The following is a 56,868-nucleotide window of genomic DNA, read 5'->3' on the forward strand; positions in this document are numbered from 1 at the left end:
TGAAACCGCGATCGCCATGGCGCTGATCGAGAACATCCAGCGCGAAGACCTGAATCCGATTGAAGAAGCGGTGGCGCTGCAGCGATTGCAGCAGGAATTCCAGCTGACTCAGCAACAAGTGGCTGAAGCGGTGGGCAAATCCCGCGTGACCGTGGCCAACCTGCTACGCTTGATCGCGTTGCCGGAAGTCATCAAAACCATGTTGTCCCACGGTGACCTGGAAATGGGTCATGCGCGTGCTTTGCTTGGTTTGCCGGAAAATCAACAGGTTGAAGGGGCGCGACATGTTGTCGCACGGGGGCTGACGGTGCGCCAGACTGAAGCACTGGTTCGCCAGTGGTTGAGTGGCAAACAAGAACCTGCTGAACCGGTAAAGCCGGACCCGGATATCGCCCGACTCGAGCAGCGTCTGGCTGAGCGTTTAGGCTCTGCGGTGCAGATCCGCCACGGTAAAAAGGGGAAAGGGCAGTTGGTGATTGGGTACAACTCCCTCGATGAGCTTCAGGGTGTACTTGCACACATTCGTTGAAACATTTCCTCATGTAGCGTGCAGGTGGAAATCACTACCTGACAGTTGAATAGGGGCAGATCCGCCCCTATACTCTGCGCGCATTTTGTCGGCACAAATTATGCCAAGTTATTGAATTCTGGCAGCCGATCATTGGGGAGCAATAGTGATGGACAGCCGCACGCCAAACCGCTTGCCGTTCCATCGCCTGGCAGTTTTTCCGGTGTTAATGGCTCAATTTGTCGTTTTGCTGATTGCCGCTTTGGCGCTCTGGCAATGGCGTGGAGTCGTAGCCGGGTACTCAGGACTTTGCGGAGGCCTGATAGCCTTGCTGCCCAATGTTTATTTCGCTCACAGGGCATTTCGGTTTTCCGGCGCCCGAGCAGCTCAAGCCATCGTCCGGTCTTTTTATGCCGGCGAGGCGGGCAAACTGATTTTGACGGCAGTGCTCTTTGCATTGACGTTTGCAGGTGTGAAGCCATTGGCGCCCTTAGCTGTATTCGGCGTCTTCGTGTTGACCCAACTGGTCAGCTGGTTCGCGCCCCTGCTGATGAGAACAAGACTTTCGAGACCTTAGGGCGTTTGAGGCAACCATGGCAGCAGAATCCGCTTCGGGCTATATCCAGCACCACTTGATGAACCTGACCTTCGGTCAGCTACCTAACGGCGGCTGGGGCTTTGCCCACACCGCAGCAGAGGCCAAAGCAATGGGCTTCTGGGCTTTCCACGTCGATACCCTCGGCTGGTCGGTCGCGTTGGGCCTGATTTTCGTTCTCCTTTTCCGCATGGCGGCGAAGAAGGCGACTACCGGCGTACCTGGTGCTTTGCAGAACTTCGTTGAAGTATTGGTCGAATTCGTCGATGGCAGCGTGAAAGACAGCTTCCATGGCCGTAGCCCGGTGGTTGCACCACTGGCGCTGACCATCTTCGTCTGGGTGTTCATGATGAACGCCATCGACCTGGTACCGGTCGACTGGATCCCGCAACTGGCCGCGGCCATTTCCGGCAACCACGAGATCCCGTTCCGTGCCGTATCGACCACCGACCCGAACGCTACGCTGGCCATGGCCTTCTCGGTGTTCGCGCTGATCATTTTCTACAGCATCAAGATCAAGGGCATCGGCGGCTTCATCGGCGAATTGACCTTGCACCCGTTCGGCAGCAAGAACATTTTCCTTCAGGCTTTGCTGATCCCGGTGAACTTCCTGCTGGAGTTCGTGACACTGATCGCCAAGCCGATCTCCCTGGCTCTGCGTCTGTTCGGCAACATGTACGCCGGCGAGCTGGTCTTCATTCTGATTGCTGTGATGTTCGGCAGCGGTCTGCTCTGGCTTGGCGGCCTGGGCGTAGTTCTGCAGTGGGCGTGGGCTGTGTTCCACATCCTGATCATCACCCTGCAGGCGTTTATCTTCATGATGCTGACCATCGTTTACCTGTCGATGGCGCACGAAGAGAACCATTAAGACCAGTCTCGACTAGTCTGATGTCCCACTCGGTCAAACGAGTGGGTGCCCGAACAGGGCTATGAAACGATTTGTTTTACCGCTTTAAAATCTAAAAAACCTAAACCATACGACGTAAAAGTCGGGAGGAAAGATGGAAACTGTAGTTGGTCTAACCGCTATCGCTGTTGCACTGTTGATCGGCCTGGGCGCACTGGGTACCGCAATTGGTTTCGGCCTGTTGGGTGGCAAGTTCCTGGAAGGCGCAGCGCGTCAACCAGAAATGGTTCCAATGCTGCAAGTTAAAATGTTCATCGTTGCCGGTCTGCTCGACGCCGTAACCATGATCGGTGTTGGTATCGCTCTGTTCTTCACTTTCGCGAACCCATTCGTTGGTCAACTCGCTGGCTAATTACTCGAACCGTCGAGTAATTGGTGTGATGTGCAACGAACGAGCGAGGTGTTGGCGTGAACATTAATGCAACCCTGATTGGCCAGTCCGTTGCGTTCTTCATTTTTGTACTGTTTTGCATGAAGTTCGTGTGGCCTCCGGTCATCGCGGCTTTGCACGAACGTCAGAAGAAGATCGCGGATGGACTGGACGCTGCCGCCCGAGCAGCTCGCGACCTGGAGTTGGCCCAAGATAAAGCGGGTCAACAACTGCGCGAAGCTAAGGCTCAGGCAGCTGAAATCATTGAGCAAGCCAAGAAACGCGGTAACCAGATCGTTGATGAGGCTGTTGAAAAAGCCCGTATCGACGCTGACCGTGTGAAGGTTCAGGCTCAGGCCGAGATCGAGCAGGAACTGAACAGTGTCAAAGACGCGCTGCGTGCCCAATTGGGTGCTCTGGCCGTTGGCGGCGCCGAGAAGATCCTGGGTGCCACAATCGATCAAAACGCGCACGCGGAGCTGGTAAACAAACTGGCTGCTGAAATTTAAGCGAGGGCGATCATGGCAGAATTGACCACGTTGGCCCGACCTTACGCTAAGGCAGCCTTCGAGCACGCCCAGGCCCACCAGCAACTGGCCTCTTGGTCAGCCATGCTCGGCCTGGCTGCAGCAGTGTCGCAAGACGACACTATGCAGCGCGTGCTCAAGGCCCCGCGACTGACGAGCGCAAACAAGGCCGCCACGTTTATTGACGTGTGCGGCGACAAGTTTGATGCCAAGGCACAGAACTTCATTAACGTCGTTGCCGAAAACGACCGTCTCCCGCTGTTGCCGGAGATCGCCGCTCTGTTTGACCTGTACAAGGCCGAACAAGAGAAGTCGGTAGATGTTGAAGTCACCAGTGCTTTTGCATTGAACCAAGAACAGCAAGACAAACTCGCCAAGGTTCTCAGTGCACGACTCAACCGGGAAGTGCGCCTGCAAGTTGCGGAGGATGCCGCCCTTATTGGTGGTGTCATCATTCGCGCCGGCGACCTGGTAATCGATGGCTCGATTCGCGGCAAACTCGCGAATCTTGCCGAAGCATTGAAATCTTGAGTTTGAAGGGGCAGCAGAGCAATGCAGCAACTCAATCCTTCCGAAATAAGTGAAATTATCAAGGGCCGCATCGACAAGCTCGATGTGACCTCCCAAGCCCGTAACGAAGGCACTGTCGTCAGCGTGTCTGACGGTATCGTGCGGATTCACGGTCTGGCCGACGTCATGTACGGCGAGATGATCGAGTTTCCGGGCGGCGTCTTCGGTATGGCTCTCAACCTGGAGCAAGACTCCGTAGGTGCTGTTGTATTGGGCTCCTACCAGTCTCTGGCTGAAGGCATGAGCGCCAAGTGCACTGGCCGCATCCTCGAAGTTCCGGTTGGTAAGGAACTGCTGGGTCGCGTAGTCGACGCACTGGGTAACCCAGTTGACGGCAAAGGTCCGCTGAACAACACCGAGACCGATGCGGTCGAGAAAGTTGCTCCAGGCGTGATCTGGCGTAAGTCGGTAGACCAGCCTGTACAGACTGGCTACAAGGCTGTCGATGCCATGATCCCAGTCGGCCGTGGCCAGCGTGAGCTGATCATCGGTGACCGTCAGATCGGTAAAACCGCTCTGGCGATCGACGCGATCATCAACCAGAAAGACAGCGGCATTTTCTGCGTCTACGTAGCGATCGGTCAGAAACAATCGACCATCGCCAACGTTGTTCGCAAGCTGGAAGAAAACGGCGCACTGGCTAACACCATCGTCGTGGCTGCGAGCGCTTCGGAATCTGCAGCACTGCAATTCCTGGCACCGTACTCCGGTTGCACCATGGGTGAATTCTTCCGCGACCGCGGTGAAGACGCGCTGATCGTTTATGACGATCTGTCCAAGCAAGCAGTGGCTTACCGCCAGATTTCCCTGCTGCTGCGCCGTCCACCAGGCCGTGAAGCTTACCCAGGCGACGTGTTCTATCTCCACTCCCGTCTGCTGGAGCGCGCATCCCGCGTTTCGGAAGAATATGTAGAGAAGTTCACCAACGGCGCAGTGACCGGCAAAACCGGTTCCCTGACCGCACTGCCGATCATCGAAACCCAGGCTGGCGACGTTTCCGCGTTCGTTCCGACCAACGTGATTTCCATCACCGACGGTCAGATCTTCCTGGAATCGGCCATGTTCAACTCCGGGATCCGTCCTGCTGTGAACGCCGGTGTTTCGGTATCCCGTGTGGGTGGTGCCGCTCAGACCAAGATCATCAAGAAGCTCTCCGGTGGTATCCGTACCGCTCTGGCTCAGTACCGTGAACTGGCGGCATTCGCCCAGTTCGCTTCTGACCTGGACGAAGCGACCCGTAAGCAACTTGAGCATGGTCAGCGCGTTACCGAGCTGATGAAGCAGAAGCAATACGCACCAATGTCGATCGCTGACATGGCGCTGTCGCTGTATGCCGCTGAGCGTGGGTTCCTGACTGACGTTGAAATCGCCAAGATCGGCAGCTTCGAACAAGCGCTGATTGCTTTCTTCAACCGCGATCACGCCGATTTGATGGCGAAGATCAACGTGAAGGGTGACTTCAATGACGAAATCGACGCTGGCATGAAAGCCGGTATCGAGAAGTTCAAGGCCACCCAAACCTGGTAAGCCGCAGCGGGAGCCGCAAGGCTCCCGCTTGCTAACCTGATAGGTGTTACATGGCAGGCGCAAAAGAGATTCGCAGTAAGATTGCGAGCATCAAAAGCACGCAAAAGATTACCAGCGCCATGGAAAAAGTGGCGGTCAGTAAAATGCGCAAGGCACAAATGCGCATGGCTGCTAGCCGTCCTTATGCGGAGCGCATCCGCCAGGTTATTGGTCATTTGGCCAACGCTAACCCGGAATATCGCCATCCATTCATGATCGAGCGTGAAATCAAGCGCGTCGGTTACGTTGTGGTGAGCAGTGACCGTGGTCTGTGTGGTGGCTTGAACACCAACCTGTTCAAGGCCTTGGTCAAGGACATGGCGAAAAACCGTGAAAACGGCGTCGAGATCGATCTGTGTGTAGTGGGTAGCAAGGGTGCGGCTTTCTTCCGCAACTTCGGCGGTAACGTCGTAGCAGCTATCAGCCACCTGGGTGAAGAGCCATCGATCAATGATCTGATTGGCAGCGTCAAGGTGATGCTGGATGCCTACCTGGACGGCCGTATCGACCGTCTGAGCGTTGTGTCCAACAAGTTCATCAACACCATGACGCAACAGCCAACTGTGGAGCAATTGATTCCACTGGTGGCAACCCCGGATCAAGAACTCAAGCACCACTGGGACTATCTCTATGAACCGGATGCCAAAGAGCTGCTTGACGGCTTGATGGTCCGTTACGTGGAGTCGCAGGTCTACCAGGCGGTGGTCGAGAACAACGCGGCCGAACAAGCTGCGCGGATGATCGCGATGAAGAACGCTACCGACAACGCCGGTGATTTGATCAGCGATTTGCAGCTGATCTACAACAAGGCGCGTCAGGCTGCGATCACCCAAGAGATCTCGGAAATCGTCGGCGGCGCTGCCGCGGTTTAACGGTTCAAATATTCAGAGGATCCAGCTATGAGTAGCGGACGTATCGTTCAAATCATCGGCGCCGTTATCGACGTGGAATTTCCACGCGACAGCGTACCGAGCATCTACAACGCGCTTAAAGTTGTAAGCGCGGCCGAAACCACTCTGGAAGTTCAGCAACAGCTGGGCGACGGCGTGGTTCGTACCATTGCGATGGGTTCCACCGAAGGCTTGAAGCGCGGTCTGGAAGTCACCGACTCTGGCGCAGCCATCTCCGTACCGGTCGGTAAAGCGACTCTGGGCCGGATCATGGACGTGCTGGGTAACCCGATCGACGAAGCTGGCCCGATTGACACCGAAGAGCGCTGGGGCATTCACCGTCCTGCGCCAACCTTCGCTGAACAAGCTGGCGGCAACGACCTGCTGGAAACCGGCATCAAGGTTATCGACCTGGTTTGCCCGTTCGCCAAGGGCGGTAAAGTCGGTCTGTTCGGTGGTGCCGGTGTAGGCAAAACCGTAAACATGATGGAACTGATCCGTAACATCGCCATCGAGCACAGCGGTTATTCTGTGTTCGCCGGTGTGGGTGAGCGTACTCGTGAGGGTAACGACTTCTACCACGAGATGAAGGACTCCAACGTTCTGGACAAAGTGGCACTGGTTTACGGTCAGATGAACGAGCCGCCGGGTAACCGTCTGCGCGTAGCTCTGACTGGCCTGACCATGGCCGAGAAGTTCCGTGACGAAGGTAACGACGTTCTGCTGTTCGTCGACAACATCTATCGTTACACCCTGGCCGGTACTGAAGTATCCGCACTGCTGGGCCGTATGCCTTCCGCAGTAGGTTACCAGCCGACCCTGGCCGAAGAGATGGGTACTCTGCAAGAGCGTATCACTTCGACCAAAAACGGTTCGATCACCTCGATCCAAGCGGTATACGTACCTGCGGATGACTTGACTGACCCGTCGCCAGCGACCACCTTTGCCCACTTGGACGCCACCGTCGTTCTGTCCCGTGACATCGCCTCCCTGGGTATCTACCCAGCGGTCGATCCACTCGACTCGACTTCGCGCCAGCTGGACCCGAACGTGATCGGTCAGGACCACTACGACACCGCTCGCGGCGTACAGTATGTTCTGCAGCGTTACAAAGAACTGAAGGACATCATTGCGATCCTGGGTATGGACGAGCTGTCGGAAGCCGACAAGCAGTTGGTAAACCGTGCTCGTAAGATCCAGCGCTTCTTGTCGCAACCGTTCTTCGTGGCTGAAGTCTTCACCGGTGCTTCGGGTAAATACGTTTCCCTGAAAGACACCATTGCTGGCTTCAAAGGCATCCTCAACGGTGACTACGACCACCTGCCAGAACAAGCGTTCTACATGGTCGGCGGCATCGAAGAAGCGATCGAGAAAGCCAAGAAACTGTAATCCCGGCGCCCGGCAACGGGCGCTAATTTAGGTTGAGGCAATCAGATGGCTATGACAGTCCATTGCGATATCGTCAGCGCGGAAGGGGAAATCTTTTCCGGCCTGGTCGAGATGGTGATTGCGCACGGTGCACTGGGTGATCTTGGTATCGCCCTGGGTCACGCGCCGCTGATCACGAATCTCAAGCCAGGTCCTATCCGCCTGATCAAGCAGGGCGGGGAAACCGAGGTGTTTTACATCTCCGGTGGTTTCCTCGAGGTTCAGCCGAACATGGTCAAGGTTCTTGCCGACACTGTGCAACGTGCCGCCGACCTGGATGAAGCCTCCGCTCAGGAAGCCGTTAAGGCTGCCGAGAAGGCCTTGCATGAACGTGGCGCAGAATTCGATTACGGTTCTGCTGCCGCACGTCTGGCCGAGGCGACAGCTCAGCTGCGCACCGTCCAGCAGATCCGCAAGAAGTTCGGCGGTTAATCCGTCATCGACTTGTTGTGCGATTGATTAAAAAGGGTAGCCTCGGCTACCCTTTTTTCTTTTCCGACTTTCATAACCCGGTCGCAGTTGCTGACCACCCAGGATTGGTAGCCAGTCATGTCTCTAGAAATCGTTATCCTCGCTGCTGGCCAAGGCACTCGCATGCGTTCGGCATTGCCCAAGGTCTTGCACCCGATTGCCGGCAACTCGATGCTCGGCCATGTTATCCACAGCGCCCGCCAACTTGATCCACAGCGCATACACGTGGTGATCGGTCATGGTGCGGATACGGTGCGTGAGCGTCTGGCGGCTGATGATCTGAATTTCGTCCTGCAGGACAAACAGCTGGGCACCGGTCATGCGGTGGCTCAGGCCGTACCGTTCATCAAATCCGATACCGTGCTGATTCTCTACGGTGACGTGCCACTGATTGAAGTTGAAACGCTGCAACGTCTACTGAAGAAAGTGGCGCCACAGCAATTGGGGCTGCTGACTGTCGAGCTGGACGACCCGACCGGCTACGGCCGCATCGTCCGTGACGCCTCCGGCAAGGTGACCGCTATCGTTGAGCAGAAAGACGCCAACGAAACCGAGCGCGCAATCACCGAGGGCAATACCGGTATTCTGGCGATGCCTTTCGAAGGTCTGGCCGGCTGGATGAGTCGACTCTCCAATAACAATGCCCAGGGCGAGTACTACCTGACCGACGTGATCGCCATGGCGGTCAGCGATGGCCTGGTGGTAGCGACCGAGCAACCCCACGACGCCATGGAAGTGCAAGGCGCCAACGACCGCCAGCAGCTTTCCGAGCTTGAGCGTCACTATCAACTGCGCGCCGGCCGTCGTTTGATGGCTCAGGGCGTGACCCTGCGCGACCCGGCTCGGTTTGATGTACGGGGTGAAGTCACCGTCGGCCGCGACGTGCTGATTGATATCAACGTGATCCTCGAAGGTAAGGTGGTTATCGAAGATGACGTGGTGATCGGTCCGAACTGCGTGATCAAGGACAGCACCCTGCGCAAAGGCGTGGTGATCAAGGCCAACAGCCACATCGAAGGCGCGGTTCTCGGTGAGGGCAGCGATGCCGGTCCATTCGCGCGTTTGCGTCCGGGGACGGTGCTGGAGGCACGCGCCCATGTGGGTAACTTCGTTGAGCTGAAAAACGCTCATTTGGGCGAAGGGGCCAAGGCCGGCCACCTGACTTACCTGGGCGATGCCGAGGTCGGCGCACGCACCAACATCGGTGCTGGCACCATCACGTGTAACTACGATGGCGCCAATAAGTGGAAAACCGTGCTGGGTGAAGATGTGTTCATTGGTTCCAACAACTCGTTGGTGGCGCCTGTGGATATCTCTAGTGGGGCAACCACCGCAGCGGGATCGACCATTACGCAGAATGTGGATAACGCACAGTTGGCCGTGGGCCGTGCGCGTCAAAAGAACATCGATGGCTGGAAACGGCCGGCGAAAGTTAAGAAGACCTGAGTTATCCACAGCTCCCCCTGTAGGAGCGAGCTTGCTCGCGAAGGATTTCACCGATAACGCATTTTTCCAGACAACACGCGTCATCGTTCACATCCTTCGCGAGCAAGCTCGCTCCTACACCCTACAAAGTTATCCACAGTTCTTTTTATCGCCTCCTGCTTGACGAAGTTTCGCCGATAGGTTTTGATTGCTTCCGTTATCTTTCGAATCGAAACTTACGTGCTCATGTCAAAACGCAACACACCTCAGCGTCGTCACAACATCCTCGCCCTGCTCAATGAACAGGGCGAAGTCAGTGTGGACGAGCTGGCCAAGCGCTTTGAAACGTCGGAAGTTACGATTCGAAAGGATCTTGCGGCGTTGGAAAGCAACGGCTTATTGCTGCGTCGTTACGGTGGGGCGATCACCATGCCTCAGGAATTGGTAGCCGACCTCGGTCAGCCGGTCTCCAAATATAAGCAGGCCATCGCTCGCGCCGCCGTCACGCGGATTCGTGAGCATGCGCGGATCATCATCGACAGCGGCAGCACCACCGCAGCGATGATCCCGCAGCTTGGCCAACAACCGGGTCTGGTGGTGATGACCAACTCCCTTAATGTCGCCAACGCCTTGATCGAACTCGAACACGAGCCCGTGCTGTTGATGACCGGCGGAACCTGGGACCCCCATTCCGAGTCCTTTCAGGGGCAGGTGGCCGAGCAGGTACTACGCTCTTACGACTTTGATCAGTTGTTTATCGGCGCCGATGGCATCGACCTGGTGCGCGGTACTACCACCTTCAACGAATTACTGGGGCTGAGCCGGGTCATGGCGGAAGTCGCCCGCGAAGTGATCGTCATGGTGGAGGCCGACAAGATCGGCCGCAAGATTCCCAACCTGGAGCTGCCTTGGAGCAGCGTCCATACCCTTATTACCGATGATCGCCTGCCGCTCGAGGCACGGGATCAGATTCAGGCCCGCGGTATCACATTGATTTGCGCGGCTATCAGTCAGGAGAAATAGCATGTGTGGAATTGTCGGAGCGGTCGCAGAACGTAACATCACCGCCATCCTGCTCGAAGGTCTGAAGCGGCTCGAATACCGTGGTTATGACAGCGCGGGCGTGGCGATCCTCAGCAACGACGCAACGCTTGAACGCGTGCGTCGCCCAGGCAAAGTCAGCGAGCTGGAACAGGCGCTGGCCGCAGCGCCGTTGTCCGGTCGCCTCGGTATCGCCCACACCCGTTGGGCCACTCACGGCGCCCCGTCAGAGCGCAACGCGCACCCGCATTTTTCCGGTGATCTGGCGGTAGTCCACAACGGCATCATCGAGAACCACGAAGCCCTGCGCGAACAACTGATCGCCTTGGGTTATGTGTTCACCTCGGACACCGACACGGAAGTCATCGCCCACCTTCTGGATCACAAACTCAAGGACTTGCGTGATTTGACCGTGGCCCTCAAGGCTACCGTTAAAGAATTGCACGGTGCTTACGGCTTGGCCGTGATCAGCGCTCAGCAACCGGATCGTCTGGTTGCCGCACGCAGTGGCAGCCCTCTGGTGATTGGTCTGGGGCTGGGGGAAAATTTCCTCGCTTCCGACCAGTTGGCCCTGCGCCAGGTCACTGACCGATTCATGTACCTTGAAGAAGGTGACATCGCCGAAATTCGCCGGGATAGCGTTCAAATCTGGGACGTCAATGGCGAACAGGTCGAGCGCGAAGCGGTGCAGTACCGTGACGGTGCCGAAGCCGCGGACAAGGGCGAATTCCGCCACTTCATGCTTAAGGAGATCCACGAGCAACCCGCTGTGGTGCAACGCACCCTGGAAGGTCGCCTGAGCCCGAACGGCGTGCTGGTGCAGGCTTTCGGTCCACAGGCAGCCGAGCTGTTTGCCAAAGTGCGTAACGTGCAGATCGTTGCTTGCGGCACCAGTTACCACGCCGGCATGGTTGCCCGTTACTGGCTCGAAGAACTGGCCGGCATTCCTTGCCAGGTCGAAGTCGCCAGCGAATTCCGCTACCGCAAAGTCGTCGTGCAGGCTGATACCTTGTTCGTGACCATTTCCCAGTCCGGCGAAACCGCCGACACCCTGGCAGCGCTGCGCAACGCTAAAGAGTTGGGCTACCTCGCCAGCCTGGCAATCTGCAACGTGGGCATCAGCTCGCTGGTGCGTGAATCCGACCTGACCCTGCTGACACAGGCGGGTCGTGAAATCGGCGTGGCCTCGACCAAAGCCTTCACCACTCAATTGGTCGGCCTGCTGTTGTTGACCCTGTCCCTGGGTCAAGTTCGCGGTACATTGGCCAAAGGCGTCGAAGCCACCCTGGTCGAAGAATTGCGTCGTCTGCCAACCCGCCTGGGTGAAGCCTTGGCGATGGACGGCACCGTCGAGAAAATCGCCGAGCTGTTCGCCGAGAAGAGCCACACCCTGTTCCTCGGTCGCGGTGCGCAATTCCCGGTGGCGATGGAAGGGGCACTCAAGCTCAAGGAAATCTCCTACATCCATGCCGAAGCCTACCCGGCCGGCGAGCTGAAACACGGCCCGTTGGCGCTTGTGGATAACGACATGCCGGTGGTAACTGTGGCGCCGAACAACGAGCTGCTGGAGAAGCTGAAGTCCAACCTCCAGGAAGTCCGCGCCCGTGGCGGCGAGCTGATCGTCTTCGCCGACGAGCAGGCCGGCATGACCAATGGCGAAGGCACGCATGTTGTGAACATGCCGCACATCCACGACATCCTGTCGCCGATCCTCTACACCATTCCGCTGCAGTTGCTCTCGTACTACGTGGCCGTATTGAAAGGCACCGACGTCGATCAACCGCGCAACCTGGCGAAGTCGGTGACGGTGGAATAAGTTATCCACAGGTCGCGTAAACGCTAAGAGATCGCAGCCTTCGGCAGCTCCTACAGAGCTGCCGGAGGCTGCGATCTTTTGATTTTTGAATGAGGGCACGCCCATGGACCGTTTCCAGGAAATGCAGGTGTTCGCTGCCGTCGCCCAAGAGCAGGGCTTCTCGGCGGCGGCGCGGCGTTTGGGCATGTCGGCGGCCAGCGTCACCCGAGCGGTGGCAGCGCTCGAGAAGCGCATCGGTACACTGCTGCTGACGCGCACGACGCGCAGCGTGCATTTGAGCGAAGCGGGCCAGCGTTATCTCGAAGACTGTCGGCGGATTCTCTCTGAGGTGCAGGAAGCGGAGGATTCGGCCGCAGGCAGCCACGCTCATCCTCGTGGGCAACTGACGATCACCGCGCCGGTGTTGTTCGGTGAACTGTTTATCACCCCATTGATGGTGGATTACCTGACTCAATTCCCTGAAGTCAGCATCAATGGTTTGCTGGTTGACCGAGTGGTGAGCATGGTCGAGGAGGGCATCGATGTGGCGGTGCGCATCGGTGAGCTACCTGACAGCAATCAGCATGGGATTTATGTCGGTGAAGTGCGACGGGTGGTCTGTGGGTCGCCGGGATTTCTGGCGGTCCACGGGCGGCCTCGACATCCGCAGGATCTGGCGCAGGCTCCGGTTATTGCGACGTCTTCCATCGGTCAGCTGAGAACCTGGCCATTTCTGGAGGCGGGGGAGCCACTGAGCGTTCGACCAGAACCGCGTCTGGTGGTGACGGCAAATCAGGCGGCCATCACTGCGGCGTGCCTCGGGCTGGGATTCACTCGGGTCCTGTCTTATCAGGTGGCGAGCAAAGTTGCGGCCGGCGAGTTGGAGATCATCCTGGCTGACTTCGAACTGCCGCCATTGCCCATCCATGTGGTGTACCAGGGCGGGCGCAAGGCGGCGGCGCGGATTCGCAGTTTTGTAGACTTTGCAGTGAAGGTGCTACGGGAACATCCGGATTTGCAAGGCTGACGTTTATTGCGCTGGTTGAAATAATGGATTGCGTTTGCTGGTTATTCTGTTGTTTTGGTGATGGGTGGATCATGGCGCTTATCGGTACTGTGACCTTTTGACAGCATCCCAACTCAGCGGAGTCGACCATGCAAGCGATCAAACTCTACAACTTCCCACGTTCCGGTCACTCCCATCGTGTGGAGCTTATGTTGTCGCTGCTGCAACTGCCGACCGAATTGATCTTCGTCGATCTGGCCAAGGGCGAGCACAAACAGCCAGAATTCCTGGCGATCAATGCTTTTGGTCAGGTGCCGGTTATTGATGATCAAGGCGTAGTGCTGGCGGATTCCAACGCAATTTTGGTTTATCTGGCGCAAAAATACGGCAACGGTCGCTGGCTGCCAGCCGATCCGGTGGGTGCCGCCAAGGTTCAACGCTGGTTGTCGGTCGCCGCGGGTCCGATTGCCTTTGGCCCTGCCAGAGCACGGCTGATCACTGTGTTTGGGGGGCCTTATAACGCTGAAGAAGTGATTGCGTATTCACACGCCTTGCTCAAGGTGATCGATCACGAACTGGCCAATACGGCTTATCTGACCGGCAGCGAGCCGACCATCGCCGACGTCGCGGCCTACAGCTACATCGCCCATGCGCCGGAAGGCAATGTGTCGCTTGAGGACTACGCCAATATTCGGGCGTGGCTGGCGCGCATCGAAGCCTTGCCAGGGTTTATCGGCATGCCGCGTACCGTCGCCGGCCTGCAAAAAACTGCCTGATGCTGACGGCCCGATATCGTCGGGCCGTTCACACTGCGCGAATGGCGCAGGGGAGACGCCGTTATGGACCATTCACCTTGGCACGCTGGCGAAAAACAACTGCAGGCACACGTAGGTGTTGCCGAGCGCATGGAGGTGCTCGGTCGTAGGGCCATTCGCCGTGAAATGCCGGACCAGCATCGCCAGTTCTATGAGCAATTGCCGTTCATCCTGTACGGCGCGGTGGATGCGGATGGCAATCCATGGGCCAGTATTCTTGAAGGGCCGCCAGGCTTTGCTCAATCGCCCGAGGCCGGTTTGCTGCAATTCAATCGCCTGCCAGGCGCCGATGACCCTGCGCAATTGACGGAGGGAGCGGCGATCGGTCTGTTGGGAATCGAACTGCACACGCGCCGCCGTAACCGCCTCAACGGGCGAGTAGGCGCTCTGACGGCGAGCGGTTTCGGCGTGACGGTGGAGCAGTCTTTCGGCAATTGCCCGCAATATATCCAGCTACGCCAGTTTCGCTCGGTGCCACTGGCGGATCCAGAGACACGCCTCACGCAGCACCTTAGTGAATTGGATGATGCCGCCCGGTCGATGATCGCCGGAGCCGACACCTTGTTTGTCGCCAGTTACGTGGACGTCGATGGCCAGCGTTCGGTGGACGTTTCACACCGTGGCGGTCAAGTCGGGTTCGTACAGGTAGAAGGTAATCGCCTGACCATTCCGGATTTTGCCGGCAACCTGTTCTTCAACACGTTAGGCAACCTGCTGCTCAATCCTCGGGCCGGTTTGCTGTTTATCGATTTCAATTCGGGCGACCTGCTGCACCTCAGCGGTCGCACCGAAGTCATCCTTGAAGGCCCACAAGTCGAAGCGTTTCAAGGGGCTGAGCGCTTGTGGACGTTAGAGGTAGAGCGCGTGGTGCGTCGGCCCGCCGCCCTTGGTTTGCGTTGGCGCTTCGATGGCATGTCACCGACCAGTTTGCTCACCGGAACCTGGGAACAGGCCAACGCCCGGCTGCAAGCTAAAGCGTTGGGCGATCAATGGCGGCCACTGCGGGTGGTGCGCATCGAAGCGGAAAGCCACAACATCCGCTCGATCTATCTGGAGCCTGCCGATGGTGCCGGGATGCCAGTGTTTCAGGCCGGGCAGCATTTGCCGTTGCGGTTCAACATTGGCGGCGATGTGCATATCCGCACTTACAGTTTATCGAGCGCACCCTCGGATGATTTTTTCCGTATCAGTGTGAAGCGTGAAGGGCTTGTGTCTTCGCACCTGCATCAACGGGTTCGCGTGGGTGATTTATTGGAAGCCCGGGCGCCTCAAGGGCACTTCACCGTGGCGCCGCATGAACGTCGACCGCTGGTGTTGTTGGCGGCGGGTGTAGGCATTACGCCGCTGCTGTCGATGGTGCGAGAGGTGGTGTATCAAGGCCTGCGCACCCGGTACATTCGGCCTACCTGGTTTTTCCAGAGTTCGCGCACGCTGGCCGACCAGGCATTCCGTCCTGAACTGGATCGCCTGATCGAGGGCGCCGGTGGCGCAGTGAGAGTGCTGCGTTTACTTAGTCAGCCGGAGCCCGGGGTGCTGGAGGGCGAAGATTTCGACCTGACCGGACGCATCGACACTGCATTGCTCAAGATCATTCTTGAAGTCGAGGACTACGACCAGCTGGATTTTGTCCTCTGTGGCCCGGGAAGTTTTACCCAAGGGCTGTACGACAGCCTTCGGGAGTTCGACATCCGTGATTCACGGATTCACGCCGAAACCTTCGGGCCATCAACCTTGCATCGGCAGCCTGATCCCGATGCGGTGGTAATCGAGCAGCCCCCGGCCGCAACTAGTTCAGTGCCGGTTGTATTCGAGCGCTCGGCCAAAGAAGCTCGCTGGCAACCCGACGGCGGCAGTTTGCTGGAGTTGGCGGAAAGCCGTGGATTGCGCCCGGAATTCAGTTGTCGCGGCGGTTCCTGCGGAACCTGCAAGACTCGCTTGATCAGCGGCCAGGTGAATTATCCACAGCCTCCAGCGGACGTGCCGGACGACGGATATGTCCTGATTTGTTGTGCGATTCCGGCGCAGGGGTCGCAGCCTTTGGTACTCGACCTGTAGCAGCTGCCGAGCCTGCGAGGCTGCGTCCGGCTGCGAAGCAGTCGTAAAATCATACCTCGCGGTGTTTCAGATAACCTGCGCACTCAGAATTTACGACTGCTTCGCAGCCGGACGCAGCCTCGCAGGCTCGGCAGCTGCTACAAGGATCTGATTCGGCTTAAGGATTTTTATGGGTTTTTTCGTTCGTCTGTCGGCATTGCTGGCGGTGTTAGTACTGCTCAACGGATGCGAACGACAGGACGCGCCGCCGCTCGATCAGCAGCTCTACGTCTGGCAACGTCAATGGACCTCGGCTCACGAAGCCGCGCTCAAGGACAGTCGCGCTGACTTTTCGACCCTGCGGGTACTGGCCTTGCAGGCATTCCCGCAGGCCGGTTGGCGCCGGGCGCGGATCGACCCGGCATTACTCAAGCGTGACGGCCGTCCGCTGATTGCGGTGATTCGCCTCGATGGCCAGCTCAAATCGCTGGATCAGGACGATGTCACTGCGCAGATTCAGCAGGTGCTCAGTGATTGGCAAGGGCAGGGGCTCATCCTCTCCGGCGTGGAAATTGACCACGATGCGGGTAGTGCTCGGCTACCGGCTTACCGCGAATTTCTTACACACTTGCGCACCGTCCTGCCGGCTTCGATGCCGCTGAGCATTACTGCATTGCCGGCCTGGCTCGACAGTCCCGAATTGCCGACGCTGTTATCCACAGTCGACAGTAGCGTGTTGCAGGTGCACGCGGTGAGCGATCCGCGTCGGGGCTTGTTTGATGCAGACCAGGCCAGAAAATGGGTTAAGGCCTGGAGCCGCAATACTTCGAAACCCTTTTATTTGGCGCTGCCGGCCTATGGCGTCGCGTTGTTACCGGGTGCCGGCGACGCTCCCATTGTGGAGAGCGAAGCGCCCCTTGAGCGTGGCGGACAGCGCCGGGAATTAATGGCTGACCCGCAGCAATTGAGCACGCTCGGCGCCGAGTTGCGCAATGATCCGCCGGCACATCTGGCCGGCCTGATTTGGTTTCGGCTGCCGTTGGCCAATGATCGCCGGGCGTGGAGCCTGACGACCCTGCGCGCGGTCGCTCGGGGCGATGCGCTGGACAGCCGCCTGACGTTGCAGCTCTCGGCGAAGGAAGGCCTGTTTGATATCAGCATCAGCAACCAGGGCAATCTCGACACTGCATGGCCCGAGCGTCTGACCCTCGCGGTCCAGAGCTGCGAGGGCGCCGATGCCCTGGCGGGTTATGCGTTGCAACAAACCCCGGATCTGCTTACCTTCACCCGCCTGCGCGACGGCCGCCTGCCGGCTGGCGGGCAGCGCGCCATCGGTTGGGCGCGCTGCGCACATATTGATCAAGGAGGTTCGAATGTTCACCCGTAACTGGCCCCGTCATGTGCTCTGCCTGAGCCTCAGCTTGCCGCTGGGTTCGGCGTTGGCCTGCGGGCCGGATTTCCCCATGCGTCTGCTCGACAATCGAGGTCAGTCGCTGGCGGAGCTGCCGGAGGGCAACTTCAATGTCGAGGTCAATCGCCTCGGGCATGCCATCGCCGGCTTGAAAAACATCACCCAAGCCGCCTACAGCATGGAAGCTCCCGACTACGCAGAACAGCGCAGCAACGCCGAGCAGGTCGGCTTGACGGCTGAGCAGCAAGCGCTGGTGAAACAGCTGCGCAGCCTGACTGACGCCCATCAAGTCGAGACTCAGGCTGCGAATTTGCCAGCGGAGCTCAAGCTTTATCTGGCGGGTGCCGTGGCGTTTGCTGCCGGTGATTATGGGCTGGCGACCGAGTACTTCCAGAAGGTGCTGACGTTGCCGGCAGATCAACGCGCATTGCGCAGCACCTGGGCCGCTTACTCGTTGGGCCGGGCGCTGTTTGCCATGAGTTCCGAAGCGGACGCTGGCCCCGACTTGCTGGATCAGTCTCGCAAAGCCTTTGAGCAGACTCGCCAGCTGAGCATCGAAGGCTTCAGCGACCCATTGGAACTGGGCGTCGCCAGCCTTGGCGAAGAGGCTCGCGTTGCACGCACCGCTGGCGACTGGAACAGCGCCATCGAACTCTACGCCACGCAAAATCTTCATGGTTCGGCGGTGGGCTACACCTCGCTGAAGCTGTTGATGGCCGATCTGGCAGCGATGCCTGAGGATCAACTGGCCGTTCTGCTCAAGGGCAAACCGGTGCAGCAACTCGTCACCGCGTCGTTGATCAGTCGGCTGGGCTGGTCATTTGGTGAACAACCACCGAACGAATTGAAACTGATCACACAGCTGCAAAACAGCACACGCGGTAGCCTGGATAATGCTGACCGTCTGGCGGCGGTGAATTATCAACAGGGCGACTACGCCAGCGCCAAAGCATTTCTTGAACACGCGGGCGACGGCGGTCTGGCGTGGTGGCTACGGGCAAAACTGGCGATGCGTGACGGCGATAAAATCGCCGCCGCCGCAGCGTATGCCAAGGCTGCCCAGGCCTTCCCGCAGAATGAGTCGTGGGGTGAGCGACGGACGCCAGAGTGGGATTTCGAAACGGTGCAGCCCAAGTGCCGGGTCGAGGGTGAAAGCGCGATCCTCGCCCTGCAGCGCGGTGATTACCTGCAAGCGTTCGATCAGCTTTACCGCAGCAACGGCATCTACTGGTTCGACGCGGCCACCGTCGCCGAACGGGTGCTGACTGTCGATGAACTCAAGCACTACGTCGACACCCAGGTGCCGGCACCGCCACCGCTGACTCAGCAGGAGCGGGATAACTACGTGCCATTGCCGGTGGCGGCGAAATTGCGCGATTTACTCGGGCGTAGGTTGCTACGAGAAGAACGCTATGACGAAGCGCCGCCATACTTCGACAGCGTCGAGATGCAACATAAAGCCAGGTGGTACGGGCAGTTGCGCAACGATGCCGAATCGAAATGGTGGCCGACCAAACGAGCATTCGCTTACTACTACGCCGCAACATTAGCCCGTTTCGACGGGATGGAATTGTTGGGTTATGAGATGGCGCCGGATTACGCGACCTTGGGTGGTAATTACAGTCTTGAAACTCCCGAACTCAAGGTCGGACCGCTGATAGCTGCGGATGAAGTGCAGCGCCAGCACGCCACCGTGGCGCAACCCGACGAGCGTTTTCATTACCGTTTTGTGGCCACAGCCCTGGCGAGCAAGGCTGCCGATCATCTACCCCACAGCAGTCAAGCTTTTGCTTCGGTGCTGTGCAAGGCTTCGTCATGGGGGACCAGTCTGCAAGAACAAAGCGCGTTTTATCGTCGTTATGTCGAGGAAGGCCCCTACGTGGTCTGGGCTGGCGATTTCGGTCATCAATGCCAGGAACCGGACTTTCGGAACACCGACAAGCGCTATGTGACCCAAGTCACCGACGCCGTGCGATCGCAACTGCGGCCCTACAAGCAGCCGTTGCAGTTCGGCGCAGTGATCATGATCACGGCAGCGGCTTTGTTGCTGATCAACCGACGCCGGAAAAAAGTGCAGTAAGGCTCACGCCTGTTGAACAAACGTCAGCCGCACCGCGAAACCAATCAACAGGCTACCGAACAACCACTGCTGCAAGCGTTGGGCCGAGGGACTGCGTTGCAGCCAGCGGCCAAGTGCTGCGCCTACCAATGCATACGCACTGTCGAACAACAATCCAACGCCAACCAGCACCACGCCCAGGGTCGCGAATTGCGTGAGCACCGGCCCCGCGTGCGGATCGATGAACTGCGGCAGCAGCACCGAGCAGAACAGCAGCGCTTTCGGGTTGAGCAGGTTGGTCAGCAAACCGCGCTGGATCGCTTCGCGCCAGTGAGGTTTGCCGGTAGTGGCTTCGGCGTTGTTCAGAGTTGGCAGCAGCGTGGTTCGCAGGCATTGAATGCCGATCCACAGCAGGTACGCGGCACCGGCCAGACGCACCACGTCGAAGGTCCAGGGCGCAGCTTTGAACAACGCCGCGAGCCCCAACGCCGCCAATGCCACATGACAACCACGCGCAATGCCCAGACCCACCGCAGTCGCCAGCGCAGCACCTTTGCCCCGGCGGGCGCCGGTCTGCAACAGCAGAATCATGTCTGGGCCCGGCAACAGGTAGACCACCGCCAACGCCATGAAAAACAGCCAGAGTCCCGCCATGTCGCACCCCATTCGTTGTCGATTCGGTGCGGTCAGTCTAGGGCTGAGGGGCGGGGCAGGTGGTTGCGTAGTTCGCTTCTAAACCATACTTGATTGGCATAATCTTCTACAAATCTGCATCACTACCATCAGGATCTGCCAAACGATGAAACTGGACGCCTACGACCGAAAAATTCTTGCGGCGCTGCAACGGGACGGTCGCCTGAGCAACGTGCAATTGGCTGAGGAGATTGGTCTGTCTGCCTCGCCGTGTTTGCGCCGGGTGCGGATGCTTGAAGACGCCGGGGTGATTCGCGGCTATCAGGCTAACCTGGATCGCGATGAAGTCGGGCTGGGTCTGACCGTGTTTGTCGGGGTCAAGGTTGAACGCCACAACGATGAACAGGCGGAAGCCTTCCGCCTGGCGGTGACGGCGCTGCCCGAAGTGATTTCGGCGTTTCTGGTGTCAGGAGAATCGGATTTTTTGCTGCAAGTGGTGGTGCCGGATTTGCGCGCCTATGACCGATTTCTCACGGGGCGCTTGTTGAAGCTGCCGGGTGTGAGTGACATTCGTAGCAACTTTGCGATTCATACGGTGAAGACGCCGGGGGCTTTGCCGTTGGAGCACTTGCCAACTTGAAATCAAAAGATCGCAGCCTTCGGCAGCTCCTACAGTTGTACACATATCTTTGTAGGAGCTGCCGAAGGCTGCGATCTTTTGATCTTTCTACATCTGCGTCGCCATCCCTTCCACATTCATCGCCGCCTGGCGCAAAGCCTCGGAGCGGGTCGGGTGTGGGTGGCAGGTCAGGGCGATGTCCTCGGCGGAGGCGCTGAATTCCATGGCCACGCAATACTCGCCGATCATTTCACTGACGCTGGGGCCCACCAGGTGCACGCCGAGAATTTCGTCGGTGCGCTCATCGGCCAATACTTTGGCGAAGCCTTCCGTTTCGTGGTTGATCTTCGCCCGGCTGTTGGCGGTGAAGGGAAACTTGCCAACCTTGTACGCACGACCTTCGGCCTTGAGTTGTTCTTCCGTCTTGCCGACGCTGGCTAGCTCGGGTTTGGTGTAGATCACGTTAGGGATCAGGTCGTAATTGACCTCACCGGCTTTGCCGACGATTTGTTCAACACAGGCCATGGCTTCGTCTTCGGCCTTGTGGGCGAGCATCGGTCCTGAAGTGACGTCGCCGATGACCCACACACCAGCCGCTTCGGTGCGATGCCCCTTGTTGGCCAGCATGCCGCGTTTGTCCGTGGCGAGGCCGACGTTTTCCAACCCCAGGCCTTGGGTGTAAGGCCGACGTCCGATGGACACCAACACGTAATCGGCTTCGAGCACCTCGGCGGTGCCACCGGTTGCAGGTTCGATGCTGAGCTGGACGCCGGCGGCGGACGTCGTGGCGCGGGTCACTTTAGAACTCAACTTGAAGCTGATGCCTTGCTTGCTCAAAGCGCGCTGTAGGGTTTTGCCCGCTTCGGAATCGACACCCGGGCAGATCCGGTCAAGAAACTCGACGACCGTCACTTGAGCCCCCAAACGCCGCCACACCGAGCCCAATTCCAGGCCGATCACCCCGGCACCAATCACCACCAGGTGTTTCGGCACTTGTGCCAGCGACAGCGCGCCCGTGGAGTCGAGGATGCGTTTGTTATCGATCTCCACACCGGGCAGGGGAGTGGGCTCGGAGCCCGTGGCAATGATGATGTCCTTGGCGCTCAGCTCGGTCTTGCCGCCCAGGCTGTCGGTTACCGTGACTTTACCCGGCCCGTCGATATGGCCCCAGCCCTTGATCCAGTCGACCTTGTTTTTGCGAAACAGAAACTCGATGCCTTTGGTCAGCCCGCTGACGCTTTCATCCTTCTCTTTCATCATTTGGACGAGGTTGAGGGTAGGTTTGACTTCAATCCCCAGGTTGGCGAATTCCGTACCCATGGCCGCGTCGTAGAGTTCGGAGGCGTGCAGCAGCGCCTTGGACGGCATGCAACCGACATTCAGGCAGGTGCCGCCGAGTGTGGCGCGTCCTTCCACGCAAGCCGCTTTCAGGCCCAACTGGCCGGCGTGGATGGCTGCGTTGTAACCACCGGGGCCTGCGCCCAGTATCACGACGTCGTAGGTACTCATGGCGTTACTCCTGGAGTGAAAGGGAATCGGGCCGGGTCAATGCAGTCCTTCGATAAAAATTACGAACATAATATGTGCGTTCTGAAGCATTTCGGTCAAGGCTTCAGGTAAGCGACAGGTTCAGCGCCTTTAGATAGAGCTTTTTTAGTACAAAAATTTCACTGCTTTCGTTATATCGTAACGAACTGTGCTGTGAGCAACGATAAACACTGGGGTGGTATGCAAGTCGATCTCGATGTCGATGGGACGCAAGTAGCCGGGCTGCCGCGCTTTCAGCAGGCGGTTTTTCACGGGCGGCGATTGCGCAGGTTCGCCATTGGCCTGGGCGCTCTCGCGGCGTCAGGCGCAGTGCTGGCGTTTTTTGTCGGGTTGTTTGCAGCGCAATCACTGTGGCCGGCATTGTTGGTCAATCAGAGCGCCGGCTTGTTGGTGCTGGTTGCCGGCCTGCAATCGGCCTGGTGGATTACCCAGTGGCGCGCAGGGGCGATGAATCCGGTCGTGCAGGAAATCGTTGCTGCTGAAGCTGATGCCCCTGTGGGTTGGTACGAGCGGCAACTGGATCGGATCAGTCAGCGATGGTTGAACATGCTGGTGCAGATCGGCGCCCCGACGTTGTGGCTGGGGGGGTGGGCGCTGTTGACGTTGTTCAGCATCGAACAGGTCTGGAACCTCACACTGCCGCCCACCGCGCTGGGCGTGTCGGCCAGTGTCGGTGCTGCGCTGTCGTTATTGCTGGCCTTCGGCTTGCTGGTGCTGGAACGTCAACTGGCCCAGGAAAACCTGGCGCAATGGCCGGAAGCAGGGCCGTTGGCACAACTGACTCGTGTGGCGATCATTTGCCTGGTGCTCAGCGCTTTGTGCCTGTTGTTCGCTAGCGAAACCTCGGTCTGGCCGGTGCGTCTGGCCGTGCTGATCGGCCTGCTGCCGGGCTTGGTCGCGGTCGAATTGCTGTTGCGCGCGGTGCTGTCATTGTTCAGTCCCCGGCGAGAACAACTTGAACCGACGTTGCTGGCGCGAAGTTTCGTCGCCGACATGCTGCGCTGGCCGCCCCAGCCTCTTCTGGCATTGCAGCACGAATTGCACAATCGCTTCGGCATCGACCTGCGGCAGATCTGGGCCTTCACTTACATGCGTCGAGCGTTTCTGCCGGTGCTGGCGGTGGTGTCGATTGTCGGCTGGTCGCTCACCGGGATTCACGAAGTGCCGCTGCAAGGGCGGGGGATCTATGAGCGTTTCGGTAAACCGGTGGAAGTGTTCGGCCCGGGTTTGCACGCAGGTTTGCCTTGGCCGTTGGGCCGAGTGCTGAGCGTCGAGAATGGCGTGGTCCACGAGTTGGCCACCAGTGTCGGCGAAGCGACGGCACCGACCGTTGCCGAACCGGCAGAAGGCCCGGCACCGGCGATTGCCAATCGCTTGTGGGACGCTAGTCACGTGAACGACAAGTCCCAGGTCATCGCCAGCAGTCGTGCTGACAAGCAGAGCTTCCAGATCGTCAACATGGACGTGCGCTTCGTCTACCGCATTGGTCTGAAGGATCAGGCGGCGATGGCGGCAACCTACAACAGCGCCGACGTACCGACGCTGATTCGCAGCACCGCCAGCCGGATTCTGGTTCACGACTTTGCTTCGCGCACCCTCGACGGCTTGCTTGGCGAGGACAGGGTAGGGCTGGCCGAGGAGATCGGACGCGCGGTGCAGGCGGACCTGCAAAAACTCGACAGCGGCGTAGAAATTCTCGCCACCGTGGTCGAGGCGATTCACCCACCCGCTGGTGCGGCCAATGCTTATCACGGCGTGCAGGCGGCGCAGATTGGCGCCCAGGCATTGATCTCCCGCGAGCGCGGGGCGGCGGCAGAGGCCACCAATCAGGCGCAGTTGCAGGCCAGCATCGCCCGTGATCAAGCGACGGCCAGCGCCCGGGAAATCAACGCCACCGCCCAAGCGGCGGACCTGCGCTTCAGCGCCGAACAAAAGGCCTACGCCAGCGCCGGCCAGGCCTTTGTGCTGGAACAATACTTCAGCCAACTTTCCCAGGGCCTGGCCAGCGCCAGGTTGCTGGTTCTCGACCATCGTCTGGGCGGCAGCAGCAACGCGCCGACCATCGACCTCCGTACGTTCACGCTGCCGGCTGACCCTGCGCCAGCGCGTAAAACCGCTCAGCCAGGAGCTGCCAATTGAGCCAGTCGCATACTCACGATCACGATGACCACACTGGCCACGATCACAGCCATGGCGGGCATCACCACGGCCATCACCATCACCACCACGGCGATCCGCAAGAGGCTGGCCCATTTCCGTGGCGACGCATGGGTTGGGCGGTGTTGCTAGTGGCGTTCGCCCTCGCGGCGGCGAGTCTGGTGCAAGTGCGGTCGGGGGAGGCCACAGTGATCACGCGCTTTGGCAATCCGTCCCGGGTGTTGCTGGAGCCAGGGCTTGGCTGGCGCTGGCCTGCTCCGTTTGAAGCAGCGATACCTGTCGATCTGAGGTTGCGCACCACCTCCAGCGGTTTGCAGGACGTGGGTACGCGGGACGGTTTGCGCATCATCGTTCAGGCCTATGTCGCCTGGCAGGTGCAGGGCGATCCGGACAATGTGCAGCGCTTCATGCGCGCGGTGCAAAATCAGCCGGACGAGGCGGCGCGGCAGATTCGCACTTTTGTAGGCTCGGCGCTGGAAACTACCGCCAGCAGTTTTGATCTGGCCAACCTGGTGAACACCGATGCCAATCAGGTGCACATCGCCGATTTTGAAGCACAGCTAAGACAGCAGATTGATCAGCAGCTGTTGACCACTTACGGCGTGCGCGTGCTGCAAGTCGGGATTGAACGCCTGACATTGCCATCGGTAACCCTCACGGCCACCGTCGATCGCATGCGCGCCGAGCGTGAAACAATCGCCACCGAGCGCACCGCCATCGGCAAGCGTGAAGCGGCGCAGATCCGTTCCGCCGCCGAGCGTGACGCACGAATCGTACAAGCCGATGCGACGGTAAAAGCGGCGGACATCGAAGCACAATCTCGCGTCGAAGCCGCGCAGATCTACGGCCGCGCCTATGCCGGCTCGCCGCAGCTCTACAATTTGCTGCGCTCCCTCGACACCTTGGGCACCATCGTTACGCCCGGCACAAAACTGATTTTGCGCACGGATGCTGCGCCGTTCCGGGTGTTGGTCGACGGTCCGCCGACACTTGATAACAAGTCCGGGTCGCAGCCATGAGTTTGGTTCCACGTGGAACAAATGAGTTAAGCAGCCCCTGGATTCAGGCCGGGCGTTTGGCCTTTCTCGCGTTGTACGCGGTGACGGTGTTGGCGGCTTTGGTGTGGGCGGTCTCCAATGTGCGGCAGATCGACCCGCAGAATCGTGCGGTGGTGTTGCACTTCGGCGCGCTGGATCGCATTCAAAATGCGGGGTTGCTATTGGCGTGGCCGCGACCGTTTGAGCAGGTGATTTTGCTGCCTGCGGCGGACCGGGTGATTGAGCGTCGGGTGGAAAATCTGCTGCGCTCGGATGCCGCGTTGCAGGCCGATCGAGTGTCGAGTTTTGCCACGCCAATCAGCGATGCGCTTGCCGGCTCCGGCTACTTGCTGACCGGCGACGCAGGTGTGGTGCAACTGGATGTGCGGGTGTTCTACAAGGTGACTGAACCGTATGCGTTCGTTCTTCAAGGCGAGCACGTACTGCCGGCGCTGGATCGATTGGTCACCCGCAGCGCGGTGGCGCTCACTGCTGCGCGTGATCTGGACACCATTTTGGTCGCCCGTCCGGAACTGCTCGGCGCCGATAACCAGGCCGCCGAAAGACGTGAACGGCTGCGTGGCGATTTGGTGCAAGGCATCAATCAACGTCTGGCCGAATTGACAGCGACAGGGCAGGGGCTCGGGATTGAGGTGGTGCGAGTCGATGTGCAATCGAGTTTGCCTGGCCCGGCGGTCAATGCCTTCAACGCTGTTCTGACGGCCAGTCAACAAGCCGACAAAGCCGTGGCCAATGCGCGTACTGAAGCCGAAAAACTGACTCAGACCGCCAACGAGCAAGCCGACCGAGCGCTGCAAGTCGCCCATGCACAAGCGAGTGAACGATTGGCCAAGGCCTCGGCCGACACGGCCACCGTGTTAAGTCTGGCCAAGGCACAACAGCAAGGCACTGACCCGCAAATGCTGCTGCGCATTTACCGCGAGCGGATGCCGAAAATCCTCGGTCAGGCCGGCTCGGTGACCACGGTCAATCCGAAAGACGATTCCCGCCTGATCATTCAGGGAGCTGCACAATGACCACCCAAACCGCCGCCTCACCGAGCATGTTGTCCTCGGCTGAACAACGCAGCGCCGCCCGCCAACTGACGCTGGCGATGCTCGCACTGGGCTTGCTCGCGCTCGGCCTGATATGGCGCTGGCTGTCGCCGGAACAGACCGGCGTCAGCCAACTGCTGTTGGGTTTTGCTTCCGTGTTGGTGGCCGTGCCGGTCATGCGCTCGGCCTGGTACAGCCTGCGTTTTCCAAGCTTGCACGGGATCACCGATCAGTTGATCGCTCTCGCCTTGCTGGGCGCTTGGGCCATGGGCGATCTGCTCACGGCTGCCTTGCTGCCGATCATCATGATCTTCGGCCACGTGCTGGAAGAGCGCAGCGTGATCGGTTCCCAGGAAGCCATTCACGCGCTGGGCAAACTGACGCGCAGCCATGCGCGCAAGATTCAGGCAGACGGCTCCATCGTTGAAGTCGACAACAGCACGCTCAAGGCGGGTGATCAGGTCGAGGTGCGCGCGGGTGATCGGGTGCCGGCGGATGGTCGGGTGTTGACCGGTCAGGCGAGCCTGGACACAGCTTCGATTACCGGCGAATCGGTGCCGATGGAGGCGAGCGTTGGTCTGCCAGTTTTCGGCGGGGCGATCAACCTCGACGGTCTGTTGCGCATTGAAGTGACGCGCACCGGCAACGAATCGACCCTTGGCAAAGTTATCGCGCTGATGCAGAGCGCCGAACGCTCCAAGCCGCCGATCACGCGTTTGTTGGAACGCTATGCGGGCAGTTACATGGTGCTGGTGTTGTTGCTGGCCGCGGTGACCTGGTTTATCACTAACGATGCCCAGGCCATGCTCGCGGTGTTGGTGGCGGCCTGTCCTTGTGCGCTGGTGTTGTCGGCACCGGCCACGGCGATTGCCGGTGTGGCCGTGGCGGCGCGTCACGGGATTCTGATTCGCAGCTCAGCGTTCCTCGAAGAGTTGGCAGACCTGACTTCGCTGGTGGTCGACAAGACGGGAACCCTGACTTTCGGCACCTTGCGCTTGCAGTCCATCGACAGCCCGCTGGAGGATCGCAGTGAGGTCCTGAAACTGGCTGCCAGCCTCGGCTCTGCCAGCAGCCATCCGGTCAGTCGTGCGCTTGCGGGATTGGTGACTCAGGAACATTTTCTGCTGCTCTCGGACATTCACGAGCGTCAGGGTTTGGGCGTGGTAGCAATGACGGGGCAGGGCGAGGCGGCGCTCGGGCGACCGGAGTTGTTCGCGCAATTGGGCATCGCCACGTCGAGCGTCCCCGACCACGATGGACCGATTGCCGGGCTGGCACTCAACGGAGAATTCCTGGCGTGGCTGTTGCTGGCCGATAGCGTCAAACCCGAAGCGCGATTTGCCTTGAGCGAGTTGCGTGAACTGGGGTTGGGACGGCAGTTGTTGCTGACGGGTGACCGGCAAAGTGTTGCTCACACCTTGGCGCTGGATGTCGGCATCAGCGACGTTGAAGCCCAAGCGCTGCCCGAAGACAAACTCAATCGCGTGCTAAAAGAAATCGGCAGTGGCTTCCGGCCAATGGTGGTGGGCGATGGCATCAACGATTCGCTGGCCCTTAAGGCCGGTGTGGTCGGCGTGGCGATGGGGGCGGGCGGAGCAGATATCGCATTGGCCTCGGCCGACATCGTGCTGATCGGCAGTGACTTGCGCCGGCTCGGGACGTGTGTGCGTTTGAGTCGCCAATGCCGGCAGACCCTGCAGGTCAACGTGATCATTGGTCTGGGCTGGACGCTAGCAATCGTCGCCTTCGCTGCGTTCGGCTGGCTCGGTGCGGCGGGGGCGATGATCGCTGCGTTGTTGCACAACTTCAGCACGTTGTTGGTGTTGGGCAACGCCGGGCGTTTACTCAGGTTTCAAGAGCCCTTGCTGAAGTTGAAGGACGAGATCTGAATGATTTCAACTTTTTAGAACTGTGCGCCGAATTCGTAGTCATCAGAGTGAGGGCATGTCACTTTCGCGAATTCTCAGCGGTTTTGTGGAACGCTGCGAATGATAGAAAACGGCTATTAAATCGATAGCCCGCTATTTTTCAAAGATGGTCTACCCTCACATCAGACGTCTGAAACAAGGGGGATTCTCCATGCTCGCGCAACTTCCACCGGCCTTACAGAATCTGCAGTTACCGCTTCGCCTGAGACTCTGGGACGGCCATGAATTCAATCTGGGGCCGGCGCCCAGTGTCACTATTGTGGTCAAGGACCCACAAATGGTTTCCCAGTTCACCCATCCTAGCCTCGACTTGTTAGGGGCGGCGTTTGTCGAAGGCAAACTTGAACTTGAGGGCTCAATCAGCGATGTGATTCGCGTCTGTGACGAATGGAGCCAGGCACTGCTTGGTGACGATGACAATCAGCCAGTGCGTGTTGTGCACGACAAGGAAACCGACGCCAAAGCGATTTCCTACCACTACGACCTTTCCAACGCCTTCTATCAATTGTGGCTCGACAGCGACATGGCGTATTCCTGCGCTTACTTCGAGACCGGCAGCGAAACGCTTGAGCAAGCCCAGCAGGCCAAATTCCGTCACCTGTGCCGCAAGTTGCGGCTGCAACCGGGTGAGTACTTGCTGGATGTCGGGTGTGGTTGGGGCGGTTTGGCTCGGTATGCGGCTCGGGAGTTCGGCGCGAAGGTGTTTGGGATCACGCTCAGTAAAGAGCAACTGGCTCTGGCCCGTGAACGGGTGACAGAGGAAGGCCTGGACGATTTGGTGGAACTGCAACTGCTCGACTACCGCGATCTGCCGCAGGACGGTCGTTTCGACAAGGTGGTGAGTGTCGGTATGTTCGAACACGTTGGCCACGCCAACCTGGCGCAGTACTGCAAAACCCTGTTCGGCGCGGTGAAAGAGGGCGGTCTGGTGATGAACCACGGGATCACCGCCAAGCACATCGACGGCCGTCCGGTGGGACGCGGTGCCGGTGATTTCATCGAGAAATACGTGTTCCCCAACGGTGAGCTGCCGCACCTGTCGATGATCGCTGCAGAGATCAGCGACGCGGGGCTGGAGATTGTCGATGTCGAGAGTCTGCGTCTGCATTACGCGCGGACCCTGGACCACTGGAGTGAGCGTCTGGAAGACAATCTGGAAGCCGCCGCCAAGCAGGTGCCGCAACAGGCGTTGCGGATCTGGCGGTTGTACCTGGCGGGGTGCGCTTATGCGTTCGCCAGGGGCTGGATCAATCTGCACCAGATCCTCGCGGTGAAAGCCCATGCTGACGGTAGCCATGAGCTGCCCTGGACACGCGACGACATCTATAACCCCTAGAGAATCGGCGAAATAAGCCGGGCGATCCGCATGCCTACCTGCTGCAGGCGGTGGGTCTCCCGGCCTTCTTCTTTGGCAATTTCGTGGGCCTGGGCGAAGTCGGCGTTGAGCATCTGTTCCACCTCGGCCGCGAACACACTGTCCACCGTCAGCAGCATCACTTCGAAATTCAAGCGGAACGAACGGTTGTCCAGGTTCGCACTGCCGATGGCGCTGATTTCGCTGTCGACCAACACCACCTTCTGATGCAGAAACCCGGGCCTGTAGCGGAACACCCGCACGCCGGCGCGTACCGCTTCGAAGGCATACAGGCTGGAAGCGGCGTAGACGATTCGGTGATCTGGCCGGGATGGCAGCAGCAGTCGCACATCCACACCGCGCAGAACTGCCAGCCTAAGGGCCGCGAACACGGCTTCGTCGGGTATGAAATAAGGGCTGGTGATCCACACCCGTTCTGTCGCCGCGTGGATGGCTTCGACGAAGAATAACGAACAGGTTTCGTAGGCGTCTGCCGGCCCACTGGCGAGCAACTGGCAAAGTACCCCGTCGTCCGGATAAACGTCCGGCAAGATCAGCGGCGGTAATGAGCGAGCGGCCCAGAACCAGTCTTCGGCGAAGGATTCCTGCATGCAGGCCACCACCGGTCCGCGCACTTGCACGTGAGTATCGCGCCACGGCGCCAGGGGCGGATTCTCGCCCATGTATTCGTCGCCCACGTTGTGTCCGCCGACGAAGCCCAGCACCCCGTCCACCACCACAATCTTGCGGTGGTTGCGGAAGTTCACCTGAAACCGATTGAGCCAGCCGCTCCGCGTTGCGAAGGCTTTGACCTCGACGCCAGCGTCTCGCAATGTTTGCACATAGCTGTGGGGCAGGGTGTGACTGCCGATTCGGTCGTACAACAAGTAAACGGCCACGCCTTCGGCGGCCTTTTTCAGCAGCAGGTTTTGCAATCGTTGGCCGAGGCGGTCGTCGTGGACGATGAAGAACTGAATCAGCACGGCTTCTTTGGCGCAGCTGATCGCTTCGAAAATGGCCTCGAAAGTGGCCTGGCCGTTGATCAGCAATCGCACCTCGTTGTTCGCCAGACACGGCATGCGTCCAAGCTTTGGCATGGCCCTTAAAGACGCGTAAGCGTTGGAAGCGCGCGCTGTCAGCGCCTCTTCTACCCACGGGCGCCAGTTCAGCTCGGAAATGGCCTTGCGCATTTCTTCGTTGGCGGTCCGTCGAGCCTTGATGTAACCATCAAACGTACTGCGGCCGAAGACCAGGTACGGAATGAGCGTCAGGTAAGGAATGAACAGCAGCGACAGAGCCCAGGCGATCGAGCCCTGCGCGGTGCGGACGGTGAGCACGGCGTGGATGGCAGCGATCAGGCCCAGCGAGTGAAGCAGTGCAATCGTGTAGCCGAAAATGTGTGGTCCAAAATAATCCATGGGGGCAGCCTTGCTCCTGAAGATTCAGTGCTTAACAGACCATGTTCCGTGCAGAATGTCGCTATTTAATTGGCCCATGAACCGATGCTGACGGCTGACGTCTAACGGCCACTATTGATCAGGAGTTACTCGATGAATGTTCGTCTGCTGGGTTTGGCCGTGGTTTTTGGTTTAGCACTTCCTGTGGCCGCTCAAGCGCAAATGCTGCAGCCAGGTTTGTGGGAATTGACCACCAGTAACATGAAAGTCGATGACCAGAATCTGCCGGACTTGCAGTTGATCCTTGGTCAGTTGCAGAGCCAGATGACGCCTGAGCAACGCGCGCAGCTGGAGAAGCAGGGCATCACGATGGGGGGTAAAGGGATCCGGGCGTGCCTGACTCCGGAGCAGGTCAAGACTGACAATATTCCGCTCACCGACCCGCAATCGGGCTGCAAGCAGGAAATCACTGATCGCAGCGGCAATCAGTGGAAATTCCGCTTTAGCTGTCCGAAAGCGCAGGGTGCCGGTGTCGCCACATTCCTCAGCGACCGTGAGTTCACCACCAAGGTTAACGGCACTTTTAATGCCACCGGCATCCAGCAGAAGGGCAGTCTTGAAAGCCGCGCCGTGTGGTTGGGTCAGGATTGCGGGACCGTTAAGCCGAGAGCTTGACGGCTCGAATCACTGCTTGGGGGCCGACGAAGACGTCCTCGCGCATCAAGGCTTTCGCAACGCCTCGTACAGGGTATTGAGGTTGTGTTCGAACAGGCCGGCGAAGGTGCTCGCCGGCCCGGTTGCCGCAAGGGCATCGGAGTACAGCGTACCGCCGATATGCGCACCGCTTTCGTCGGCGATCTGTTTGAGCAAGCGAGCGTCCTTGATGTTTTCCATGAACACCGCTTTGACGTTTGCCTGACGAATTTGGGTGATCAGCGCAGCGACTTCGGCCGCCGAGGGTTCACGCTCGGTGGACAGACCTTGAGGCGCCATGAAGTGAATGCCGTAGGCCTGACCGAGATACCCGAAGGCATCGTGAGAGGTGACGATTTTGCGATTGCCCGGTGGCAGCGAACCGAGCTTGGCCTTGGCTTCTGCGAGCAGGGCGTAAATCTGTTTCAGGTACGCCTCACTGTTGCGTTGGTAGTCGGCCTTGTTCGCCGGGTCGGCGGCAATCAATGCCTTGGTGATGTTGCTGATGTACAGCTCGGTGTTCGCCAGGTTGTGCCATGCATGAGGGTCGGGCACGGTCTTGCCGTCCTCATCCAGCGAGCGCGGTATGACCCCATGACTCGCACTGATAACCGGCGTTGTGGTCTCGGTGCTGGTCACCAGACGATCCAGCCAGGGTTCGAAACCGAGTCCGTTTTCGATAATCAGTTTGGCTGTGAGCAATGCCTTGGCGTCGTCTGGCGTTGGCTCATACGTGTGAGCATCGGCATCGGGGCCGACCATGTTGGTGATCTGGATGTGGTCGCCTCCGACCTGATGCGTCATGTCGGCGAGGATGCTGAAGCTGGTGACGACCTGAAGTTTCTCCGCAGCAGACAGCGACATCGACAGCATCAAACTGAACAGCACGAGTAAAACGCGCATCGGCAAAGACCTCATTGGGATGTGAGCAAAGGCGGGCGGCGCAGCAAGCCGTGCACCGGGCCGAACACCACGGACAGCAGATACCCGCTGCCAGCGACTAACACGATGGCCGGGCCGCTGGGCAGCGAGTAGTAGAACGACAGCAGTAAACCGAACCACACGGAGAGGCAGCCGAGCAGGGCAGAGATGGCCATCAACAGAGGCAAACGGCGACTCCAGAAGCGCGAAGCCGCAGCGGGCAGCATCATCAGACCGACCACCATCAGCGCGCCGATGGCCTGGAAACCTATCACCAGGTTGAGCACCACCAAGGTCAGGAATACGCCGTGAGCCAATGGGCCCATTCGGCTGACGGTTTGCAGGAAGAGCGGGTCGAGGGTGTCCAGCAGCAAAGGTTTGTAGATAAGTGCCATGCAGATAAGGCTGAATGCCGAGACCCACAGCATTCCCGTCAACGTCGGAGCGTCGACCGCCAGTGCTGAGCCGAACAACAGGTGCAGCAGGTCCAGACGCTTGCCGGCGATGCCCAGGATCAATACGCCACCGGCCAGTGAGATCGGGTAGATCGCAGCGAGGCTAGCGTCTTCCCGCAATCCGGTTCGACGAGTTATCCAGGCGGCGAGTCCGGCCATGCCCAAGCCCGCGCCGAGTCCTCCGAGGGTCAGCGCGGGGAGACTCAGTCCCGCAAACCAGAATCCCAACGCAGCCCCCGGCAAGATGCCGTGAGCCACTGCATCACCGATCAGGCTCATTCGACGCAGGATCAGAAACACCCCGAGCGGTGCCGTGCTGCAAGCCAAAACCAGGCCCCCGATCAGTGCTCGACGCATGAACACGAATTCGTGGAAGGGTTGCCAAAGATGAGCGTCAGCGAGCATCAGGCCACCTGCGTTTGCGGTTGTTGGCGGATCAGATCGCGACTCGGTCCGAGGGTGCAGCCACCGCGTGTGATCAACAGCGTTTGAGGAATGTGCTGGCGAACGGCGGCGAGGTCATGACACACGACCACCGTCGTTCGGCCTTCGGCATGCCAGGCGTGGAGGTGTTTCCAGAGCAGCAATTGGCCGAGCTCGTCGAGGGCGGCGTGGGGTTCGTCGAGCAGGAGCAAGGGGGCGTCGGCGAGACTCAAACGGGCGAGCAGGGCACGCTGCAATTCGCCGCCGGACAAGGCCATCAATGGGCGCTGTTCCAGTCCGCTCAGGCACCAGTTTTCAAGCACGGATTTAAGGCGCTGGCTGCGTACCCCTGGAGATTGCTTGCTGCCCCATAAACCGGCGGCTACCAACTCCTGGAGGCTAATGGGGAATTGCCGATCCAGGTGTTGTTGCTGGGGGAGGAATGAGAGTGAGCCCTTGCGTGGGACATCGAGAATGACCTTGCCGGCCAATGGCTTTTGAAGTCCAGCGATGATTTTCAGCAGGCTGCTTTTGCCGGAGCCATTGGCACCGATCACCGCGGTCAGGCTGCCCTTTGGCAATTCGAAATCTACGGCAGGTGTGAGCGGATGTCCGGGCGCTCCCCAGCGCAAGGCTTGGCAGCGGATCATGCGGCCTCCCAGTTCCATCGGCTTTCGGCGACGGCGTCGTGGGCGTGGAGGCTTTCGGCGTGGACGACCCGTAGGTGGAAGGCATTGATGCCGGGGGAGCGTTTCAGTGCCAGGTTCAGACGTCGAGCGGCGTCCTCGCAAAACATCAGGTTCTGCCCATTGGCCAAGGCGAAGGCTTGTTCGTCTGCGCGTTTTACAGCTGTTTGCACGGCTGTACCCAGGGCCGCCTCGGCGTCGTTGATGATCGCGATCAGCGGCAGGTCGTCCAGATAATCGTCCAGACGCACTCGCAACTGGGCGTTGCTGCGCTGGCTGTGAGGCGTCGCGAGAATGCCTCTTGTAGAGCCCAGCCAAGTCAGCACATCGGCATGTTGCAATGGCGAGTTCGCGAAGTCATCGACGAATTGTTGCTGAACCAACTGTCGAGAAAGGGCGGCCGAGCAGGGGCACGTTGAGGAGTAAGGCACGTCGATTTTTAGTTCCACGTGGAACATTGCGTTTTTCAAACGCGCTTCGATGCTCACTGCATAACTTTTCCACCCAGACAATGGACTGATCAATGCCGGTCTTCTGAGCAGTAATTCGATGTGAATTTTTAAGTAAGCGCTATTGGCAGGCCTTTATGAGAATCGAGAAAACGCTGCAAGACACTCCGCAATAGGTCGGGCGTCAGGTTTTCCTGCTCGAGCATTTCCAACGCCAAATACAGCCGCGACATGTGAATACCGCGCGCCTCTCCGTCATCGAGGCTCACGCCCACGTCGGCCTTTGCACTCAGTTGTCGGCCATCGAGTAACACAGGAAGAGCAATGCCGCACATGCCCACCCAATCGAGTGGCAGGGCTTGGCGTGAGGCCTGCGCGGCAATATCCGGCAGAGTCAGCGCATTCATAAGCAGGTCCATCGAGGAAGTCGGTTTTTAATGTTATGTTATTACATCAAATTCGACTACGCCTTTTTCATGAACGGACTTTCATGTCGTTACATACTCAGTAGAAAAACACGCGTGCCTAGCACCCGGCAACTCGGCTGCAGGTGAATTGAGCGCTGCTGCCGCCCGAGCTGGAAAACCGATTAATCGTCGTCCAGCCGACCCGCCGGTTATAGCCGACCCAGGCTTCACCGTCGGAAGCGAGCCCGGTGAAGAACGTGAGTTGTCCATAGCGGCTGTTGGTCTGCGCCCAGTAGCGTTTTCCGGCCGCTTCGAAGCCTCGCAGATAGATCGTGCTTCCGGCGGTGTTGACGCTGTAGGCGTTGCCGTCAGCATCCACGCAAGCCAGCAGATTGGCGCTGCGGGTACATTTAGCCAAGGTCGGGACCTGTGCCCACACGTCGACAGCGCCCAGCAGCGAAAAGCTCAATAACGCTAATTTCAGGACATTACGCATGGGATTTCTCACGGTTCGAATGGGCTCCAGCATCGTGCCCTTTGGGGTCATGGGCAAGAGGGGAGTGGCGTGCTTGCATTGTTATACTGTAACGTAAAATAAAGCCCGACATCGTGACCGGGCATCTGCTGTGAGGAATACCTGATGCCCAATCGTCTCCCCGTGACTGTCCTGTCCGGTTTTTTGGGTGCTGGAAAAAGCACGCTGCTTAATTACGTACTGCGCAACCGCAACGGGCTGCGGGTTGCGGTGATCGTCAACGACATGAGCGAGATCAACATTGATGGCAGCGAAGTTCAGCGCGATGTCAGCCTGAACCGCGCTGAAGAGAAACTCGTGGAAATGAGCAACGGCTGCATCTGCTGCACCTTGCGCGAAGACCTGCTCGAAGAAGTCAGCAAGCTGGCTAAAGAAGGGCGTTTCGATTACCTGCTGATCGAATCCACCGGCATTTCCGAACCGCTGCCCGTGGCGGAAACGTTCACTTTCCGCGATGAAGAAGGACGAAGCCTGACCGACATTGCTCGGCTCGACACCATGGTCACCGTGGTCGATGGCCTGAATTTCCTGATTGACTACCAAGCTGCCGAAAGCCTCGCTTCCCGTGGTGAAACGTTGGGCGAGGAAGATGAACGCTCAATCACCGATCTGCTGATCGAGCAGATCGAGTTCGCGGACGTGATCCTGATCAGCAAGATCGACTTGATCGGAAGCAGCGAGCGTCAGGAGCTGATGGCCATCCTTGAACGGCTCAATGCTCAGGCCGAAATCATCCCGATGGTCATGGGCGAAATCCCGCTCGACAAGGTCCTCAATACCGGCCGCTTCGACTTCGAAAAGGCTGCCCAGGCGCCGGGCTGGTTACAGGCGTTGCGCGGTGAACACGTGCCGGAAACCGAAGAGTACGGCATCGCCTCCACGGCTTATCGTGCTCGTCGACCGTTCCATCCGCAGCGCTTTTTCAGCTTTATCGATCGCCCGTGGGTGAATGGCAAACTCCTGCGCTCCAAAGGTTTTTTCTGGCTGGCGAGTAAGCACATGGAGGCCGGAAGCTGGTCCCAGGCCGGTGGTTTGATGCGTCACGGATTCGCTGGGCGCTGGTGGCGTTTCGTGCCGAAAGCCCAGTGGCCGCAGGATGAAGAAAGTACCGCGGGGATCATGGAGAACTGGATCGCCAGCACTGGCGATTGCCGACAGGAACTGGTGTTCATCGGGCAGGACATCGACTTCGCACAGCTCACCAGCGAGCTCGACGATTGCTTGCTGACAGATGATGAAATGGCGCTGGGAGTCGAGGGCTGGCAGCGGCTGCCGGATCCGTTCGGTCCGTGGTTTGAAGAGACGACAACCTGATGCCGCTTGGCTAACGGCTCAAGGCTTGAGCCAGGTGCCCTGGCTCTGGGCTTCGCAAAACGGCTTCAGATACGCGGCATCGGTGGCCACGCCGTAATAGTGAATATCCTGCCGGTAAGGCATATTGGCGACTTGGGCGTTGCTGCACACACCGAATGCGCCGGCGGGGCATTGGTCAACGTACTGCACCTCGACGTTCTGTCCGGGAAGGTTCGGTTGGCAGAAGCCGTCGGCGAACAGTTTTTCCGGGATGTTGCGGTTCTGCTGGCAGACTTTCACGTCGAGTCGTTCAGCCGTGCTATGTACTACGCAGGCCTGGGCCAGGGCATCACTCGAAACCAACGCCAAGAGCAACGACAATCCCATCAACCGCATCCATTACCTCCTTAGAAAACGTCGACCATGTTGCAGAACATTCCCACCCACGTCATTGCCGGCCCTTTGGGTGCCGGCAAGACCAGCCTGATCAAAAACTTGCTGAAACAGCGGCCGATCGGTGAGCGCTGGGCGGTGCTGATCAATGAGTTCGGCCAGATTGGTCTCGACGCTGCGCTTCTGACCCAGGACGCCGATGGTATCGCACTGGGTGAAGTGGCCGGAGGTTGTTTGTGTTGCGTCAATGGCGCGCCGTTTCAGATCGGGCTCGGGCGTTTGTTGCGTAAGGCACGGCCGGATCGGCTGTTCATCGAACCCTCAGGATTGGGGCACCCGGCGCAATTGCTCAGGCAATTGAATGAAGCCCCATGGTTAGGCGTGTTAGCGGTGCAGCCCTGCGTATTGGTGCTGGATGCCCAAGCCCTCGCTGCCGGTAAACCGCTGCCCGAGTCGCAACAGGCGGCATTGAGTAGCGCTGGTTTGTTGCTGCTGAACAAGGCAGAAGGTATCGACGTCAACGATCGTCAGCGAATCGCCGCGCAGTTGCCTGCTCGTGCGGTGTATTGGACGCAGCAAGCGGTCTTGCCGTTGAGCGAATTACCGGGTCTTGGGGCTCGGGCGGAAGCGGGTGTGGATAACTTCATCGCCCCCAAGGGAATAGGGCAGATGCCGGCCATCTGGACTGACCCAGCGTTGCCGATTTGCTTGAGCCAGGAACAGGAGGGCGGTTGGAGCATCGGCTGGCGCTGGCATCCGCACCAGACATTCGACGTGGCACTCGTTGGCCGGTGGCTGGAAAGCCTTGCCTGGCGGCGGGCAAAGCTGGTTATCCACAGCGTCAACGGTTGGGTTTCGGCGAATGCAGTGGATAACTCGGTCATGGAATGGCAGCCGAGTGAATGGCGTCGGGATTCACGGATCGAGCTGATTTTTAGTGAGCCGCAGGAGGTTGATTCACTGCAACGAGGTCTGGCGGACTGCCTTTCGAGTTAAAGATCAAAAGATCGCAGCCTTCGGCAGCTCCTACAATGTGAAGATCTTTTGATTCACGGGCGCCACTTGGTATGTTCCTGCCGCCATTGACTCAACTCGATCACCTCGGCGCGAGGCTTCACCACATCCGTCACCGCCGGAGTGTCGTCGAATGGCACCGGGTAAGGCGCGAGTTCGATCTGCGCGCTGTGGGCGCCGAACTGGGTGATGGTTCCGGTGTGGCGGGTTTCACCGGTCACCGTGAATTCGAAGTTATAGACGCGGGCCAATCGTCGCCGGCCGTTGGCGTCTTTGATGAACGCGATTTTTTTCAGCGCCACGTTGCCGTCCAGCAGCTCGATCTCGAGCTTGCTGCAATGCTGCTTGACCCGCTCCAGCGCGCGCTCGCGCAAGCCATGGTTGTGCCACAACCACGCGCCGCCGGTGGCGAGCAGCATCAGCACGAAGATATTTCCAAGAGTCAGCATCACAGGGCGCTCCAACAAGATAGTGTCAGCTTAACTGTGTCGCCGGTCTGTCGTACAGGCTGCGTTTAGTCGCATACTGCGCGGCTAGAATTTCAATCGTTTTTACGGAAAACTCACCGCATGAAACGTACGCCCCATCTGCTCGCCATCCAGTCCCACGTGGTGTTCGGTCACGCCGGCAACAGCGCCGCGGTATTCCCAATGCAGCGGGTCGGGGTGAATGTCTGGCCGCTTAATACCGTGCAATTCTCCAACCATACCCAGTACGGCCAGTGGGCCGGTGAAGTGCTGTCACCGCAGCAGATTCCCGAGTTGGTCGAAGGTATCGCGGCGATTGGCGAACTGGGGAATTGTGACGGGGTGTTATCCGGTTACCTCGGCAGCGCGGCCCAGGGGCGGGCGATCCTGACGGGTGTGGCACGGATCAAGTCGATGAATCCCAAGGCGCTGTATTTGTGCGATCCGGTGATGGGCCATCCGGAAAAAGGCTGCAGCGTGCCAGGGGAAGTCAGTGATTTCCTATTGCAAGAGGCGGCGGCCGTGGCGGATTTCATGTGCCCGAACCAATTAGAGCTGGACAGCTTCTCGGGGCGTAAGCCGCAATCGTTATTCGACTGCCTGGCCATGGCCCGAGCGCTGCTGGCGCGCGGTCCGAAGGCGGTGCTGGTCAAGCATTTGGACTATCCCGGCAAGCCGGAGGAAGTTTTCGAGATGCTGCTGGTCACGGCCGAAGACAGCTGGCATTTGCGTCGCCCGCTGCTGGCGTTTCCGCGTCAGCCGGTGGGCGTTGGCGATCTGACTTCCGGGTTGTTTCTGGCTCGCGTCTTGTTGGGCGATAGCTGGGTGGCAGCGTTCGAATTCGCCGCTTCGGCGGTGCATGAAGTGCTGCTGGAAACCCAGGCTTGCGCCAGCTACGAGCTGGAACTGGTGCGGGCTCAGGACCGGATTGCTCATCCGCGGGTGCGGTTTGAGGCGACGGCGATCAGTTTGTAACGAGTCGCGTGGAAAAGATCGCAGCCTTCGGCAGCTCCTACAGGATTACACATTCCCACGTAGGAGCTGCCGGAGGCTGCGATCTTTTGCTTTAAGCGTCGCCCTTGATCTCCTGATAACGCTTTTCCAGTTCCTGACGAATCTGCCGACGCTGCTGGGCCTGCATGTAACGGCGTTTGTCTTCGCTGTTCTGCGGTTGCAGTGGCGGGACCACAGCCGGTTTGCGGTCGTCATCCACCGCGACCATGGTGAAGAAGCAACTATTGGTGTGGCGCACCGAGCGCTCACGGATGTTTTCAGTCACCACCTTAATGCCCACCTCCATCGAAGTGTTGCCGGTGTAGTTGACCGAAGCCAGAAAGGTCACCAGTTCGCCGACATGGATCGGCTCACGGAAAATCACCTGGTCCACAGACAGTGTCACCACGTAGCGGCCGGCATAACGGCTGGCGCAGGCATAGGCCACTTCGTCGAGGTACTTGAGCAGGGTACCGCCGTGAACATTGCCAGAAAAGTTGGCCATGTCGGGGGTCATCAGTACTGTCATCGACAGCTGGGTGTTTCCGGGTTCCATAGCGCTCTCACGGTTCAAGGCAGGATTTCAGGGGCGCACCTCTGCGGGTGCCTTGTCAGCTTTTTCAAACCAACAGTTATCGGGACGCCGGGTGGGTGGCTGCCGTCACGCCGGGATCGATCTGTTTCCATATATTGCACCGGCTTTCTGCCGGAAGTCGCGGTGTTAACCTCCAAAAGTCCACCTTAAGGAGCCCCACACCATGCATGCCATCAGTTTTATTCAAGACCTGGCAGTGATCATGTTGGTCGCAGGCGTGGTGACCGTGCTCTTCCACCGCTTCAAACAGCCCGTTGTGCTGGGCTACATCGTCGCCGGTTTCATCATCGGCCCGCATACCCCGCCCTTTGGCCTGATCCACGACGAAGAAACCATCAAGACCCTGGCCGAACTCGGGGTGATTTTCCTGATGTTCTGCCTGGGCCTGGAGTTCAGCCTGCGTAAGCTGTTCAAAGTGGGCGCCACGGCGTTTATCGCGGCGTTCCTGGAAATCGTGCTGATGATCTGGATCGGCTACGAAATCGGCCGCTGGTTTGACTGGAACACCATGGATTCGCTATTCCTCGGCGCGATCCTGGCGATTTCCTCGACCACCATCATCGTCAAGGCACTCAATGACCTGAAGATGAAGAACGAGCGGTTTGCGCAGCTGATCTTTGGTGTGCTGATCGTGGAAGACATCCTCGGTATCGGCATCATCGCCTTGCTGTCGAGCATCGCGGTCAGCGGTACGGTTAGTTCTGGTGAAATCTTTTCCACGGTCGGTAAGCTTTCGCTGTTCATGATCGTCGCACTGGTCATCGGCATCCTGTTGGTGCCGCGTTTGTTGGCCTACGTAGCGAAGTTTGAAAGCAATGAAATGTTGCTGATCACCGTACTGGGACTGTGTTTCGGCTTCTGCCTGCTGGTCGTCAAACTCGAGTACAGCATGGTGCTCGGCGCGTTCCTGATTGGTGCGATCATGGCCGAATCCAGACAATTGCTGAAAATTGAGCGCCTGATCGAGCCGGTTCGCGACTTGTTCAGTGCAATCTTCTTCGTCGCTATCGGGCTGATGCTCGATCCGATGATCCTGTTGCAATACGCCTGGCCGATCGCGGTGATTACGGTGGCCGTGGTACTCGGGAAGATGTTGTCCTGCGGCCTCGGTGCGTTTATCGCGGGCAATGATGGACGCACCTCACTGCGCGTGGGGATGGGGCTTTCACAGATTGGCGAATTCTCCTTCATCATCGCCGCATTGGGCATGACCCTACAGGTCACCAGCAACTTCCTCTATCCAGTGGCCGTGGCCGTTTCGGTCATCACCACGCTGCTGACGCCGTACCTGATCCGTGCCGCCGATCCAATGTCGATCAAGCTGGCCGGTGTGATGCCCAAGCGTCTGGGGCGCGTATTCGGGATGTACGGCGAATGGCTGCGCAGCATTCAGCCTCAGGGCGAGAGCGCGCTGCTGGCGTCGATGATTCGGCGGATTCTGTTGCAGGTGGGGGTCAATCTGGCGCTGGTGATTGCGATCTTCTTCTCGGGCGCGTTCTTCGCCGAGCGCATGTCGACTTACCTGCAAGGCTGGATCAGCGACCCGAGCTGGCAGAAAGCGTTGATCTGGGGTGGGGCGCTGCTGGTCTCGCTGCCGTTCCTGATCGCCGCCTATCGCAAGCTCAAGGCGCTGTCGATGCTCTTGGCGGAGATGGGGGTGAAGCCGGAGATGGCCGGCCGCCACACGCAGCGAGTGCGCCGGGTGATCGCCGAGGTGATTCCGATCCTCTCGCTGCTGGTGATTTTCCTGCTGCTGGCAGCCTTGTCGGCGAGTATTTTGCCGACCAACAAGTTGCTGATGCTGATCGCCGTGGTCGCGGCCGCCGTAGCGGCACTGCTTTGGCGCTGGTTCATCCGCGTCCACACGCGCATGCAGGTGGCCCTGCTGGAAACCCTGGACAATCACAACGAATCGTCCGGCCACTGAGATCTTTGTAGCAGCTGGCGCAGCCTGCGTTCGGCTGCGTAGCAGTCGCAATTTAGCGATGAGGTTATTCAGGTTAACCGAGTGTCAGGGTTTACGACTGCTGCGCAGCCGGACGCAGGCTGCGCCAGCTGCTACAAAGTCGAAGTCAGGCGATCAACTTTCCAGCCAGACGTCCCGCGCCCAATGCCATACCGACTCCCAGGTTTCCTCGGCAATCAGCTCTTCTTCGGCCTGCCACAGCACCACGGTGCCGTCTTCTTCGACCAGGTAGTAGTCGTCACCGTCCTGGCAGATCGGAATCATGCTGCGATCCACGCCAGCGTCCCAGGCGTTGGCGGCAACGTCCGGCAGGTAGGTGTGGGATTGCGGGTCGGTGACGGTCACCGGCTCCAGGCTGCCGTAGACCACGTCGCTAACGGTCAGCAAAAACTCCCTGAAGACAAACGGAATGTCGATGAACAGCTGTTCTTCGATTTCCACGATCTGATCTTCGTCGGGCAACTCCAAGGGGACCGGTACCGGTTCGTTGGCTTCACGCAGTTGTTCGATGATTTCTTCCACGTCCGGGATCCTCTTGCTTGATGGCGCGGTTTAGTTGGGGCGGTTTATACAGTAGCTCGCTATAGATGCAACCGCGAAATAGAAAACCCCGGCCGGGGCCGGGGTTTTCATTACAGCATGCTAACGCAGGCAGGATCAGCCGTTCTGGCGAATACCGGCGACCAGCCAAGGCTGGTTTTCGCCCTGTGGACGTTCCATGTTCCAGCTTTCGCTGAACACTTCGCCCTGGTCGAAACGCGAGGTCTTCGACACGCCGCTGAAGGTCAGGGTGGCGATGGTCTTGTCGGCGCGATCATCCACACCGTCCAGTTGAACATTGAGGTTATCAATGTAAGTGGACTGGAAACCGTCGCCCAGGTCGGCACGTTCGCGCTTGAGGAACTCCAGCATCTGCGGGGTCACGAACTCCGCGATTTTGTCCATTTCGTTGGCGTCCCAGTGTTGTTGCAGGGACTGGAAATGGTTGCGGGCCGCTTCGATGAAGTTCTTCTCATTGAACCAGGCCGGAGCATTGATCACCGGACGAGCGGCAACAGGTGCTGCCGAACCGCCAAAGATCGAACCGCCAGCAGGCTTCTGCTCGAACGCTTCACGTTGCATCGGCGCGTGGCCAGCCGGCGCCATGTGCTCCTGTTGTTTGCGACGACGCGCAGCGATGAAGCGGAAGATCAGGAAGGCGATGACCGCCATGATCAGGATGTCGAAAATCTGCATGCCCTGGAAGCCGCCGCCCATGAACATGGAGGCCAGCAGGCCACCGGCAGCGATACCGGCCAGAGGGCCGAGCCAGCGTGAGGCGCCGCCGGCCTTGGCAGCAGCGCCAGCGGCACCGGCAGCACCAGCGGTCGCCGCAGCGCCGCCCATGCCTGAAGAAGAAGGAGCCATTTGGCTGGTCTGGTGGGTCGGCGCGGCGCCGACACTTTTGCCGCCACCAAAGCGCTTGGCGTTGGCGTCGAGGCTCATCGTCAGGCCGATGCACAACGCCATGGCGATGCTAAGAAAACGTTTCATAAAGGGAATTCCCATTTGTGGATGGCACGCGCGCCATGTTGCACAGCTGAAGTGTTACTGGCTAGCGGCAGAGTGTTTCGGGCTTTTGCCTGACAGGTTGTGTTCAGCTTCAGTCAGCGCAATAAGGCCTGTTAACGTTGGTCTGTAGGATGAGTAGATAGGTTGTGTCGGACGGTTACCTAGCGTCGCAACGCCAGCATCACGACCCCGGCCGTAATCAGACCGATTCCGCCCCATTGGCGCAGGTCGAGCTTCTCGTCCAGCAGGATCACGCCCAGTACCGCCACAAACACCACGCTGAGCTTGTCGACCGGGGCGACAAGGGAAGCCGGGCCGAGTTTCAGCGCACGGAAATAGCAAATCCACGAGGCACCGGTGCCCAGTCCAGACAGCAGCAGAAACAAGTAGCTCTTGGCGGAGATAGATCCTAATGACTGATATTGGCCCGTCGCGTACAAAATCAAGGCCAGGCTGATCAAAACCACAACGGTGCGCAGCAGAGTGGCGAAATCGGAATTGACGTTTTCGATGCCGATTTTGGCAAAGATAGCGGTCAGGGCCGCAAACGCCGCCGACAACAGGGCCCAGAATGTCCAGGAAGAAAAGAAGCCTGAGCTCATGTGTAGTCCTTTATTAGATCGACCTGCGTCAGCACACAGTGTGGCCGCAACACAAAACCCTGTGGGAGCGGGCTTGCTCGCGAAGAACGATAACGCGGTGTTTCTGATGAACCGCGTTGCTACCTTCGCGAGCAAGCCCGCTCCCACATAGGCCCGCTGGCGAACTTCAGATCGCTTCCAGCTTCGCGTAGCCGAGCATCAACCATTTGCTGCCTTCGCTGAAGTTGACCTGGACCCGGGCCTGAGCCCCCGCACCTTCGAAGTTCAGGATCACGCCATCGCCGAACACCGAATGCCGCACCGTCTGGCCGAGACTGAAACCGGTGTCCGGAATTTCGCTGCCGCCGAACAGGCTGCTGGAACTCTGTTGCTGACCGCCACCAAACGGACGGCTGACGCTGTTGGACAGCCGCACTTCCTGGATCAGACCCTTCGGCACCTCACGTACGAAACGCGACACCTTGTTGTAGGTCTCACTGCCGTACAGGCGTCGGGTCTCAGCATAGGTCATCACCAGATTCTGCATCGCCCGGGTGATGCCGACATAGGCGAGGCGACGCTCTTCCTCAAGCCGGCCCGGTTCTTCGAGGCTCATCTTGTGCGGGAACAGGCCTTCTTCCATGCCCACCAGGAACACGTAAGGGAATTCCAGCCCTTTGGCGCTGTGCAGGGTCATCAACTGAATGCTGTCTTCGTGCTCGTCAGCCTGGGTATCCCCAGCTTCCAGCGAAGCATGACCGAGGAACGCCGCCAATGGCGTCAAATCTTCGTCTTCCTCAGCGTTTTCGAAGTTACGCGCGGCGCTGACCAGCTCCTCAAGGTTTTCTACGCGGGCCTGGCCTTTTTCGCCTTTTTCCGCTTCGTGGTAGGCGATCAGCCCCGACTGTTCTATGACGGTCTGGGTCATCAGATGCAGCGGCATTTCCATGCACTTGGCGGCGAGGTTTTCGATTAGCTCGATAAACGCCCCGAGCGCCCCGGCGGCGCGTCCGGTCAGGCCTTTATTGGCGACCAACAGGCGCATGGCTTCCCACATCGATACATCGCTGTGGCGCGCATGGTCGCGAATCGCTTCAACGGTTTTCTCGCCAATGCCACGGGCCGGCACGTTGATCACCCGCTCCAGCGCTGCATCGTTACCTCGGCCTTCCAGCAAGCGCAGGTAAGCCATGGCGTTCTTGATTTCCGCGCGTTCGAAGAAGCGCTGGCCGCCATAGATACGGTAAGGAATCCGCTCGCGCAGCAAGGCTTCTTCCAAAACGCGTGATTGGGCGTTGGAGCGGTAGAGAATCGCGATATCGCTGCGAGCCAGGCCGGTTTTGAGCGCGCTTTCGATGGTTTCGACAACATAACGAGCTTCATCGTGCTCGTTGAATGCGGCGTACAGGTTGATCGCTTCGCCTTCGCCGCCGTCGGTCCACAGCTCTTTGCCCATGCGCCCGGTGTTGTTGGCAATCAGGGCGTTGGCCGCTTTGAGGATCCCGGCGGTGGAGCGGTAGTTCTGCTCCAGTCGAATGGTTTCGGCGTCCGGAAAATCGTCGGAGTACTGATAAATGTTCTCGATTTTCGCGCCGCGCCAGCCGTAGATCGACTGATCATCGTCGCCCACCACCATCAGGCTGTCGCCACCCTTGGCCAACAGACGCAACCAGGCGTACTGCACGGCGTTGGTGTCCTGGAACTCGTCCACCAAAATGTGCCGGAAGCGCTTCTGGTAATGCGCCAACAATCCCGGGTGATCGCGCCACAGGTCGAGGGCGCGCAGCAGCAGCTCGGAGAAGTCGATGACGCCGGCGCGCAGGCACGCGGCCTCATAGGCCTCATAGATGTTGCGCATGGTGGCCAGGAACAAATCGCCGCTGGCCTGGATATGTTTCGGACGCAGGCCTTCGTCCTTCTGTCCGTTGATGAACCACTGAGCCTGACGGGCCGGCCAGCGTTGCTCGTCCAGGCCCAGCTCGCGGATTACCCGCTTGACCAGTCGTTGCTGGTCGTCGCTGTCGAGAATCTGGAACGTCTGGCTCAGGCCGGCTTCCTGCCAGTGCGCCCGCAGCAAGCGGTGCGCCAGGCCGTGGAAGGTACCGACCCACATGCCGGCCGGGTTGATACCCATCAGCTGCTCGATGCGATGGCGCATCTCGGCAGCGGCCTTATTGGTGAACGTCACCGACAGGATTGAGTGAGGGGAGGCGTTTTCGACCTGGATCAACCAGGCGATACGGTGCACCAGCACTCGGGTTTTACCGGAACCAGCACCGGCCAGGACCAACTGACGACCCACGGAGGCGGCTACGGCCTGGCGTTGGGCATCGTTGAGGGAGTTCAGCAGAAGGGAGAGATCATCGCGCATCGGGGCATTCTAGGGGGCTGCGCCACACCCGGCAAACTCCGCATTGATTTAGCCGATGAAAGTTACAGGGAGGACGACCGGTCAGTCATCCGCTGGAAGCATTGGCGGGGCTCGCCTGGTCGCTTTTAAGCCGACGGGCGCTGTCGATATTTTCGTCTACTTTATGATCTGCAGCAGTTTGGTACGGGCACTTGCTTGTGTATGCTCCGTCGACGTTTCGGGCTCATGCTCATCATTATAAGAACAAGAATACTGCCTATGACCCTCAGCTTTGACCTGTCGGGCCCCATTGTGGAGCCCCGGGTTATCCGCAAACAGTACGCCATGGAAATGGCGGTTGAGCGCACGCGCCTGCTTTACCAGGGTTCGCTGCTGCCCACGCTCTTCATGTTGATTAATGGCCTGGTCTGTGCCGGTTTGCTCTGGAGTCCGCAGCGCTACTTCCTGGTCAGTGTCTGGCTGGTGTGGTTGTTGTCGCTGGTGGCGTTGCGGGTGATTCAGGTCGCGGCCTTCGATTCGGCGATTCCCAATCGCCAGGCACATCCGATCTGGCGTCGCATGTTTTTACTGGGCTCGGCCATGACGGGCCTGACCCTGGCCGGCGCTGGCATCGCGCTGGTCCCTGCCGACGATTTCATCCAGCAAGCCTGGGTGTTCGGTCTGATCGGCGCGGCCGCGCTGTCGGCCAGTGTTGCTTATGCGGTCAGCCTGCCGGCATTCCTGTCCTTTACCTTGCCCTGTCTGTTGCCGGCTATCGGCTATCTGTTCTGGGGCGGTGATGAGCAGGGCCAGGGTTGGGGCTGGTTCGGGCTGATTTTGCTTGGCGCGTTGAGCGTGGTCGCCTGGCAGGTCAATCGATTGATCGATCGCGGGCTGTTGCGGCGCTTCCAGAATCAGGCATTGATCGAGCATTTGCAGGAGGCTCAAAGCCGCAGCGCCCAGCTCAATAATGCGTTGGCCATGGAAGTCGATCAGCGCCGTCGTGCCGAAGACGAACTGCGGGAAATTCAGACCGGGCTGGAAAGCCGCGTCGCTCAGCGCAGCCTGGAACTGGACGTTGCCAACCAGGCCCTGAGCAAAAGTGAAGCGCGTCTGGCGTTGGCGTTGAAGGCCAGTGAGCTGGGGCTGTGGGACTGGAACCTGCAAACCGACGAAGTCCATCACACTCAGCTTCAAGAGCTGTTCGGCCTGGAGCCGGACCATGTGACGGCAATGCTGCGCCATCTCAAACCGCGCCTGCACCCCGATGATCTGCCGTCACTTAAACGCGCGTTGGTCGAGCATTTGAAGGGCCGCAGCGAGGATTACCAAATCGAATACCGCGTGCGCCATAGCGACGGTCACTGGGTCTGGATCGAGGACCGGGGTCGAGCCGTCGAGCGTAGCGAGTCCGGCCGAGTGATCCGTATGGTCGGCACCCGTCGCGACATCAGCGTCAGGAAAGGCCTGGAAGAGCAGCGGCAACTGGCGGCGACGGTGTTCGAAGCGGCCAGTGAAGGTATCGTGATTTTCGACCCGAATTACGCACTGATCGCCATCAATCAGGCATTCAGCCGAGTCACCGGGTATCACATTGATGACATGCTTGGACGCAATGTTGTTGAGCTGCCGTGCAGTCGCGACGCTCGTCGGCACTACGGGGCCATTCATCAGGCCTTGGAGCAGCATGGCAGCTGGCAGGGTGAGCTGGTGGAAACCCGCAAGAATGGCGAGTTGTATCCGCAATGGCTGCAGCTGAATGCGGTGCGCGATGCTCGGGGAAATGTAAGCCATATCGTCGGCTTTTTCGCCGATCTGTCGGCTCGGCGCGAATCCGAAGAGCGCATGCGCTATCTGACCCACTACGACGAACTCACGGGCCTGGCCAATCGTTCGTTGTTTCGCGAACGATTAAGCGAAGCTCATCAACGGGTGCGCCAGGGCAGCCACCGCAATCTTGCGCTGCTGCACATCAATCTGGATCGTTTCAAGCTGCTCAACGATAGCCTGGGCCATGAAATCGCCGACCAGCTCTTACAGAAGATGGCTCGAAGGCTGGTCAACGCGTTGCCTGAGGCGGACACCATCGCACGGTTGTCCGGAGATGAGTTCGCCGTGCTGTTCAACGCCTACGGCAACCTCTCGAGCCTGGCACGGGTGGCGACACGCTTGTCGACCAAGTTGCGTGTGCCGGTGACTATCGATGGCCATGAGCTGGTGGTCAGCGCCTCCATGGGCATCAGCATGTTGCCGGACAACGCCAGGGAAATTTCCGCGTTGGTCAGCCAGTCGAACATGGCTATGCAGCATGCCAAACACTTGGGTGGCAATAATTTCCAGTTCTACACCGACAGCCTGCAAGCCAGCACACTTGAGCGGTTGCAGCTGGAAAATCAACTGCGAAAAGCCATCGAAGAGAAGCAGCTGAAGGTGTTCTACCAGCCGAAACTGTGCCTCGCCTCGGGCAAATTGAACGCCGCAGAAGCGCTGGTGCGTTGGGATCATCCGACCATGGGTCGCGTGCCGCCGGGGGATTTCATCGGCCTGGCCGAGGAAACCGGGCTGATCGGCCCGATCGGCGAGTTCGTCTTGCGCCAGGCCTGCTGGCAAGCCTGCGAGTGGCAGCGTCAGGGGCTTGAGCCGATCCGGATGTCGGTCAATCTGTCGGTGCATCAATTGCGTCAAGGCAAACTGGTCAGTCTGGTGCGCCAGGTGCTGGAGGAAACAGGTCTTGCTCCGCACTACCTGGAACTGGAACTCACTGAAAGCCAGTTGCTGGACAGCGTCGAGCACATCATTGCAACCTTCCAGCAGTTGCGCGATCTGGGCGTGAAACTGGCGATCGATGATTTCGGCACCGGCTATTCATCCCTGAGCTACCTCAAGCGCATCCCGGTGGATTACGTGAAGATCGATCAGGCATTTATCCGCGGTCTGGGGGAGAGCAGCGAGGATGCAGCGATCACCCGGGCGATCATTGCCATGGCGCATGGGCTGTCGCTCAAAGTGGTGGCTGAGGGTGTGGAGCGGCCGGAGCAGCTTGAGTTTTTGAAAGCCGAACGCTGCGATGAGGTGCAGGGCTATTTGATCAGCCGCCCGATAGAAGCGGGTGGGTTGGCGGACCTTTTGCGAGCGCAATCCGTCCCCTGAAAGTACGTCGCACAATAACGCCTTCCCGCCACGTACAGTGAGGGGAAGGCGTTTGTAGGCGCTTAGTTTGTAATCAGAACATCATCGATGTGGTGAATTTGTTCACCTTTATAGAAGATGCTCACGCCTGAAACATTGGAATTGCCCAGTGCTTTATATTCGACAACTTTGTCTGTTTCAACTTGCAACGAAACTTCGTTGGAGTTTTCGAGAAGCAACTCCAGTCGCAGATCAAAGGATTTATCCTGCATCGCAGTCATCACCAGTTTAGGGGTAATGCCTGTATGCGCCACGGTTACGGTGCCAAAGGTGCGAAACGACGCTGCGCCCGGCATGCGGTCAATCTGTGCGGTCCAGTCTTTAGTTTTAATGCTCATCGTGTATAACTCCTTTAATTAAGTTTGATTGCTTCCTGCCCGAGCAATATAACTAACTAAGGTTGTTTGCGGGAGTTATAAATAATCTGCATTTGTAAGGTTGTATGTTGGGTGTTCTTGTTGCATTGGCAAGTATGGGTAAAATTTCTGGCGAAGGAGGCGCAACTCAAGTTCTCCAATAACCGCGGAGAAACTTGAGCGCGCTACGTGTCGGAGTGGGTTTAAGAAAGCTCGCCGCACAGATCCAGCTCAACAAGCCGCCGAACTTCAGCCGCTTCAAGCCCCGTCCCCAGCAACCCATGCAACTTGCCGAATGCCGCTTCACGGGTCATGCCGCCGCCGGATAACACGCCAACGCCCCGTAAACGGCTACCGGCCTCATACACATCCAACTCGACACCACCTTCATGACACTGCGTAACAGCAACCACCACCACACCGTTGTCCCGCGCCCGTTCCAGGCTGGCAATAAACTCCGGATTGTCGCTCGGCCCGGTGCCGCTGCCGTAGCACTCCAGCACCAGCCCTTGAATGCCGCTGTTAAACAACGCATCGAGCTGCTCGGCGCCAATGCCGGGAAACAACGGCAGCACAGCGACTTTCGCCAGTTGTTTGCTCTGGTTGTAATTCAGTTCTGCCGGCAGCGAAGTCGCCTTCACGCCACCGCCCTGACGCTGCAGCCGGGCAAAGGGATGGCGACCAAAACTGCGGATTTTCGCGCAACGGGTCGGGTCGAGCAGTTCGCCGTGGAAGTACAAATGAACCCCCGGTGCCAGGCCGTGGCCGAGAGCGGCCAATGCGCCGCCGAGGTTTTCCCAGGCATCGCTGTCGGTTACGCCCGCCGGCAGCATCGAACCGGTGAAGCACACGCGGGCATGCAGGCCGAGCAATTGAAAACTCATGGCCGCGGCACTGTAGGCGAGGGTGTCGGTGCCGTGCAGGATCAGCACGCTGTCGCAGCCTTGAACATCCACTGCATCGACCACCGCTTCACGCAATTGCTGCCAGTAAGCCGGGGTCATGTTGGCGCTGTCGATCAGTGGCGACATCTCGCGAAAGCGCCACTGCGGCACCACCAATTCGGGTTGGCTGTGCAGGTATTCGCGCATCCGCGCTTCGAATCCGGATGCCGGGGCCAGGCCATGGGCGCTGGCTTGCATGCCGATGGTGCCACCGGTGTAGAGCACCATGACGTGCTGGGCGGCAGGGTAGGTCGAGGAATTCATGGAGGTTCTCCGAGAACGATGACTTGTGGGAGCGAGCCTGCTCGCGAAAGGAGCGACGCGGTATTGCAGGCTTGATACCGAAACAACGTACAACCGAGCATGACGCCGGTCGTACGCTGTGTCACGTCGGGCGCAGGGGATGCGCCCGGTTTTTACCGATCAGCGTTGCGCTGCGGGTACGCCTTGCGGCTCAACTTCAGCCTTTGGAGCGGCTGCTGGCGGATTGGCTGGCCACGCTTTCAAATCCAGATCCAGGTCCGGGAATTTGCTCGAATCGAACACAGGTGTCTTGATTCCGGCCGCGCGCTGGTCGTCGTAGTCACGCAGGATGCGCATGCCAACCTTGAACAGCAGGAACAGCGCAATCAGGTTCACGAACGCGAGCAGCGTCATGGTGATGTCAGCGAAGGCGAACACCGTACCCAAGTTCTCGATGGCACCCCAGAAGATCAACACCAACACCAGCGCGCGGTAGCCGATCAGCGCCTTGCGGTTGTCACCGATCAGGAAGCGCAGGTTGCTCTCGCCCAGGTAGTAGTTGTAGAGAATCGAGGTGAACACGAACAGCGCCAGCGCCACGGAGATGAACATCCGGCCCCAGTCACCGACCACGGCGGCCAGAGAGTTCTGGGTCAGCGCAATGCCGTCGCCTTCGAAGCCCGGGGTGTAGAAGCCCGAGAGCAGGATCAGCAGCGCGGTGCAGGTACAAATCACGAAGGTGTCGAGGAACACGCTGAACGCCTGGACCACACCTTGTGCCACCGGGTGCTCGACCGACGCGACTGCTGCCACGTTAGGCGCACTGCCAAGGCCCGCTTCGTTGGCGAACACGCCACGCTTCACGCCCATGACGATGGCGCTGCCGATCAGGCCGCCAAAGGCTTGATCGAGACCGAAGGCGCTTTTGACGATGGTCATCAGCATCGCGGGTACGTGGTCGAATTGCAGCACGATCACGTAGACAGTCACGCCGATGTAGACCAGGGTTTTCACCGGCACCAGCAAGTCTGCGACCTTGGCGATGCGCTTGATGCCGCCGATGAACACCAGACCCAGCAACACCGCCAGGGCCAGGCCGGTCCAGGTGGTGTCTAGGCCGAAAGCGTTATTCAGCGAGTGAGTGACGGCGTGTGATTGCAGGCCGTTGAAGGCAAACCCGAAGGTCACCAACAACAGGAACGCCATGATCATGCCCAGCCAGCGTTTTTGCAGGCCGTGCTGGATGTAATAGGACGGGCCGCCACGGAACTGGCCTTCGGAATCGCAGCGCTTGTAGAGCTGGCCGAGGGAGCATTCGAAGAAGCTGCTGGACATGCCGACCAGTGCGGTCACCCACATCCAGAACACTGCACCTGGCCCGCCGAGAGTGACGGCGATGCCGACACCGGCGATGTTGCCCGCACCGACGCGGCCGGCGAGGCTGAGCATCAGGGCTTGAAACGAACTGAGTTGGCCGGCGCTGCTTTTGAGGCTGTCGCGGAACACCGCGAACATGTGGAAGAAGTGGCGCAGTTGTACGAAACGCGAGCGGATCGTGAAGTAGCTACCGAGCCCGACAATGAGCACGATCAGTACTTTCCCGGAGAGGAAGTCGTTAATGACTTCGAGCATGGAGTATTCCTCGCTGTTTTTTGTGTAGGCAAATGCTGGGCGGATCGAAACATCGCGTTACACCGGTTTGCGCACGGCAAAACTGGCGAGGCGAATATTCGTCCCGGTCCCAAATCGCGGGTTTGTTATTAGTTCGGGTTTCGCATGGGTTTGGGCCTCGTTACCGACGACCGCTCACGCGAAGAGGGGCGGCACTATACCGATGAGCGTGCCGTCCGTCTGCACGGTTGTGGTGCGTGCGGTAGAACGAAGATCAAAAGATCGCAGCCTCCGGCAGGTAATCCCATGTAGGAGCTGCCGAAGGCTGCGATCTTTTGATCTCAAAAAAAAGGGCCTGGGGAATAAATCCCCAAGCCCTCAAAAGGTGAGAGGTGTCTAGTCCCTCGACCTGGTGAGCGGTGCTACAAGTAACGCGTCGGATCAGGCTTTAAGCGGAACCAGACGTGGAGCAATCATGTTTTCCGGGCGCAGGATGTCGGCGAGCATTTCGTCGTCGAGCAAGCCTTCTTCGCGCACCAGTTCCAGCACGCCGCGGCCGCTTTCGAGGGCGATACGGGCGATACGGGTGGCGTTTTCATAGCCGATGTACGGGTTCAGTGCGGTGACCAGACCGATCGAGTGTTCGACCAGTTCGCGGCAACGCTCTTCGTTGGCGGTGATGCCGACGATGCAGTGCTCGCGCAGCATGTCCATGGCGCGTTGCAGCAGGCGGATCGAGTCGAAGATCTTGAACGCGATTAACGGCTCCATCACGTTCAGTTGCAGCTGGCCGCCTTCGGCCGCGATGGTCAGTGCCAAGTCGTTACCGATGATCTGGAACGCTACCTGGTTTACGGCTTCCGGGATAACCGGGTTGACCTTGCCTGGCATGATCGAGCTGCCTGGCTGACGCGCTGGCAGGTTGATTTCGTTGATGCCGGTGCGTGGGCCGCTGGACAGCAGGCGCAGGTCGTTGCAGATCTTCGACAGCTTGACCGCGGTGCGCTTGAGCATGCCGGAGAACAGTACGAACGCACCCATGTCGGATGTGGCTTCGATCAGGTCGGCGGCTGGAACCAGCGGCTGGCCGCTGATCAGTGCCAGGCGCTGAACAGCCAGGTGCTGGTAACGCGGGTCAGCGTTGATGCCGGTACCGATCGCGGTGCCGCCCAGGTTCACTTCGGTCAGCAGCTCGGGTGCCAGTGTTTTCAGGCGCGCCAAGTCTTCGCCCAAGGTGGTGGCGAAAGCACGGAATTCCTGGCCGAGGGTCATCGGCACGGCGTCTTGCAGTTGGGTACGGCCCATCTTCAGGACGTGGCTGAACTCAACGCCTTTGGCGGCGAACGACTGGATCAGGCTGTCGAGGCTGGCCAGCAGTGCGTCGTGACCCAGCAACAAACCCAGACGGATTGCGGTCGGGTAGGCGTCGTTGGTCGACTGCGCCATGTTCACGTCGTTGTTCGGGTGCAGGTATTGGTATTCGCCCTTCTGGTGACCCATGGCCTCCAGCGCGATGTTGGCGATGACTTCGTTGGCATTCATGTTGGTCGAAGTGCCAGCGCCGCCTTGAATCATGTCCACCACGAACTCTTCGTGGAAGTCGCCGCGGATCAATCGTGCACAGGCTTCGCTGATGGCAGCGTGCTTGGCTTCGCTCAGGTGACCCAGTTCGCGGTTGGCGTCAGCGGCGGCTTGCTTGACCATCGCCAGGCCGACAACCAGCTTCGGGTAATGCGAAATCGGAACGCCGGAGAGACGGAAGTTGTTCACCGCTCGCAGGGTCTGGATGCCGTAATACGCTTGAGCCGGTACTTCGAGTACGCCAAGCAGGTCTTTTTCTGTGCGGAAAGATGCAGCGGAGGACATGATAGAAATCATCTCGATATGGACCCGGTCTGTGCCGGAACACTGCAAATGCTAGGCTTGTAGAGATTTTTCGGCCAATGCTGTTAAACACTGGCCTATGCATATTCGGCATAATGACCATGTGACGCCGCGTGTGCGGCGAGCGTGTGACCTAAATTGGTGCGTGTCCGGGAGGACGTGATGAATCTGGAAAGTAAATGGCTCGAGGACTTCAGCGCCCTGGCCGCCACCCGCAGCTTCTCCCAGGCTGCCGAACGACGCTTCGTGACCCAGCCGGCGTTCAGTCGGCGGATTCGCAGCCTTGAGACGGCGTTGGGGCTGCAACTGGTCAATCGTTCACGCACGCCGATTGAGCTGACAGCGGCGGGACAATTGTTCCTGGTCACCGCGCGGACCGTCGTCGAGCAGCTCGGCGAAGTGCTGCGCCATCTTCATCATTTGGAGGGCGGGCAGGGCGAGGTGATGCAGGTCGCGGCTGCGCACTCGTTGGCGTTGGGGTTCTTTCCGCGCTGGATTGCCCAGTTGCGCAACGAAGGCCTGAACATTGCCACGCGGCTGGTGGCGACCAACGTCGGCGATGCGGTGCATGCCCTGCGTGAGGGCGGCTGCGATCTGATGCTGGCGTTCTACGACCCGGACGCGGCGATGCAGATGGACCCGGAAATCTTTCCGTCGCTGCACCTCGGCCACACCGAGATGCTGCCCGTCTGCGCGGCGGACGCCGATGGCAAACCGCTGTTCGATCTGGAAGGCGAGGCCAGTGTGCCGCTATTGGCCTACAGCGCCGGAGCGTTTCTCGGGCGTTCGGTGAACATGCTGCTGCGCCAGCGCGCCCTGCGGTTCACCACCATCTATGAGACCGCCATGGCCGACAGCCTGAAAAGCATGGCGCTGGAAGGGTTGGGCATCGCCTGGGTCCCGCAACTCAGCGTGCGCGCCGAACTGGCGCGCGGTGAACTGGTGGTCTGCGGCGGCCCGCAATGGCATGTGCCGCTGGAGATTCGCTTGTATCGCTGCGCGCTGGTGCGCAAGGCGAACGTGCGATTGCTGTGGCGCAAGCTGGAAGGCGGCGCGGCTCAAGGCACGATGGGCACCTGAGACCCATAAAGATCCAATGTGGGAGCGAGCCTGCTCGCGAATGCGGTGTATCAGGCAACATTGATATCAACTGACACACCGCTTTCGCGAGCAGGCTCGCTCCCACAGGGGATTGGTGGTGTATTTGATTGACCTTAAAGTCAATAAAACCGCTGCTTCGCGCCGTTTGACAGATGGTCGTATCGGGGGCTGTTTATCTGCTTCATTGAGGTATACTGCGCGGCCTTCGGCCGGTTTGACTGGCCATAATTCGTACAATCAAGCCACGCATTTTGCGTGGCTTGTTGTTTTTTGACGCGCCTGCGGGCGCCCAGAGAGAAGAGGCACGACGATGAGTGCACTGGTTGGCGTGATCATGGGCTCCAAGTCCGATTGGTCCACCCTTAGCCACACCGCCGATATGCTGGAAAAGCTCGGCATTCCTTACGAGGTGAAAGTGGTTTCTGCCCACCGGACCCCGGACCTGCTGTTCCAGTACGCGGAAGAGGCAGAGGCGCGTGGCATCGAGGTGATCATCGCCGGTGCCGGCGGCGCGGCCCACTTGCCAGGCATGTGTGCGGCCAAGACCCACCTGCCGGTGCTGGGCGTTCCGGTGCAGTCGTCGATGCTCTCGGGCGTCGATTCGCTGCTGTCTATTGTGCAG

Annotated in this window: 50 protein-coding genes and 1 pseudogene (2 of these 51 only partly in view); 32 read left to right on the forward strand and 19 right to left on the reverse strand. The window is 59.1% G+C overall.

Going from position 1 to position 56,868, the window contains the following annotated elements; all coding sequences use genetic code 11:
* The 18 genes from JFU37_RS12520 to JFU37_RS12605 all read left to right on the forward strand — a co-directional run.
* A protein-coding gene (locus JFU37_RS12520; protein WP_008027541.1) for a ParB/RepB/Spo0J family partition protein crosses the window boundary here: on the forward strand, positions 1 to 529 show its 3' portion. It extends 344 nt beyond the left edge of the window; 529 of the gene's 873 nt are visible here — the last part of the coding sequence; its start codon lies off the left edge, out of view; its stop codon occupies positions 527 to 529.
* Positions 530 to 677: 148 nt separating this feature from the next.
* A complete protein-coding gene (locus JFU37_RS12525; RefSeq protein ID WP_157714412.1) occupies positions 678 to 1,085 on the forward strand; it encodes a F0F1 ATP synthase subunit I in 408 nt (135 codons plus the stop codon).
* A gap of 16 nt (positions 1,086 to 1,101) precedes the next feature.
* On the forward strand, positions 1,102 to 1,971 hold the full coding sequence (atpB, locus tag JFU37_RS12530) for a F0F1 ATP synthase subunit A (protein WP_201115591.1): 870 nt from the start codon (positions 1,102 to 1,104) through the stop codon (positions 1,969 to 1,971).
* 133 nt (positions 1,972 to 2,104) lie between these two features.
* Positions 2,105 to 2,362 (forward strand): F0F1 ATP synthase subunit C, encoded by a 258-nt coding sequence (gene atpE, locus JFU37_RS12535; RefSeq protein WP_002555987.1) that lies wholly within the window; start codon positions 2,105 to 2,107, stop codon positions 2,360 to 2,362.
* Positions 2,363 to 2,418: 56 nt separating this feature from the next.
* A complete protein-coding gene (locus JFU37_RS12540; protein WP_150657769.1) occupies positions 2,419 to 2,889 on the forward strand; it encodes a F0F1 ATP synthase subunit B in 471 nt (156 codons plus the stop codon).
* Between the two features lie 12 nt (positions 2,890 to 2,901).
* Positions 2,902 to 3,438 carry a F0F1 ATP synthase subunit delta gene (locus tag JFU37_RS12545; protein ID WP_027926211.1) on the forward strand — a complete coding sequence of 179 codons (537 nt, stop codon included), beginning with the start codon at positions 2,902 to 2,904 and terminating at the stop codon, positions 3,436 to 3,438.
* A gap of 21 nt (positions 3,439 to 3,459) precedes the next feature.
* Positions 3,460 to 5,004: a F0F1 ATP synthase subunit alpha gene (gene atpA, locus JFU37_RS12550; protein ID WP_008007884.1), complete on the forward strand. Its 1,545-nt coding sequence runs from the start codon at positions 3,460 to 3,462 to the stop codon at positions 5,002 to 5,004.
* A gap of 50 nt (positions 5,005 to 5,054) precedes the next feature.
* Entirely contained in the window at positions 5,055 to 5,915 is an 861-nt protein-coding gene (gene atpG, locus JFU37_RS12555; RefSeq protein ID WP_201115592.1) for a F0F1 ATP synthase subunit gamma, read from the forward strand.
* A 27-nt stretch (positions 5,916 to 5,942) separates the two neighbouring features.
* Positions 5,943 to 7,322 carry a F0F1 ATP synthase subunit beta gene (gene atpD / locus JFU37_RS12560; RefSeq protein WP_008155715.1) on the forward strand — a complete coding sequence of 460 codons (1,380 nt, stop codon included), beginning with the start codon at positions 5,943 to 5,945 and terminating at the stop codon, positions 7,320 to 7,322.
* Between the two features lie 45 nt (positions 7,323 to 7,367).
* Positions 7,368 to 7,793, forward strand: a complete 426-nt coding sequence (locus JFU37_RS12565; protein ID WP_201115593.1) for a F0F1 ATP synthase subunit epsilon — start codon at positions 7,368 to 7,370, stop codon at positions 7,791 to 7,793.
* Positions 7,794 to 7,910: 117 nt separating this feature from the next.
* A complete protein-coding gene (glmU, locus tag JFU37_RS12570) occupies positions 7,911 to 9,278 on the forward strand; it encodes a bifunctional UDP-N-acetylglucosamine diphosphorylase/glucosamine-1-phosphate N-acetyltransferase GlmU (RefSeq protein WP_201115594.1) in 1,368 nt (455 codons plus the stop codon).
* A gap of 225 nt (positions 9,279 to 9,503) precedes the next feature.
* Complete coding sequence (locus tag JFU37_RS12575) at positions 9,504 to 10,280, forward strand: DeoR/GlpR family DNA-binding transcription regulator (RefSeq protein WP_201116481.1); 777 nt, start codon at positions 9,504 to 9,506, stop codon at positions 10,278 to 10,280.
* A gap of 1 nt (position 10,281) precedes the next feature.
* A complete protein-coding gene (gene glmS / locus JFU37_RS12580) occupies positions 10,282 to 12,114 on the forward strand; it encodes a glutamine--fructose-6-phosphate transaminase (isomerizing) (RefSeq protein WP_201115595.1) in 1,833 nt (610 codons plus the stop codon).
* Between the two features lie 103 nt (positions 12,115 to 12,217).
* Positions 12,218 to 13,120: a LysR family transcriptional regulator gene (locus JFU37_RS12585; RefSeq protein ID WP_201115596.1), complete on the forward strand. Its 903-nt coding sequence runs from the start codon at positions 12,218 to 12,220 to the stop codon at positions 13,118 to 13,120.
* 128 nt (positions 13,121 to 13,248) lie between these two features.
* Positions 13,249 to 13,875 (forward strand): glutathione S-transferase family protein, encoded by a 627-nt coding sequence (locus JFU37_RS12590; protein WP_201115597.1) that lies wholly within the window; start codon positions 13,249 to 13,251, stop codon positions 13,873 to 13,875.
* Between the two features lie 63 nt (positions 13,876 to 13,938).
* Positions 13,939 to 15,969: a 2Fe-2S iron-sulfur cluster-binding protein gene (locus JFU37_RS12595; RefSeq protein ID WP_201115598.1), complete on the forward strand. Its 2,031-nt coding sequence runs from the start codon at positions 13,939 to 13,941 to the stop codon at positions 15,967 to 15,969.
* Positions 15,970 to 16,138: 169 nt separating this feature from the next.
* Positions 16,139 to 17,335 carry a DUF3142 domain-containing protein gene (locus JFU37_RS12600; protein ID WP_201115599.1) on the forward strand — a complete coding sequence of 399 codons (1,197 nt, stop codon included), beginning with the start codon at positions 16,139 to 16,141 and terminating at the stop codon, positions 17,333 to 17,335.
* A complete protein-coding gene (locus JFU37_RS12605; protein ID WP_201115600.1) occupies positions 17,322 to 19,439 on the forward strand; it encodes a hypothetical protein in 2,118 nt (705 codons plus the stop codon). Before JFU37_RS12600 ends, JFU37_RS12605 begins: the two co-directional genes overlap by 14 nt.
* Before the next feature lie 3 nt (positions 19,440 to 19,442).
* Here JFU37_RS12605 and JFU37_RS12610 read toward each other — a convergent pair whose 3' ends face one another.
* Positions 19,443 to 20,072 carry a LysE family translocator gene (locus tag JFU37_RS12610; protein ID WP_201115601.1) on the reverse strand — a complete coding sequence of 210 codons (630 nt, stop codon included), beginning with the start codon at positions 20,070 to 20,072 and terminating at the stop codon, positions 19,443 to 19,445.
* A gap of 145 nt (positions 20,073 to 20,217) precedes the next feature.
* On the opposite strand from JFU37_RS12610, the gene JFU37_RS12615 reads away from it, so the two are divergent.
* A complete protein-coding gene (locus JFU37_RS12615) occupies positions 20,218 to 20,691 on the forward strand; it encodes an Lrp/AsnC family transcriptional regulator (RefSeq protein WP_201115602.1) in 474 nt (157 codons plus the stop codon).
* Between the two features lie 87 nt (positions 20,692 to 20,778).
* On the opposite strand, the gene lpdA is transcribed toward JFU37_RS12615, so the two are convergent.
* Entirely contained in the window at positions 20,779 to 22,179 is a 1,401-nt protein-coding gene (gene lpdA / locus JFU37_RS12620; RefSeq protein WP_201115603.1) for a dihydrolipoyl dehydrogenase, read from the reverse strand.
* Positions 22,180 to 22,398: 219 nt separating this feature from the next.
* On the opposite strand from lpdA, the gene hflK (JFU37_RS12625) reads away from it, so the two are divergent.
* From hflK (JFU37_RS12625) to cfaB, 5 genes are all read left to right on the forward strand, one after another.
* On the forward strand, positions 22,399 to 24,357 hold the full coding sequence (hflK, locus tag JFU37_RS12625; RefSeq protein WP_201116482.1) for a protease modulator HflK: 1,959 nt from the start codon (positions 22,399 to 22,401) through the stop codon (positions 24,355 to 24,357).
* Entirely contained in the window at positions 24,354 to 25,394 is a 1,041-nt protein-coding gene (gene hflC / locus JFU37_RS12630; RefSeq protein ID WP_201115604.1) for a protease modulator HflC, read from the forward strand. Before hflK (JFU37_RS12625) ends, hflC begins: the two co-directional genes overlap by 4 nt.
* Positions 25,391 to 26,449, forward strand: coding sequence for a protease modulator HflK (hflK, locus tag JFU37_RS12635; protein ID WP_201115605.1), 1,059 nt, complete (start codon positions 25,391 to 25,393; stop codon positions 26,447 to 26,449). The genes hflC and hflK (JFU37_RS12635) overlap by 4 nt, the downstream gene beginning before the upstream one ends.
* Positions 26,446 to 28,356 carry a cation-translocating P-type ATPase gene (locus tag JFU37_RS12640; protein WP_201115606.1) on the forward strand — a complete coding sequence of 637 codons (1,911 nt, stop codon included), beginning with the start codon at positions 26,446 to 26,448 and terminating at the stop codon, positions 28,354 to 28,356. Before hflK (JFU37_RS12635) ends, JFU37_RS12640 begins: the two co-directional genes overlap by 4 nt.
* A 190-nt stretch (positions 28,357 to 28,546) precedes the next feature.
* Positions 28,547 to 29,731, forward strand: a complete 1,185-nt coding sequence (cfaB, locus tag JFU37_RS12645; protein WP_201115607.1) for a C17 cyclopropane fatty acid synthase CfaB — start codon at positions 28,547 to 28,549, stop codon at positions 29,729 to 29,731.
* On the opposite strand, the gene cls is transcribed toward cfaB, so the two are convergent.
* Positions 29,728 to 31,167 (reverse strand): cardiolipin synthase, encoded by a 1,440-nt coding sequence (gene cls / locus JFU37_RS12650; protein ID WP_201115608.1) that lies wholly within the window; start codon positions 31,165 to 31,167, stop codon positions 29,728 to 29,730. The two genes, cfaB and cls, sit on opposite strands and share 4 nt — an antisense overlap.
* A gap of 132 nt (positions 31,168 to 31,299) precedes the next feature.
* On the opposite strand from cls, the gene JFU37_RS12655 reads away from it, so the two are divergent.
* Positions 31,300 to 31,821 carry a DUF3617 domain-containing protein gene (locus JFU37_RS12655; RefSeq protein WP_201115609.1) on the forward strand — a complete coding sequence of 174 codons (522 nt, stop codon included), beginning with the start codon at positions 31,300 to 31,302 and terminating at the stop codon, positions 31,819 to 31,821.
* Between the two features lie 45 nt (positions 31,822 to 31,866).
* On the opposite strand, the gene JFU37_RS12660 is transcribed toward JFU37_RS12655, so the two are convergent.
* The 5 genes and pseudogenes from JFU37_RS12660 to JFU37_RS12680 form a co-directional block, all read right to left on the reverse strand.
* Positions 31,867 to 32,742 carry a metal ABC transporter substrate-binding protein gene (locus JFU37_RS12660; protein ID WP_201115610.1) on the reverse strand — a complete coding sequence of 292 codons (876 nt, stop codon included), beginning with the start codon at positions 32,740 to 32,742 and terminating at the stop codon, positions 31,867 to 31,869.
* Between the two features lie 11 nt (positions 32,743 to 32,753).
* The gene (locus JFU37_RS12665; RefSeq protein ID WP_201115611.1) at positions 32,754 to 33,620 is read right to left on the reverse strand and encodes a metal ABC transporter permease; all 867 of its coding nucleotides are present in this window, start codon (positions 33,618 to 33,620) and stop codon (positions 32,754 to 32,756) included.
* A complete protein-coding gene (locus JFU37_RS12670; RefSeq protein WP_201115612.1) occupies positions 33,620 to 34,288 on the reverse strand; it encodes a metal ABC transporter ATP-binding protein in 669 nt (222 codons plus the stop codon). The genes JFU37_RS12665 and JFU37_RS12670 overlap by 1 nt, the downstream gene beginning before the upstream one ends.
* A pseudogene (gene folE2, locus JFU37_RS12675) lies at positions 34,285 to 35,180 on the reverse strand (GTP cyclohydrolase FolE2). Before folE2 ends, JFU37_RS12670 begins: the two are co-directional and overlap by 4 nt.
* Positions 35,181 to 35,298: 118 nt before the next feature.
* Entirely contained in the window at positions 35,299 to 35,676 is a 378-nt protein-coding gene (locus tag JFU37_RS12680) for a glutamine synthetase (protein ID WP_201115613.1), read from the reverse strand.
* Positions 35,677 to 35,820: 144 nt separating this feature from the next.
* Between JFU37_RS12680 and zigA the strand changes: the two genes are divergently transcribed.
* Complete coding sequence (zigA, locus tag JFU37_RS12685; protein WP_201115614.1) at positions 35,821 to 37,029, forward strand: zinc metallochaperone GTPase ZigA; 1,209 nt, start codon at positions 35,821 to 35,823, stop codon at positions 37,027 to 37,029.
* Positions 37,030 to 37,047: 18 nt separating this feature from the next.
* On the opposite strand, the gene JFU37_RS12690 is transcribed toward zigA, so the two are convergent.
* Entirely contained in the window at positions 37,048 to 37,404 is a 357-nt protein-coding gene (locus tag JFU37_RS12690; RefSeq protein ID WP_201115615.1) for an NADH:ubiquinone oxidoreductase, read from the reverse strand.
* Positions 37,405 to 37,431: 27 nt separating this feature from the next.
* Between JFU37_RS12690 and JFU37_RS12695 the strand changes: the two genes are divergently transcribed.
* Positions 37,432 to 38,397, forward strand: coding sequence for a CobW family GTP-binding protein (locus tag JFU37_RS12695; protein ID WP_201115616.1), 966 nt, complete (start codon positions 37,432 to 37,434; stop codon positions 38,395 to 38,397).
* Between the two features lie 53 nt (positions 38,398 to 38,450).
* Here JFU37_RS12695 and JFU37_RS12700 read toward each other — a convergent pair whose 3' ends face one another.
* Complete coding sequence (locus JFU37_RS12700; RefSeq protein ID WP_201115617.1) at positions 38,451 to 38,864, reverse strand: DUF3301 domain-containing protein; 414 nt, start codon at positions 38,862 to 38,864, stop codon at positions 38,451 to 38,453.
* A 120-nt stretch (positions 38,865 to 38,984) separates the two neighbouring features.
* On the opposite strand from JFU37_RS12700, the gene pdxY reads away from it, so the two are divergent.
* Positions 38,985 to 39,857, forward strand: a complete 873-nt coding sequence (gene pdxY / locus JFU37_RS12705) for a pyridoxal kinase PdxY (RefSeq protein WP_201115618.1) — start codon at positions 38,985 to 38,987, stop codon at positions 39,855 to 39,857.
* Between the two features lie 91 nt (positions 39,858 to 39,948).
* On the opposite strand, the gene JFU37_RS12710 is transcribed toward pdxY, so the two are convergent.
* Positions 39,949 to 40,431 carry an acyl-CoA thioesterase gene (locus JFU37_RS12710; RefSeq protein WP_201115619.1) on the reverse strand — a complete coding sequence of 161 codons (483 nt, stop codon included), beginning with the start codon at positions 40,429 to 40,431 and terminating at the stop codon, positions 39,949 to 39,951.
* 202 nt (positions 40,432 to 40,633) lie between these two features.
* Here JFU37_RS12710 and JFU37_RS12715 point away from each other — a divergent pair, with 202 nt between their 5' ends.
* Positions 40,634 to 42,397, forward strand: a complete 1,764-nt coding sequence (locus JFU37_RS12715; protein ID WP_201115620.1) for a cation:proton antiporter — start codon at positions 40,634 to 40,636, stop codon at positions 42,395 to 42,397.
* 153 nt (positions 42,398 to 42,550) lie between these two features.
* On the opposite strand, the gene JFU37_RS12720 is transcribed toward JFU37_RS12715, so the two are convergent.
* The 4 genes from JFU37_RS12720 to uvrD all read right to left on the reverse strand — a co-directional run bounded on the left by JFU37_RS12720 (position 42,551) and on the right by uvrD (position 46,939).
* Positions 42,551 to 42,958, reverse strand: coding sequence for an SMI1/KNR4 family protein (locus JFU37_RS12720; protein WP_007943369.1), 408 nt, complete (start codon positions 42,956 to 42,958; stop codon positions 42,551 to 42,553).
* A 135-nt stretch (positions 42,959 to 43,093) separates the two neighbouring features.
* Positions 43,094 to 43,969, reverse strand: coding sequence for a Tim44 domain-containing protein (locus JFU37_RS12725; protein ID WP_201115621.1), 876 nt, complete (start codon positions 43,967 to 43,969; stop codon positions 43,094 to 43,096).
* A gap of 179 nt (positions 43,970 to 44,148) precedes the next feature.
* Positions 44,149 to 44,589, reverse strand: a complete 441-nt coding sequence (locus tag JFU37_RS12730) for an EamA family transporter (RefSeq protein ID WP_201115622.1) — start codon at positions 44,587 to 44,589, stop codon at positions 44,149 to 44,151.
* A 166-nt stretch (positions 44,590 to 44,755) separates the two neighbouring features.
* The gene (gene uvrD / locus JFU37_RS12735; RefSeq protein ID WP_201115623.1) at positions 44,756 to 46,939 is read right to left on the reverse strand and encodes a DNA helicase II; all 2,184 of its coding nucleotides are present in this window, start codon (positions 46,937 to 46,939) and stop codon (positions 44,756 to 44,758) included.
* Positions 46,940 to 47,197: 258 nt separating this feature from the next.
* On the opposite strand from uvrD, the gene JFU37_RS12740 reads away from it, so the two are divergent.
* Complete coding sequence (locus JFU37_RS12740; protein ID WP_201115624.1) at positions 47,198 to 50,068, forward strand: EAL domain-containing protein; 2,871 nt, start codon at positions 47,198 to 47,200, stop codon at positions 50,066 to 50,068.
* A 62-nt stretch (positions 50,069 to 50,130) separates the two neighbouring features.
* Here the strand turns inward: JFU37_RS12740 and JFU37_RS12745 are convergent, their stop codons facing one another.
* The 4 genes from JFU37_RS12745 to aspA all read right to left on the reverse strand — a co-directional run bounded on the left by JFU37_RS12745 (position 50,131) and on the right by aspA (position 55,127).
* Positions 50,131 to 50,445, reverse strand: a complete 315-nt coding sequence (locus JFU37_RS12745) for a hypothetical protein (RefSeq protein WP_201115625.1) — start codon at positions 50,443 to 50,445, stop codon at positions 50,131 to 50,133.
* Positions 50,446 to 50,666: 221 nt separating this feature from the next.
* The gene (locus tag JFU37_RS12750) at positions 50,667 to 51,671 is read right to left on the reverse strand and encodes an asparaginase (RefSeq protein ID WP_201115626.1); all 1,005 of its coding nucleotides are present in this window, start codon (positions 51,669 to 51,671) and stop codon (positions 50,667 to 50,669) included.
* Positions 51,672 to 51,830: 159 nt separating this feature from the next.
* Positions 51,831 to 53,282: an alanine/glycine:cation symporter family protein gene (locus tag JFU37_RS12755; protein ID WP_201115627.1), complete on the reverse strand. Its 1,452-nt coding sequence runs from the start codon at positions 53,280 to 53,282 to the stop codon at positions 51,831 to 51,833.
* Between the two features lie 420 nt (positions 53,283 to 53,702).
* Positions 53,703 to 55,127, reverse strand: coding sequence for an aspartate ammonia-lyase (aspA, locus tag JFU37_RS12760; RefSeq protein ID WP_201115628.1), 1,425 nt, complete (start codon positions 55,125 to 55,127; stop codon positions 53,703 to 53,705).
* 180 nt (positions 55,128 to 55,307) lie between these two features.
* Here aspA and JFU37_RS12765 point away from each other — a divergent pair, with 180 nt between their 5' ends.
* A complete protein-coding gene (locus JFU37_RS12765; protein WP_201115629.1) occupies positions 55,308 to 56,225 on the forward strand; it encodes a LysR substrate-binding domain-containing protein in 918 nt (305 codons plus the stop codon).
* A 331-nt stretch (positions 56,226 to 56,556) separates the two neighbouring features.
* On the forward strand, positions 56,557 to 56,868 hold the 5' portion of the coding sequence (gene purE / locus JFU37_RS12770) for a 5-(carboxyamino)imidazole ribonucleotide mutase (protein WP_201115630.1). It continues 180 nt past the right edge of the window; only the first 312 of its 492 coding nucleotides appear in the window; it begins with the start codon at positions 56,557 to 56,559; the stop codon falls past the right edge of the window.

This window comes from Pseudomonas sp. TH41, from assembly GCF_016650695.1.
Classification (GTDB): domain Bacteria; phylum Pseudomonadota; class Gammaproteobacteria; order Pseudomonadales; family Pseudomonadaceae; genus Aquipseudomonas.

What these genes read in the sequence shown, in the direction of transcription:
- JFU37_RS12525 (WP_157714412.1), top strand. Translation starts at nt 678, where the DNA reads ATGGACAGCCGCACGCCAAACCGCTTGCCGTTCCATCGCCTGGCAGTT.
- atpB (WP_201115591.1), top strand. Translation starts at nt 1,102, where the DNA reads ATGGCAGCAGAATCCGCTTCGGGCTATATCCAGCACCACTTGATGAAC.
- atpE (WP_002555987.1), top strand. Translation starts at nt 2,105, where the DNA reads ATGGAAACTGTAGTTGGTCTAACCGCTATCGCTGTTGCACTGTTGATC.
- JFU37_RS12545 (WP_027926211.1), top strand. Translation starts at nt 2,902, where the DNA reads ATGGCAGAATTGACCACGTTGGCCCGACCTTACGCTAAGGCAGCCTTC.
- atpA (WP_008007884.1), top strand. Translation starts at nt 3,460, where the DNA reads ATGCAGCAACTCAATCCTTCCGAAATAAGTGAAATTATCAAGGGCCGC.
- atpG (WP_201115592.1), top strand. Translation starts at nt 5,055, where the DNA reads ATGGCAGGCGCAAAAGAGATTCGCAGTAAGATTGCGAGCATCAAAAGC.
- atpD (WP_008155715.1), top strand. Translation starts at nt 5,943, where the DNA reads ATGAGTAGCGGACGTATCGTTCAAATCATCGGCGCCGTTATCGACGTG.
- JFU37_RS12565 (WP_201115593.1), top strand. Translation starts at nt 7,368, where the DNA reads ATGGCTATGACAGTCCATTGCGATATCGTCAGCGCGGAAGGGGAAATC.
- glmU (WP_201115594.1), top strand. Translation starts at nt 7,911, where the DNA reads ATGTCTCTAGAAATCGTTATCCTCGCTGCTGGCCAAGGCACTCGCATG.
- JFU37_RS12575 (WP_201116481.1), top strand. Translation starts at nt 9,504, where the DNA reads ATGTCAAAACGCAACACACCTCAGCGTCGTCACAACATCCTCGCCCTG.
- glmS (WP_201115595.1), top strand. Translation starts at nt 10,282, where the DNA reads ATGTGTGGAATTGTCGGAGCGGTCGCAGAACGTAACATCACCGCCATC.
- JFU37_RS12585 (WP_201115596.1), top strand. Translation starts at nt 12,218, where the DNA reads ATGGACCGTTTCCAGGAAATGCAGGTGTTCGCTGCCGTCGCCCAAGAG.
- JFU37_RS12590 (WP_201115597.1), top strand. Translation starts at nt 13,249, where the DNA reads ATGCAAGCGATCAAACTCTACAACTTCCCACGTTCCGGTCACTCCCAT.
- JFU37_RS12595 (WP_201115598.1), top strand. Translation starts at nt 13,939, where the DNA reads ATGGACCATTCACCTTGGCACGCTGGCGAAAAACAACTGCAGGCACAC.
- JFU37_RS12600 (WP_201115599.1), top strand. Translation starts at nt 16,139, where the DNA reads ATGGGTTTTTTCGTTCGTCTGTCGGCATTGCTGGCGGTGTTAGTACTG.
- JFU37_RS12605 (WP_201115600.1), top strand. Translation starts at nt 17,322, where the DNA reads ATGTTCACCCGTAACTGGCCCCGTCATGTGCTCTGCCTGAGCCTCAGC.
- JFU37_RS12610 (WP_201115601.1), bottom strand. Translation starts at nt 20,072, where the DNA reads ATGGCGGGACTCTGGCTGTTTTTCATGGCGTTGGCGGTGGTCTACCTG.
- JFU37_RS12615 (WP_201115602.1), top strand. Translation starts at nt 20,218, where the DNA reads ATGAAACTGGACGCCTACGACCGAAAAATTCTTGCGGCGCTGCAACGG.
- lpdA (WP_201115603.1), bottom strand. Translation starts at nt 22,179, where the DNA reads ATGAGTACCTACGACGTCGTGATACTGGGCGCAGGCCCCGGTGGTTAC.
- hflK (WP_201116482.1), top strand. Translation starts at nt 22,399, where the DNA reads ATGCAAGTCGATCTCGATGTCGATGGGACGCAAGTAGCCGGGCTGCCG.
- hflK (WP_201115605.1), top strand. Translation starts at nt 25,391, where the DNA reads ATGAGTTTGGTTCCACGTGGAACAAATGAGTTAAGCAGCCCCTGGATT.
- JFU37_RS12640 (WP_201115606.1), top strand. Translation starts at nt 26,446, where the DNA reads ATGACCACCCAAACCGCCGCCTCACCGAGCATGTTGTCCTCGGCTGAA.
- cfaB (WP_201115607.1), top strand. Translation starts at nt 28,547, where the DNA reads ATGCTCGCGCAACTTCCACCGGCCTTACAGAATCTGCAGTTACCGCTT.
- cls (WP_201115608.1), bottom strand. Translation starts at nt 31,167, where the DNA reads ATGGATTATTTTGGACCACACATTTTCGGCTACACGATTGCACTGCTT.
- JFU37_RS12655 (WP_201115609.1), top strand. Translation starts at nt 31,300, where the DNA reads ATGAATGTTCGTCTGCTGGGTTTGGCCGTGGTTTTTGGTTTAGCACTT.
- JFU37_RS12660 (WP_201115610.1), bottom strand. Translation starts at nt 32,742, where the DNA reads ATGCGCGTTTTACTCGTGCTGTTCAGTTTGATGCTGTCGATGTCGCTG.
- JFU37_RS12665 (WP_201115611.1), bottom strand. Translation starts at nt 33,620, where the DNA reads ATGCTCGCTGACGCTCATCTTTGGCAACCCTTCCACGAATTCGTGTTC.
- JFU37_RS12670 (WP_201115612.1), bottom strand. Translation starts at nt 34,288, where the DNA reads ATGATCCGCTGCCAAGCCTTGCGCTGGGGAGCGCCCGGACATCCGCTC.
- JFU37_RS12680 (WP_201115613.1), bottom strand. Translation starts at nt 35,676, where the DNA reads ATGCGTAATGTCCTGAAATTAGCGTTATTGAGCTTTTCGCTGCTGGGC.
- zigA (WP_201115614.1), top strand. Translation starts at nt 35,821, where the DNA reads ATGCCCAATCGTCTCCCCGTGACTGTCCTGTCCGGTTTTTTGGGTGCT.
- JFU37_RS12690 (WP_201115615.1), bottom strand. Translation starts at nt 37,404, where the DNA reads ATGCGGTTGATGGGATTGTCGTTGCTCTTGGCGTTGGTTTCGAGTGAT.
- JFU37_RS12695 (WP_201115616.1), top strand. Translation starts at nt 37,432, where the DNA reads ATGTTGCAGAACATTCCCACCCACGTCATTGCCGGCCCTTTGGGTGCC.
- JFU37_RS12700 (WP_201115617.1), bottom strand. Translation starts at nt 38,864, where the DNA reads ATGCTGACTCTTGGAAATATCTTCGTGCTGATGCTGCTCGCCACCGGC.
- pdxY (WP_201115618.1), top strand. Translation starts at nt 38,985, where the DNA reads ATGAAACGTACGCCCCATCTGCTCGCCATCCAGTCCCACGTGGTGTTC.
- JFU37_RS12710 (WP_201115619.1), bottom strand. Translation starts at nt 40,431, where the DNA reads ATGGAACCCGGAAACACCCAGCTGTCGATGACAGTACTGATGACCCCC.
- JFU37_RS12715 (WP_201115620.1), top strand. Translation starts at nt 40,634, where the DNA reads ATGCATGCCATCAGTTTTATTCAAGACCTGGCAGTGATCATGTTGGTC.
- JFU37_RS12725 (WP_201115621.1), bottom strand. Translation starts at nt 43,969, where the DNA reads ATGAAACGTTTTCTTAGCATCGCCATGGCGTTGTGCATCGGCCTGACG.
- JFU37_RS12730 (WP_201115622.1), bottom strand. Translation starts at nt 44,589, where the DNA reads ATGAGCTCAGGCTTCTTTTCTTCCTGGACATTCTGGGCCCTGTTGTCG.
- uvrD (WP_201115623.1), bottom strand. Translation starts at nt 46,939, where the DNA reads ATGCGCGATGATCTCTCCCTTCTGCTGAACTCCCTCAACGATGCCCAA.
- JFU37_RS12740 (WP_201115624.1), top strand. Translation starts at nt 47,198, where the DNA reads ATGACCCTCAGCTTTGACCTGTCGGGCCCCATTGTGGAGCCCCGGGTT.
- JFU37_RS12745 (WP_201115625.1), bottom strand. Translation starts at nt 50,445, where the DNA reads ATGAGCATTAAAACTAAAGACTGGACCGCACAGATTGACCGCATGCCG.
- JFU37_RS12750 (WP_201115626.1), bottom strand. Translation starts at nt 51,671, where the DNA reads ATGAATTCCTCGACCTACCCTGCCGCCCAGCACGTCATGGTGCTCTAC.
- JFU37_RS12755 (WP_201115627.1), bottom strand. Translation starts at nt 53,282, where the DNA reads ATGCTCGAAGTCATTAACGACTTCCTCTCCGGGAAAGTACTGATCGTG.
- aspA (WP_201115628.1), bottom strand. Translation starts at nt 55,127, where the DNA reads ATGTCCTCCGCTGCATCTTTCCGCACAGAAAAAGACCTGCTTGGCGTA.
- JFU37_RS12765 (WP_201115629.1), top strand. Translation starts at nt 55,308, where the DNA reads ATGAATCTGGAAAGTAAATGGCTCGAGGACTTCAGCGCCCTGGCCGCC.